At 61.8% G+C, this 57,276-nt stretch carries 51 protein-coding genes (1 of these 51 only partly in view); 29 read left to right on the top strand and 22 right to left on the bottom strand.

Annotated features, from left to right (window positions below):
- Positions 1-1,472 carry the 5' portion of a hypothetical protein gene (locus J5M72_RS17635; RefSeq protein ID WP_207866657.1) on the bottom strand. Its footprint begins 730 nt before the window's first position, so 1,472 of the gene's 2,202 nt are visible here — the first part of the coding sequence; the start codon lies at positions 1,470-1,472; the stop codon falls past the left edge of the window.
- 196 nt (positions 1,473-1,668) lie between these two features.
- Between J5M72_RS17635 and J5M72_RS17630 the strand changes: the two genes are divergently transcribed.
- Entirely contained in the window at positions 1,669-2,565 is an 897-nt protein-coding gene (locus J5M72_RS17630; RefSeq protein ID WP_207866656.1) for an NAD(P)-dependent oxidoreductase, read from the top strand.
- Here the strand turns inward: J5M72_RS17630 and J5M72_RS17625 are convergent.
- Both J5M72_RS17625 and J5M72_RS17620 read right to left on the bottom strand, forming a co-directional pair.
- Positions 2,456-4,738: a bifunctional diguanylate cyclase/phosphodiesterase gene (locus tag J5M72_RS17625; protein WP_207866655.1), complete on the bottom strand. Its 2,283-nt coding sequence runs from the start codon at positions 4,736-4,738 to the stop codon at positions 2,456-2,458. The two genes, J5M72_RS17630 and J5M72_RS17625, sit on opposite strands and share 110 nt — an antisense overlap.
- A gap of 148 nt (positions 4,739-4,886) precedes the next feature.
- Positions 4,887-5,240, bottom strand: coding sequence for a YkgJ family cysteine cluster protein (locus tag J5M72_RS17620; RefSeq protein WP_169432602.1), 354 nt, complete (start codon positions 5,238-5,240; stop codon positions 4,887-4,889).
- 302 nt (positions 5,241-5,542) lie between these two features.
- Between J5M72_RS17620 and J5M72_RS17615 the strand changes: the two genes are divergently transcribed.
- Positions 5,543-6,892, top strand: coding sequence for an MFS transporter (locus J5M72_RS17615; protein WP_207866654.1), 1,350 nt, complete (start codon positions 5,543-5,545; stop codon positions 6,890-6,892).
- A gap of 181 nt (positions 6,893-7,073) precedes the next feature.
- Here the strand turns inward: J5M72_RS17615 and rapA are convergent, their stop codons facing one another.
- Entirely contained in the window at positions 7,074-9,920 is a 2,847-nt protein-coding gene (rapA, locus tag J5M72_RS17610) for an RNA polymerase-associated protein RapA (protein ID WP_207866653.1), read from the bottom strand.
- A gap of 241 nt (positions 9,921-10,161) precedes the next feature.
- On the opposite strand from rapA, the gene J5M72_RS17605 reads away from it, so the two are divergent.
- A complete protein-coding gene (locus J5M72_RS17605) occupies positions 10,162-10,503 on the top strand; it encodes an aspartate-semialdehyde dehydrogenase (protein ID WP_096819497.1) in 342 nt (113 codons plus the stop codon).
- Here J5M72_RS17605 and J5M72_RS17600 read toward each other — a convergent pair.
- The 3 genes from J5M72_RS17600 to J5M72_RS17590 form a co-directional block, all read right to left on the bottom strand.
- Complete coding sequence (locus J5M72_RS17600) at positions 10,473-11,684, bottom strand: aminotransferase class V-fold PLP-dependent enzyme (protein WP_207866652.1); 1,212 nt, start codon at positions 11,682-11,684, stop codon at positions 10,473-10,475. The two genes, J5M72_RS17605 and J5M72_RS17600, sit on opposite strands and share 31 nt — an antisense overlap.
- Positions 11,681-12,151 (bottom strand): RidA family protein, encoded by a 471-nt coding sequence (locus tag J5M72_RS17595; RefSeq protein ID WP_207866651.1) that lies wholly within the window; start codon positions 12,149-12,151, stop codon positions 11,681-11,683. Before J5M72_RS17595 ends, J5M72_RS17600 begins: the two co-directional genes overlap by 4 nt.
- Positions 12,152-12,239: 88 nt before the next feature.
- The gene (locus J5M72_RS17590) at positions 12,240-13,106 is read right to left on the bottom strand and encodes a LysR substrate-binding domain-containing protein (RefSeq protein ID WP_207866650.1); all 867 of its coding nucleotides are present in this window, start codon (positions 13,104-13,106) and stop codon (positions 12,240-12,242) included.
- A 185-nt stretch (positions 13,107-13,291) separates the two neighbouring features.
- Here J5M72_RS17590 and J5M72_RS17585 point away from each other — a divergent pair, with 185 nt between their 5' ends.
- Together J5M72_RS17585 and ccoM are read left to right on the top strand one after the other, a co-directional pair.
- On the top strand, positions 13,292-13,453 hold the full coding sequence (locus tag J5M72_RS17585) for a hypothetical protein (RefSeq protein WP_167443762.1): 162 nt from the start codon (positions 13,292-13,294) through the stop codon (positions 13,451-13,453).
- A gap of 146 nt (positions 13,454-13,599) precedes the next feature.
- A complete protein-coding gene (gene ccoM / locus J5M72_RS29180; RefSeq protein ID WP_007959205.1) occupies positions 13,600-13,716 on the top strand; it encodes a cytochrome c oxidase subunit CcoM in 117 nt (38 codons plus the stop codon).
- 567 nt (positions 13,717-14,283) lie between these two features.
- On the opposite strand, the gene J5M72_RS17580 is transcribed toward ccoM, so the two are convergent.
- Complete coding sequence (locus J5M72_RS17580; RefSeq protein ID WP_085712967.1) at positions 14,284-15,759, bottom strand: inorganic phosphate transporter; 1,476 nt, start codon at positions 15,757-15,759, stop codon at positions 14,284-14,286.
- Positions 15,760-16,134: 375 nt separating this feature from the next.
- Positions 16,135-16,335, bottom strand: a complete 201-nt coding sequence (locus tag J5M72_RS17575; RefSeq protein ID WP_007957826.1) for a hypothetical protein — start codon at positions 16,333-16,335, stop codon at positions 16,135-16,137.
- 642 nt (positions 16,336-16,977) lie between these two features.
- On the opposite strand from J5M72_RS17575, the gene pcaR reads away from it, so the two are divergent.
- From pcaR to pcaC, 11 genes are all read left to right on the top strand, one after another.
- Positions 16,978-17,820, top strand: a complete 843-nt coding sequence (gene pcaR / locus J5M72_RS17570; RefSeq protein ID WP_207866649.1) for a pca regulon transcriptional regulator PcaR — start codon at positions 16,978-16,980, stop codon at positions 17,818-17,820.
- Positions 17,821-18,114: 294 nt separating this feature from the next.
- The gene (locus tag J5M72_RS17565; protein WP_207866648.1) at positions 18,115-19,461 is read left to right on the top strand and encodes an MFS transporter; all 1,347 of its coding nucleotides are present in this window, start codon (positions 18,115-18,117) and stop codon (positions 19,459-19,461) included.
- 287 nt (positions 19,462-19,748) lie between these two features.
- Positions 19,749-20,606 (top strand): CoA transferase subunit A, encoded by an 858-nt coding sequence (locus tag J5M72_RS17560; RefSeq protein WP_003222404.1) that lies wholly within the window; start codon positions 19,749-19,751, stop codon positions 20,604-20,606.
- Positions 20,606-21,385 carry a CoA-transferase subunit beta gene (locus J5M72_RS17555; protein WP_169429178.1) on the top strand — a complete coding sequence of 260 codons (780 nt, stop codon included), beginning with the start codon at positions 20,606-20,608 and terminating at the stop codon, positions 21,383-21,385. The genes J5M72_RS17560 and J5M72_RS17555 overlap by 1 nt, the downstream gene beginning before the upstream one ends.
- Positions 21,382-22,587, top strand: a complete 1,206-nt coding sequence (pcaF, locus tag J5M72_RS17550) for a 3-oxoadipyl-CoA thiolase (RefSeq protein ID WP_207866647.1) — start codon at positions 21,382-21,384, stop codon at positions 22,585-22,587. The genes J5M72_RS17555 and pcaF overlap by 4 nt, the downstream gene beginning before the upstream one ends.
- Before the next feature lie 36 nt (positions 22,588-22,623).
- Entirely contained in the window at positions 22,624-23,328 is a 705-nt protein-coding gene (pcaH, locus tag J5M72_RS17545; RefSeq protein ID WP_207866646.1) for a protocatechuate 3,4-dioxygenase subunit beta, read from the top strand.
- A 1-nt stretch (position 23,329) separates the two neighbouring features.
- Entirely contained in the window at positions 23,330-23,896 is a 567-nt protein-coding gene (gene pcaG, locus J5M72_RS17540; protein WP_169429181.1) for a protocatechuate 3,4-dioxygenase subunit alpha, read from the top strand.
- 191 nt (positions 23,897-24,087) lie between these two features.
- Positions 24,088-25,383, top strand: a complete 1,296-nt coding sequence (locus J5M72_RS17535; protein WP_169429182.1) for an MFS family transporter — start codon at positions 24,088-24,090, stop codon at positions 25,381-25,383.
- A gap of 45 nt (positions 25,384-25,428) precedes the next feature.
- Positions 25,429-26,793 carry a 3-carboxy-cis,cis-muconate cycloisomerase gene (locus tag J5M72_RS17530; RefSeq protein WP_207866645.1) on the top strand — a complete coding sequence of 455 codons (1,365 nt, stop codon included), beginning with the start codon at positions 25,429-25,431 and terminating at the stop codon, positions 26,791-26,793.
- A gap of 12 nt (positions 26,794-26,805) precedes the next feature.
- Positions 26,806-27,597, top strand: coding sequence for a 3-oxoadipate enol-lactonase (gene pcaD / locus J5M72_RS17525; RefSeq protein ID WP_207866644.1), 792 nt, complete (start codon positions 26,806-26,808; stop codon positions 27,595-27,597).
- Positions 27,598-27,607: 10 nt separating this feature from the next.
- Entirely contained in the window at positions 27,608-28,000 is a 393-nt protein-coding gene (gene pcaC, locus J5M72_RS17520) for a 4-carboxymuconolactone decarboxylase (protein ID WP_011332825.1), read from the top strand.
- 51 nt (positions 28,001-28,051) lie between these two features.
- On the opposite strand, the gene J5M72_RS17515 is transcribed toward pcaC, so the two are convergent.
- The 7 genes from J5M72_RS17515 to emhA all read right to left on the bottom strand — a co-directional run bounded on the left by J5M72_RS17515 (position 28,052) and on the right by emhA (position 37,981).
- Entirely contained in the window at positions 28,052-28,870 is an 819-nt protein-coding gene (locus J5M72_RS17515; protein WP_207866643.1) for a methyltransferase domain-containing protein, read from the bottom strand.
- Positions 28,871-28,891: 21 nt separating this feature from the next.
- Positions 28,892-29,248, bottom strand: coding sequence for a DUF1641 domain-containing protein (locus J5M72_RS17510; protein ID WP_243433378.1), 357 nt, complete (start codon positions 29,246-29,248; stop codon positions 28,892-28,894).
- A 26-nt stretch (positions 29,249-29,274) separates the two neighbouring features.
- Positions 29,275-30,465 (bottom strand): FAD/NAD(P)-binding oxidoreductase, encoded by a 1,191-nt coding sequence (locus J5M72_RS17505; RefSeq protein ID WP_207866642.1) that lies wholly within the window; start codon positions 30,463-30,465, stop codon positions 29,275-29,277.
- A gap of 184 nt (positions 30,466-30,649) precedes the next feature.
- Positions 30,650-31,909 (bottom strand): OprD family porin, encoded by a 1,260-nt coding sequence (locus tag J5M72_RS17500; protein ID WP_207866641.1) that lies wholly within the window; start codon positions 31,907-31,909, stop codon positions 30,650-30,652.
- Between the two features lie 289 nt (positions 31,910-32,198).
- Positions 32,199-33,659: an efflux RND transporter outer membrane subunit EmhC gene (emhC, locus tag J5M72_RS17495; protein ID WP_169429188.1), complete on the bottom strand. Its 1,461-nt coding sequence runs from the start codon at positions 33,657-33,659 to the stop codon at positions 32,199-32,201.
- Positions 33,656-36,820, bottom strand: a complete 3,165-nt coding sequence (gene emhB, locus J5M72_RS17490) for an efflux RND transporter permease subunit EmhB (RefSeq protein ID WP_207866640.1) — start codon at positions 36,818-36,820, stop codon at positions 33,656-33,658. Before emhB ends, emhC begins: the two co-directional genes overlap by 4 nt.
- Positions 36,821-36,823: 3 nt before the next feature.
- Positions 36,824-37,981, bottom strand: coding sequence for an efflux RND transporter periplasmic adaptor subunit EmhA (gene emhA, locus J5M72_RS17485; RefSeq protein ID WP_169429190.1), 1,158 nt, complete (start codon positions 37,979-37,981; stop codon positions 36,824-36,826).
- 267 nt (positions 37,982-38,248) lie between these two features.
- Between emhA and emhR the strand changes: the two genes are divergently transcribed.
- Complete coding sequence (emhR, locus tag J5M72_RS17480; protein ID WP_114881735.1) at positions 38,249-38,881, top strand: efflux system transcriptional repressor EmhR; 633 nt, start codon at positions 38,249-38,251, stop codon at positions 38,879-38,881.
- A 249-nt stretch (positions 38,882-39,130) separates the two neighbouring features.
- On the opposite strand, the gene J5M72_RS17475 is transcribed toward emhR, so the two are convergent.
- From J5M72_RS17475 to J5M72_RS17465, 3 genes are read right to left on the bottom strand one after another with little or no spacing between them, the layout of a single operon-like run.
- Positions 39,131-40,180, bottom strand: a complete 1,050-nt coding sequence (locus J5M72_RS17475; RefSeq protein WP_169429191.1) for an alkene reductase — start codon at positions 40,178-40,180, stop codon at positions 39,131-39,133.
- A gap of 32 nt (positions 40,181-40,212) precedes the next feature.
- The gene (locus tag J5M72_RS17470; protein WP_207866639.1) at positions 40,213-41,376 is read right to left on the bottom strand and encodes an MFS transporter; all 1,164 of its coding nucleotides are present in this window, start codon (positions 41,374-41,376) and stop codon (positions 40,213-40,215) included.
- Positions 41,377-41,409: 33 nt separating this feature from the next.
- Positions 41,410-41,712, bottom strand: a complete 303-nt coding sequence (locus tag J5M72_RS17465) for a helix-turn-helix transcriptional regulator (RefSeq protein ID WP_007957866.1) — start codon at positions 41,710-41,712, stop codon at positions 41,410-41,412.
- 171 nt (positions 41,713-41,883) lie between these two features.
- On the opposite strand from J5M72_RS17465, the gene J5M72_RS17460 reads away from it, so the two are divergent.
- A complete protein-coding gene (locus J5M72_RS17460; protein WP_169429192.1) occupies positions 41,884-42,456 on the top strand; it encodes an ACP phosphodiesterase in 573 nt (190 codons plus the stop codon).
- 14 nt (positions 42,457-42,470) lie between these two features.
- Here J5M72_RS17460 and J5M72_RS17455 read toward each other — a convergent pair whose 3' ends face one another.
- Together J5M72_RS17455 and olsB are read right to left on the bottom strand one after the other, a co-directional pair.
- Positions 42,471-43,265 carry a lysophospholipid acyltransferase family protein gene (locus tag J5M72_RS17455; protein ID WP_169429193.1) on the bottom strand — a complete coding sequence of 265 codons (795 nt, stop codon included), beginning with the start codon at positions 43,263-43,265 and terminating at the stop codon, positions 42,471-42,473.
- Positions 43,265-44,020 carry an L-ornithine N(alpha)-acyltransferase gene (gene olsB / locus J5M72_RS17450; RefSeq protein ID WP_207866638.1) on the bottom strand — a complete coding sequence of 252 codons (756 nt, stop codon included), beginning with the start codon at positions 44,018-44,020 and terminating at the stop codon, positions 43,265-43,267. Before olsB ends, J5M72_RS17455 begins: the two co-directional genes overlap by 1 nt.
- A gap of 153 nt (positions 44,021-44,173) precedes the next feature.
- On the opposite strand from olsB, the gene J5M72_RS17445 reads away from it, so the two are divergent.
- From J5M72_RS17445 to J5M72_RS17405, 9 genes are all read left to right on the top strand, one after another.
- A complete protein-coding gene (locus tag J5M72_RS17445; RefSeq protein ID WP_207866637.1) occupies positions 44,174-45,079 on the top strand; it encodes an acyl-CoA dehydrogenase family protein in 906 nt (301 codons plus the stop codon).
- A 31-nt stretch (positions 45,080-45,110) separates the two neighbouring features.
- Positions 45,111-46,196, top strand: coding sequence for a serine hydrolase (locus tag J5M72_RS17440; protein ID WP_207866636.1), 1,086 nt, complete (start codon positions 45,111-45,113; stop codon positions 46,194-46,196).
- Positions 46,193-46,495, top strand: a complete 303-nt coding sequence (locus J5M72_RS17435; protein ID WP_169429196.1) for an amidase — start codon at positions 46,193-46,195, stop codon at positions 46,493-46,495. Before J5M72_RS17440 ends, J5M72_RS17435 begins: the two co-directional genes overlap by 4 nt.
- A gap of 144 nt (positions 46,496-46,639) precedes the next feature.
- Entirely contained in the window at positions 46,640-47,815 is a 1,176-nt protein-coding gene (locus tag J5M72_RS17430) for a M20 aminoacylase family protein (RefSeq protein ID WP_169429197.1), read from the top strand.
- Positions 47,816-47,894: 79 nt separating this feature from the next.
- A complete protein-coding gene (locus J5M72_RS17425; RefSeq protein ID WP_207866635.1) occupies positions 47,895-49,205 on the top strand; it encodes a citrate-proton symporter in 1,311 nt (436 codons plus the stop codon).
- Positions 49,202-50,659, top strand: coding sequence for an amidase (locus J5M72_RS17420; RefSeq protein ID WP_207866634.1), 1,458 nt, complete (start codon positions 49,202-49,204; stop codon positions 50,657-50,659). The genes J5M72_RS17425 and J5M72_RS17420 overlap by 4 nt, the downstream gene beginning before the upstream one ends.
- 59 nt (positions 50,660-50,718) lie before the next feature.
- Positions 50,719-51,489, top strand: a complete 771-nt coding sequence (locus tag J5M72_RS17415; RefSeq protein ID WP_085683240.1) for a helix-turn-helix domain-containing protein — start codon at positions 50,719-50,721, stop codon at positions 51,487-51,489.
- Positions 51,490-51,570: 81 nt separating this feature from the next.
- Entirely contained in the window at positions 51,571-52,161 is a 591-nt protein-coding gene (locus tag J5M72_RS17410; protein ID WP_169429201.1) for a YceI family protein, read from the top strand.
- Between the two features lies 1 nt (position 52,162).
- Positions 52,163-53,320, top strand: coding sequence for a phosphatidylserine/phosphatidylglycerophosphate/cardiolipin synthase family protein (locus tag J5M72_RS17405; protein WP_169429202.1), 1,158 nt, complete (start codon positions 52,163-52,165; stop codon positions 53,318-53,320).
- A 136-nt stretch (positions 53,321-53,456) separates the two neighbouring features.
- Here J5M72_RS17405 and bglX read toward each other — a convergent pair whose 3' ends face one another.
- A complete protein-coding gene (gene bglX, locus J5M72_RS17400) occupies positions 53,457-55,748 on the bottom strand; it encodes a beta-glucosidase BglX (protein ID WP_207866633.1) in 2,292 nt (763 codons plus the stop codon).
- Positions 55,749-56,008: 260 nt separating this feature from the next.
- On the opposite strand from bglX, the gene J5M72_RS17395 reads away from it, so the two are divergent.
- A complete protein-coding gene (locus J5M72_RS17395; RefSeq protein WP_207866632.1) occupies positions 56,009-56,617 on the top strand; it encodes a LemA family protein in 609 nt (202 codons plus the stop codon).
- A gap of 13 nt (positions 56,618-56,630) precedes the next feature.
- A partial coding sequence (locus J5M72_RS17390) for a TPM domain-containing protein (protein WP_207866631.1) occupies positions 56,631-57,276 on the top strand: 646 nt, incomplete at its 3' end.

Genomic DNA, 57,276 nt, shown 5'->3' with positions numbered 1-57,276 from the left:
ATCGAGCGGAAGAACAGGTCGTCGATGTTCAGGCGCTGCGGTTCTTTGTCGAACACCTTGAACTTGTCGCTGCTCGGTGGCGGCGTTTCCGGCACCACGGATTCTGCGTAGGCAATCGCCACCGGGCCGGCCAGACTCATGAACAGGTCGTTGGCGTCCAGGCGAATGGTCTCGCCGATGTCGATGCCGGCGCGACGGAAATAGTTCTGGTCGTAGTCGGTCGTGACCGCCTGGGCCGTCAGAATGTTGAAGATCTGCTGCGAGATGTACTGGTTGGCGTGCTTCTCCATCGCATTGACATCAATGTTCTGGATGTTGCCGTCATCGCTCTCTTCGGCGTAACGCATGATGTCGTTGGAAATCAGCATCATCGCGTTCCATGGGCGGATACGGCCCATGACGCTGGCTTCGCTGCTGTCTTCGTTGGCGAAGTTGTACGAGAAATCCCATTCTTCCGACAGGTATTTGCACAGCAGGCGACCGGCGTTGATGTGCAGCGCCTCGGACATTTCGCTGCGGTGGTCGGAAATGTTCGGCAGCACGCAGATGCCGCTGGTGAAGATCGGTTCGAACACGAACGAATGACCGCTCTTGCCGTCATGCTCGTCCATCGGCTTGGTGTCGAACGTCTTGTTCATGTACGAGTGCTGCTGGGCCAGGCCGAATTCCGAGGCCATGCCCGAGCCGGTACCGCCGCCGGCACTGAAGATCGAGAAATACAGGCGCGACTGGTTGGCCTTGATGCCGCAGCTGTCGATCAGGTACGAGTGGATCATTTTCCAGTCAGGGCTGGAGAAACGCTGGGTGTCCTTGTTGAGGATGATCTTCGCCAGGTACTGGCCGAGGATCGGCGCGTTACCGGCGCCACCGGCGTGGACTTCGGACAAGTCCATGATCTTCATTTTGCTGTAGTCGCGCAGGAAGCCGCTTTTTTCGCCCTTGCGCGAGAAACGGATGCGCCCGGCGATGTCCTTGTCGAGGTCGCCGAGCATCACCAGCGGCTCGACCAGGAACACTGGCTTGGTCGACTTGTTCGTGCCGATCCGCAGGTTCTGCTTGATCCACTGGGCCGGGCTGTAGCCTTTGTCGGAGGCCAGACGACGGTCGGCCGCGCGGTCTTCATTGTTGAATTCGTTGAGGTAGAACTTGCGCGCGTTGTACACCAGCTCCGCCACGTCGAGGGCGATGTTGGAACCGCAGCGACCGAGGCCGATCAGGCACACCGACGGGAATTCCTGGTCGTTGTGCTGCTCGTTGTCACCTTCCAGGTGCGGCGGACGCGGGAACACCAGATCACGCAGGCCGTCGAGGTTGTCGAGGATGCGGTCAGTGTTGGTTTCGGTGAAGTACAGGTATTGCTGGGTGCCCAGCGGGCGCGAGGGTGGCAATGGCTTCATCGGGGTGGGGCTGTTCGCTGCAGGACTCAGGGTCAGATCGGATACCGCAGTGGCCGGATTATTTTTAGAGGTCATTGTGCGCCATGTACCTGGACTGGTTGGTTCGGCGACCGCTGTCGTCGAGCCTCACGGAATGGGATCTCGCGTCTTTTTGCTGCGCGTATTTGGCCCGTGCGTCAGGGTCTTTGCCTGTGTGTCGCACGGGGGAATCCTTTCCTGATTGATGATGGATCGGCCATTATTCGGCGATCTTTAATCAAAAGGAGGCTAAATGATGTCAACGCGACCTTCGTTGGGGTTTGCCGGAATCGGGCTGATGGGCCTGCCGATGTGCCGGCGTCTGCTGGCCGCCGGTTATCCGCTGACCGTGTGGAACCGCAACCCGGCCAAGTGCGCGCCGCTGGTCGAGGCGGGTGCCCGGCAAGTCGCAACCCCGGCCGAACTGTGCGGGCACGCCGACGTGGTGATGCTCTGTCTGGCGGACACGGCGGTGGTGCGCGAGGTGGTGTTCGGCCCGACCGGCGTGGCTGAAGGGGCGAAACCCGGTCAGTTGCTGGTGGATTTTTCCAGCCTCGAACCCACTGCCACCCGTGAGATGGCAGCTGAGCTTGCCGGCAAGACAGGCATGGCCTGGCTCGATTCGCCGGTGTCTGGCGGGGTGGCCGGGGCCGAGGCCGGCAGTCTGGCGATCATGGTCGGCGGTGATGAAGCGGATCTTGATCGCGTACGCCCGGTTTTGCTCGCCCTCGGGCAACGCGTCACACACATGGGCGGTGTCGGCGCCGGTCAGGTGACCAAGGCCTGCAATCAGATGATCGTCGCCTGCAATGCTTTGGTGATCGCCGAAGTGGTGGCGCTGGCCGAACAGGCCGGGGTCGATGCCAGTCTGATCGCCGAAGCGCTGGCCGGTGGCTTTGCCGATTCCAGACCGTTGCAGATCCTCGCCCCGCAAATGGCCGAAAGCCGTTTCGAGCCGGTGAAGTGGCACGTGCGCACGCTGCTGAAAGATCTGGATACCGCAGTGAAGTTTTCCCGGGAAACCGGTTCGGCCACGCCGATCAGCGGATTGGCCGCACAACTGATGCGCCTGCATGGGGCGCAGGGCTTTTTGGAGAAAGATCCATCGACGCTGGTGCAAATGTTCCGCGGGCCAGAGACAACGGATTGACCGCGTGGGGGTGTTTGCGCTGATTGATTTCTTCGAGGACCGGGCGCAGTTCTTCCAGCGGCACCGGGCGGCTGAGCAGGTAACCCTGAATGAAGTCGCACCCGGAGCGCTCGAGGAATTCGTATTGCTCCAGGCTTTCCACGCCTTCGGTGACCACTTGCAAGTGCAGGGTGTGAGCCATGACGATGATCGCCTGGACGATCTCCATGTCGGCGGTGGCCTTGGGTATGTCGAGGATGAACGAACGGTCGACTTTCAAGGTGTTGAGCGGCAGACGCTTGAGGTAGGCGAGCGACGAATAGCCGGTACCAAAATCATCGATCGACAGCGATACCCCGAGGGCGCGGATCTGCCGCAACAGCACCAGCGTATTGGCGATGTTGCCCATCAGGGCGTTCTCGGTCACTTCCAGCTCCAGCCGTTCGGGGGCGACCCCGGCGCTGCGCAAGGCCCGTTCGATTTCGTTGGCCAGTTCTTCCCGGGCCAGGTTCAGCGGTGAGCAGTTCCAGGCGATTTTCAGTTCGTCGCAACCATGGCGCGACAGTTCGCCAAGGTCTTCACAGGCCTTGCGCAGCACCCAGTTGTCGAGCTCGGCGATCAGGCCATTGTTTTCCGCAATGGCGATAAAACGGTCCGGAGTCAGCAGGCCGTGCACCGGGTGTTGCCAGCGAATCAGCGCTTCGAGCTTGGTGACCTTGCCGGTCTTCAATTCGAAGATCGGCTGGTAATACAGAATCAGCCCGTTTTCTTCGCGCAGGGCATGGCGCAATTCTTCTTCCAGTTGCAGTTCCTGGCTGGCGCGGTTTTTCAGGTTGCAGTCGAAGAAGTGCACGCCGTTGCGCCCGGCCCCCTTGGATTGGTACAGCGCCAGGTCCGCGTGCTTGAGCAGTTCCTCGCAAGTGGTGCCGTCCTCGGGAAACAGGCTGATGCCGATGCTGGTGGTCATCACCATGCGTCGTCCGGCCAGTTCGATCGGCTCTTTCATCTTGAGCATGATGCGCTGGGCCAGGTTGCGAGCCTCCTCGCGGTCCCGCAGGCCGATGAGGATGCAGAACTCATCGCCGCCGAAACGCGCGACCACGTCTTCGTGGCCGCGCACCGAGCCCTTGATGTGCTGGGCGATGACTTTGAGCAACTGGTCGCCGGCGTCATGACCGAGGCTGTCATTGATGCGCTTGAAGTGGTCGATGTCGAGAAACATCACCGCGAGCATGCCGCCCTCGGTGGATTTCTGGCTGAGTTTTTCGGCAAAGATCTGGTTGAAACCGCGACGGTTGATCAGGTTGGTCAGGGCATCGTAATTGGCCGCCTGCTGCAGCGACACGCGCGCCTGATCGAGCTGGCTGAGCAGCATGTTGACCCGGCGCAGGTCATCCTCCTTGTTCTGTAGTTTCTTGTCGGCCAGGGCGGCGCTGATGGCGCTGCCGAGGATCAGCAGGGTGATGAAGGCAACGGTGAGCCCCAGTTGCAGATGGTTGGTCTCGGCCTTGAGGGTAGGGATGTTTCCCTCCGGCAACATCAGGTTCAGCGCTGCCATGGCCGTGAAATGCATGCTGATGATGCCGGCGCCGAGAATCAGGGCGGCCACGTACTTGAGCATCTGGATGTGCAGACCGCTGCCTTCGCGCAAATACCCGGCCACCCACAGCGCGGCGAAACTGGCCGCGATGGCGATCACGATCGACAGGATGAACAGGATGGGATCGTAGTAGGCGCTGGCCGCCGACTGCATGGCGGCCATGCCGACGTAATGCATGCCGGCGATGCCCAGGCCGATGACAATGGCGGTCTTGAGGTATTGCAGCAGGCTGGGCTGTGGCTCGCTCAGGGTGTGCATCGCCAGCCAGGACGCCAGCAAGGCGATCAGCAGGGAGAACAGGGTGATGGCGAGGTCGTACTGGATGTCGATCGGAGTCTGGAACGCCAGCATGCTGATGAAATGCATGGCCCAGATGCCGCCGGCCAGGCAGGTGGCGCCGATCCAGCGCCAGAGCCTGCGCGATCCGAGGTCTTCGGCATGGCCGACGCGTTCCGCCATGTCGAGTGTGGCAAAACTCGCGGCGCACGCCACCAGATAGGCGATCAGCACCAGCAAGGGATTGTGTGTGCAATTGAGAATGATCTGCCCGCTGTGCGGCAGCTCGGCAACAAACTGCAAACCAAGCCACTCCATAGCATGCCCCGTCTCTGAGTGCTTCCTTACTGCGTCATGAACGCAGGCGAATGAATGCAGTATAGAGGCCGATTTCGGGGCGCAAGCCGTAGTGGCATATTGGTTCTAATGATTTTGGCATGAGCGCCATAGCGATTGGTGCTAAGGCTCAGGCGACCTCGTTCCAGTGCGGTTGCAACGGCGGCAGGCCGAAGCGGGCACGGGCCTTGTCGCAATCGGTGTTCTGCTCGCCGTTTTCCCACGACGCCTCGAACTCGCGGCAGGGGCTTGAGCGCTTGTCGTAGATCGTGCAACTCACCGCCTTTCCGACTTCGCCCTCCAGCGCGGTGCAGCGCGGCGCCTTGCGGTCGGTACCGATCATGGCGACCCGGCTGGGTGTGATCTGGGTGACCAGCTCATCGGGCACGGTCCCGCCGGAGGATGCGCATTCACCCCAGAAAAATGACACACGAAAATGGGAACAGCAGGCACCGCAATTCAGACACGGACTGACATCGGACATGGGAGGGGCATCAAAGGGATTGATCGGCAGGATCCGGACGGATCCGGCGGCCATTCTAGGCTTTGCCACGGCGTTGGGAAGGGGGGCGCGAAAGTATTTTTTCATTGCCGGATTTTTCCGCAAAACCCCCGGTTTTCGGGGGATTCGAGCCTTTTCAAGGGCTTACGTTTCGTTACAGTGCCATGGCTCCCTATCAGGCTGGCGAATGATCACAGACAGCCCCGACGAGCGTGACTAGATTGCAGGTTCCGGGCTCGAATGCGTCGGCAGTGAAGCCCCATAACAATAAAAGAGACGGACCCATGCAGAACTCGACCCAAGCGGCGAATGCCTGGCGCATTCTGTTCCTGTTGTTCCTCGCCAACCTGTTCAACTTCTTCGATCGCACCATTCCGGCGATCATCATCGAGCCGATCCGCATGGAATGGCACCTCAGCGACTTTCAGCTGGGGATCGTCGGCACCGCATTCACCATCGTTTATGCCATTGCCGGTCTGCCCTTGGGGCGCATGGCCGACACTGGCTCGCGCAGCAAATTGATGGGCTGGGGGTTGGCCACCTGGAGCGCGCTGACGGCGGTCAACGGCCTGGTGGGCAGCTTCTGGAGTTTTCTGCTGGTGCGCATGGGCATCGGCATCGGCGAGGCCAGTTACGCACCGGCGGCCAACTCGCTGATCGGTGACCTGTTCCCGGCCCACCGTCGGGCGCGGGCCATGGGCATCTTCATGCTGGGCCTGCCGTTGGGGCTGCTGCTGGCGTTTTTCACCATCGGCGCGATGGTCAAGGCGTTCGACAGCTGGCGCGCGCCGTTCTTCATCGCCGCGGTGCCGGGGCTGCTGCTGGCGGTGTTCATGTTTTTTATCAAAGAACCCAAGCGCGGCGCGGCAGAAACCGTGCAGGTGTCGCAAGAGAAGGTCGACAAGCCGATTCGCCGGGTGCTGGCGGTGCCGACGTTTCTGTGGCTGGTGATGGCCGGGTTGTGCTTCAACTTTGCGACGTATGCCTGCAACTCGTTTCTGGTGCCGATGCTGCAGCGCTATTTCCTGATGCCGTTGCAGGAGGCGGCGGTGGCCACCGGGCTGATCGTCGGCGTGACCGGTCTGATCGGCCTGACCCTCGGCGGCTGGATCGCCGACAAGATCCACCAGCGCGTGGCCAGCGGCCGGTTGCTGTTTGCAGCGTTCAGCCTGATTGTCTCCACCGTGTGCACGGCCTGGGCGCTGCATGCGGGACGGATCGAGATCGGTGTGTTTGTCGCGCTGTTCAGTGTCGGCTGGCTGTTTGCCTACAACTTCTACACCTGTGTCTACACGGCGATTCAGGACGTGGTCGAACCACGACTGCGGGCCACGGCGATGGCGCTGTTCTTTGCCGGGTTGTATTTGCTGGGCGGAGGTTTGGGGCCAGTGGTGGTGGGCGGTTTGTCGGATCACTTTGCCAAGTCGGCCATGATTTCGGCGGGTGCCGAACAGATGACCGAGGCATTCAAGGCTGTCGGCCTGCATGATGCGATGTACCTGATTCCGGTGGCGCTGTTCTTTACGATGGTGTTTCTGTTTCTGGCGTCGCGGTGTTTTGTGCGGGATGCGAAGCGGATGAAGGAGGGGATGGTGGCGGTGGTTGAGCCAGAGGGCTCAGCGGTGACTGCATGACCGCCTTCGCGAGCAAGCCCGCTCCCACATTCGACCGCATTTCCTCCTGAAGGAAACCGGCCAACTGTGGGAGCGGGCTTGCTCGCGAAGAGGCAATCAGCAGCGCAGCATAAATAGCCGACAAACAAAAAGGCCCGCATCGCTGCGGGCCTTTTCATGTGTGGCGATGGAGCAGGGCGGTTTAACCCGCCACCAGCACCCGGATCGCTTCCAGTCGCAGCGCTGCCTTGTCGAGCATGGCCAGGCCTTGCTCGCGCTGTTTGCGCAGGGCAACCAGTTCGCTGTCGCGCACGGTCGGGTTGACTGCTTGCAGGGCGGTCAGGCGCGCCAGCTCTTCGTCGGTGTCCGCTGCCAGACGGCGGCGGGCCTCGGCCACGCGCTCGGCGTGACGCGGAGTGACCTTGTCTTCACCAGCGTTGATCCGCGGCGTCAGTTGATCGCGCTGGGCCTGAATGAACTTGTTGGCGCTGGCGCGCGGTACGCTCTCCAGTTGATCGTTCAGGGTCTCGAAGGCCACGCGCGACGACAGGTCGTTGCCGTTGGCATCGAGCAGGCAGCGCAGGGCGGCCGGCGGCAGGTAACGGCCCAGTTGCAGCGAACGCGGAGCCACCACTTCGCTGACGTACAGCAGTTCCAGCAAGACGGTGCCCGGCTTCAACGCCTTGTTCTTGATCAGCGCGACAGCGGTGTTGCCCATCGAACCGGACAGCACCAGATCCATGCCACCCTGCACCATCGGGTGTTCCCAGGTGATGAACTGCATGTCTTCGCGCGACAGCGCCTGGTTGCGGTCGTAGGTGATGGTCACGCCTTCGTCGTCGCCCAGCGGGAAACTGGCGTCGAGCATCTTCTCGCTCGGCTTGAGGATCAGGGCGTTTTCCGAATGGTCTTCGCTGTCGATGCCGAACGCGTCGAACAGGGTTTCCATGTAGATCGGCAGGGCGAACTGGTCGTCCTGTTCCAGAATTGCCTCGACCAGTGCTTCACCTTCGCCGGCGCCACCGGAGTTCAGCTCCAGCAGGCGGTCGCGACCGGTGTGCAGCTCGGCTTCCAGACGCTCGCGCTCGGTGCGCGCTTCGTCGATCAGCGCTTGCCACTCGCCGTCGTCGGCTTCTTCGAGCAGCGGCAGCAGGCGCGGGCCGAACTGGTGCTGCAAGGCGTTGCCGGTCGGGCAGGTGTTGAGGAACGCGTTCAGCGCTTCGTGATACCACTGGAACAGACGCTCTTGCGGGCTGGTTTCCAGGTACGGGACGTGCAGTTCGATGATGTGCTTCTGGCCGATCCGGTCCAGACGACCGATGCGCTGTTCCAGCAGGTCCGGATGGGACGGCAGATCGAACAGCACCAGGTGGTGAGCGAACTGGAAGTTGCGACCCTCACTGCCGATTTCCGAGCAGATCAGCACCTGCGCGCCGAACTCTTCATCGGCGAAGTAGGCGGCAGCGCGGTCACGCTCGAGGATGTTCATGCCTTCATGGAACACCGTGGCCGGGATGCCGGAGCGCACGCGCAGCGCGTCTTCCAGGTCCATCGCGGTTTCGGCGTGGGCGCAGATCACCAGCACTTTGGTGCGCTTGAGCATTTTCAGCTGGTCGATCAGCCACTCGACACGCGGGTCGAATTTCCACCAGCGTTCTTCTTCGCTGGCGTCCGGCTGGGACTGGAAGCTGACTTCCGGGTACAGCTCGGCGTGATCGCCCAGTGGCAGTTCGAGGTATTCGTCCGGGCACGGCAACGGGTACGGGTGCAGCTTGCGCTCCGGGAAACCCTGCACGGCGGCGCGGGTGTTGCGAAACAGCACGCGGCCTGTGCCGTGACGGTCGAGCAGTTCACGCACGAGGCGGGCGCTGGCTTCGGTGTCGCCATCGTTGACGGCGGTGAGCAGGGCTTCGCCTTCGTTGCCGAGGAAACCGTGGATGGTCTTGTGCGCTTCGGCCGAGAGACGGCCCTTGTCCAGCAGCTCCTGAACGGCTTCGGCCACCGGGCGATAGTTTTCGCTTTCGGCGCGGAAGGCCGCCAGGTCATGGAAGCGGTTGGGGTCGAGCAGGCGCAGACGGGCGAAGTGGCTGTCCTGGCCCAGTTGTTCCGGGGTAGCGGTGAGCAGCAGCACGCCCGGGATGGTTTCAGCCAGTTGTTCGACCAGCGAGTATTCCGGGCTGACCTTGTCTTCGTGCCACACCAGGTGGTGCGCTTCGTCGACCACCATCAGGTCCCAGCCGGCGGCGAACAGCGCGTCCTGGGCCTTTTCGTCTTCAACCAGCCATTCCAGCGCCACCAGGGCCAGCTGGGTGTCTTCGAACGGGTTGGAGGCATCGCTTTCGATGAAGCGTTCTTCGTCGAACAGCGCGACCTGCAGGTTGAAACGGCGGCGCATTTCCACCAGCCATTGGTGCTGGAGGTTTTCCGGCACCAGGATCAGCACGCGATTGGCACGGCCGGAAAGCAATTGGCGATGGATTACCAGACCGGCTTCGATGGTCTTGCCCAGACCCACTTCGTCCGCCAGCAATACGCGCGGCGCGATGCGATCAGCGACTTCACGGGCAATGTGCAACTGGTGGGCGATGGGTTGTGCGCGCACGCCGCCCAGGCCCCAGAGCGCGGATTGCAACTGGCGGCTGGTGTGTTCCAGGGTGTGGTAGCGCAGGGAGAACCACGCCAGCGGGTCGATCTGGCCGGCGAACAGACGGTCGCTGGCCAGGCGGAACTGGATGAAGTTCGACAGCTGGGTTTCTGGCAGGGTGACAGCTTCGTTCTCGGCATTCAGACCGTGATAGACGAGCAGGCCATCGGCATCCTCGACTTCGCGCACGGTCATCTTCCAGCCTTCGAAGTGGGTGATGGAGTCGCCCGGCGAGAATCGCACGCGGGTCAGGGGCGCATTCCTTAGCGCGTACTGGCGGGTTTCGCCAGTGGCCGGGTAAAGCACGGTCAACAAGCGGCCGTCCTGTGCCAGAACGGTGCCTAAACCAAGCTCTGCTTCGCTGTCACTGATCCAGCGTTGCCCCGGTTGATACTGCTGCGCCATGCTGCCTGACTCCCACCTTGAAAAAGCGGGCTATCTTAACGGAATGAGGCCCTGAGGCCAAAGGATTAGGCGTCGCGTGGGGCTATTAAATGCCGACGGCCAACGGAAGGAAGATTAGGTCATGTGTCGGTTTCACGAGCGCTGGCGGCACGAATGAGTGCCAACCCGGTCACAAGTTTTCGACCGATGGCTCAAGGCCCCGATGCCGCAGCCGATAGCCTGCTGACAGGAGACCCTTCATATGTTGCCACCGATGCTCCCCCTGAGCGCCGTGCCGATCACATCCCAACAGGACCCGATCCGCCAGCGGCCGGACATTCCCCCGGTGGTGCCGGTGCAGGAAAGCTCCAACGAAAGCACCATCGACCTGCAAAAGCGCGATCCGGAAGAGGACGGTTATCTGCTGCGCGAAGAGCAGCGCCGCCAGCAGGAGCGTGATCGTCGCCGCCGTGAAGCCGACGACGACCCCGAAGCGCACCTCGCCGTTCCTGGCACCGAACTCAATGCCGACAATACCGTACCGGTGGTGCCGCTGATGGAAGACCAGCCGCGTCAGGGCCTGTGGGTCGACATCGAGATCTGAGGCTGGGCGGCCAACTCAGCCAGATTCGTCAGCAATACTTCGATTTCTTCTTCGGTATTCAGATAGCTCACCGACACCCGCGCAATGTTCACCAGCCCACGCGCCTGCATGTCCAGCGGCGTGTAGGCCACGCCATTGGCGCCGATGTTGATTCGCCGCTCGGCCAACGTCTGCTTCAGCGCCACACTGTCCCAGCCTTCAAGCGTGAAGGCGATCAGCCCGGATTGTTGATTGGCCGCTCCGAGATCCCGCAGCGTCAGGCCGGGAATCGCCCTCAGGCGTTGGCGCAATCCACTGCTCAGTTGTTCGATGCGCCGGCGGACGGGGATCGCGCCGAGGCGGTTGTACTCTTCCAGCGCATTGGCCATCCCGGCCAGCAGCGCCAGCGACACTTCACTGGTTTCAAAGCGACGGGCGTCGTCGCGCAGGGTAAAGCGCTTGCCATCCCATGGCGCCGACAGTACATCGCGTTGCACGGGGAGCAACCGTTGCAGGAATTGCGGCCGGATGTACATCAACGCCGTGCCGCGCGGCCCGCGCAGGAACTTGCGCCCGGCACCCTTCAGCACGTCGCACTGCAAGACCTGGACATCGCAGGGCAACTGCCCCAGCGCCTGACCGGCGTCAATGAAATAAGGGATGCCGTGACCCCGCGCCACGCTGCCGATCTGCGCGGCGGGGTTGATCAGACCGCCGTTGGCCGGTAGCCAGGTCAGGGCGATCAGTCGCACCTGGCCGTCGATCATCTGCGCCAGGGCTTGCGGGTCGACTGCACCGTGGGCGTCACAAGGAATCACTTCGAGCCGCGCGCCGGCCTTCACCGCTTCGGCCATGCACGCCAGATTGCCGGCCCATTCATGGCGTCCGACCAGAATCCGTTCGCCGGGCTGCCACGGCCCCAGTGCGTTGAACGCCTGACTCCAGGCCGCCGAGCCGCTGCTGGCAAAGGCGATGTCCTCGGGCTGGGCATTGAGCAGGGTGGCTGCGGCTGCTCGTGCGCGTTCCTGCACTTGAATGTCGGCCATCTCCATCGGCCCGCCGAGCGCTTCGCGTTGCAACTGTTCGATCACCGCGTCGAGAGTGGCCTGGCTCGGCAAGGAAGCGCCGGAGTGGTTGAAGTGGATCAACTGAGCGCAGCCGGGTGTGGCGGTGCGCAGACGCAGGATGTCGTCGATGTTCACGGCTTGAGCTCGAAGATCGCGTCGATTTCCACTGCAACGCCGGCCGGCAGGCTCGACACGCCGACCGCGGTGCGCACGTGCCGGCCCTTGTCGCCGAGGGCGTTGACCAGCAGGTTCGAGGCGCCGTTGGCGACGACGCCCTGAGCCTTGAAGTCCGGTGTGGCGGCCACGAATACCCCGAGGCGCAGGATGCGCACCAGTTTCGACAGGTCATCGCCCAGTGCATGGCTCAACTGGGCGAGCAGTCCCAGGGCAGCCAGTTCAGCGGCTTTAACTCCTTCTTCATCGGAGATTGCTTCGCCCAGTCGCCCAATGAAGGCAGGTTTGCCGTCGAGCAATGGAATCTGCCCGGAGATGAACAGCTGATTTTGACTGACCACATGGTTGACGTAGTTGGCGATCGGCTGGCTCGGTTCGGACAGGCGCAGGCCGAGTTGTTGCACACGTTGGCTGAGGGAATTGGTCATGGGAAGTCCTCCTGAGTGAGGGCTTCAGCATGTTGGCGCGAGCGAAGGGCGACAAACGGATAGATTTAATCCGACGCATCCAAAAAACTCATGCGTTCGCGGTGTCCTCCAGCCATTGGCAGAAACATTGCGCTGCCGGCGTGAGCGGTCGTTGCGGGGTGACCAGCCAATAACCGATCTCGCCGAGCATTGGCGGCGTGTCGAAGGCCGGCACCAAGGCGCCTTCCTTGAAACGCCGTTCGATCATTCGTTGGCGCCCCATGGCAATGCCCTGGCCGGCAACGGCCGCTTCGACGACGATGTTGTAGTCGTGGAGCATGACGCTGGGCACATGAGCCAGATCGATGCCGCTGTGTTGCTGCCAGTCCATCCATTCGAACGGCTGGTGCGACTTGGCCATCAGCAACGGCCCGTTGTTCACGCCCTTGGCCTTGAAGGCCGGGCTGCACACTGGCGTCAGGGTTTCGCCCATGAACCGCCGGGCCTCGACTTTCGCCCAACCACCCTTGCCGTAGCGGATCGCCAGATCCACCTCGCCAGCGTCGACATCGGCCAGTTGCACGGCGGGCAGCAGCTCGACATGGATGTTCGGGTATTTCGCGTTGAAATCCGCCAGACGCGGTGCCAGCCACAGGGTGGCGAAGGAGGCGAGCAGACCGATGTGCAGGGTGGTGGGGCGCTCGCCGCGCAGTTCGTGGGTGGCGGCGGCAATCGCGGCAAGGGCCGGTTCGATCTGTCGGTAGTATTGTTCGCCGGCCGGCGTCAGATCGATCGCCCGGGTGCGGCGCACGAACAGTCGCTGATCGAGGAATTCTTCAAGTTTGTGCACCTGATGGCTGATCGCGCTTTGGGTCACCGACAGCTCATCGGCAGCCTTGATGAAGCTCAAATGGCGGGCCACGGCCTCAAAGGCGCGCAAGGCCATCAGCGGTGGCAGATCCTGATGCAGGGGCACGGCGCAGATCCTTCGGGTTCAGGGCGAGGCGCCGATTGTGCGGGTAAATCCGGTGGGCGGTACATGAATTGTTGTAGAGCGTTCAGGTCAGTGGCTGGTCAGCGCCTGCGCCAGGCCGCATTATTGGCGCAGTCCTGTCGGTGTTCCGGCAGTTGTGATTCAGTCCAAGCGATGCACCGAACGCCATGAGCCAAGACGACAAACTGATCGACCTCAGCACCGAACGCGCCAAGCGGGTTCACGACCTCAACGAAAAACGCCTGAATGAAGTGCGCAAGGCATTCGAACAGGCCATGCCGTTGGGAAAACCGAAGAAAAAGTCGAAAAACAAACCGAAAAAGCGCTGATCTCCCTCTGCATCCGTTGATGCAGGTCAGTTATTTCCCTTTCTTTCCTCCGCACCTTGACCGGCATTGATCCCGGTCAATTTCTGCGCCTGCCCGATTGGTTAACTTGGTTCCATCGCAGCAAAGCAGGGGCCAGGAGGCCAGTCATGTTTTTCGATAACGTGGTGTTTGCCGGGGTTCTGACGGTGGGGCTCATGGTTCTGTTTTTTGCAGGGTTTGGATTTTTTATCTGGAAGGATGCGAACAAGCGCAAGAAGCCTTGATTCTTCCGGGTTTGATGAGCACGCAAGGCATTTTGGGCAACTTCGGTTGCCCTTTTTTTTTGTGTCTTGGCGGCCTTTGGGCCGACCATGCTTTGGGTTGTTTTGGGTGAATATCCGTTGCTTCGGGTGCTGCGGCTGGCGGTTCCGCCCTTACGGCGGCTCACTTTTTCAAACGCCAAAAAGTAAGCAAAAGGCTTGGCCCCTGCGTTCGGCACCTCGCTTTGGCTCGGCGTTCCTTCGTTCCGGGATTCATCCGGGGGCATCGCCTACGGTTTGCTTCGCTGCACCTCCTCTCGATGCATGCGGCTTCGCCGCACGGTCGCTGCGCTCCCACCCCCGGATCAATCCCTCCACTCAGCCTTCCGATGGGGCCGGCACGTCAAGAGCGGTACTCGAGCTAACGCTCATCGTGTTGAGTGGTGAGGAGCGGAAAGCGGACTGCTTTTGCTTTGATCGTTCCCACGCTCTGCGTGGGAATGCAGCCCTGGACGCTCCGCGTTCCATTTCTGAAGGCAACAAAAAAGGCGTGATCCTTTCGAATCACGCCTTTTTCTTTACAGCGGTCTATCAGCTACCCAGTGCCTTCGACGCCAGCCAGAACAGGCCGGCCGACAGGGCCACGGTGGCAGGCAGGGTCAGGACCCAGGCCAGCAGGATGGTTTTCACCGTGCCGCCTTGCAGGCCGCTTTTGTTGGCGACCATGGTGCCGGCCACGCCCGAGGACAGAACGTGGGTGGTGGACACCGGCAGGCTGAAGATGTTGGCCAGGCCGATCATGCTCGCTGCGGTGATCTGCGCCGACATGCCCTGGGCATAGGTCATGCCTTGCTTGCCGATTTTCTCGCCGATGGTCAGGACCACGCGTTTCCAGCCGATCATGGTGCCCAGACCCAGGGCCAGGGCAACCGCCAGAATCACCCAGAACGGGGCGTATTCGGTCGTGGTGGTCAGGTCTTTGCGCAGCTTGTCCAGGTCAGCCTTTTCACGAGCCTCAAGGCCCGGGAGTTTGGCCACTTTCTTCGCGGTATCGTCCAGGCAGAGCAGGTAGCGGCGCACTTCGATGCGGCTCTCCGCCGGCAGCGAGTGGTAATCCGATACACCTTTGAGCGTGTGGAGCAGGGCGGAAATGGTCGGTTCGGTCTGCTGCGGATTGCAGCGGAATTTTTCCGGCAGGTCGCCTTCGACACTTTTGCCCAGGGCCAGGAATTCGCCGAGGGTGGCGGCGTTGCGCTGGTAGAACTGGCTCAGGTGCAGGGTCGCATCGCGAGTACGTTCGATCTGATAGGTGGTGCTGTTCAGGTCGAGCACGAACTGCGCAGGCACGATACCGATCAGGACCAGCATGATCAGGCCGATGCCTTTCTGACCATCGTTGGAGCCGTGTACGAAGCTCATGGCCATGGCGGACATCACCAGGACCAGGCGATTCCAGAAAGGTGGATGCTTCTTGTCGTCGATCTTGCGGCGCTGTTCCGGAGTCTTGTGCATTTTCGACAGCGGACGCCACCATTTCAAGCCGATCAGCACCAGTGCGGCCACCAGGAAGCCAGCCATTGGCGAGAACACCAGCGAAGCACCGATATCGATCGCTTTCTGCCAGTTCACGCCATCACCCAGCGGAATGTCGTTGATCAGGGCATTGGCCAGGCCGACACCGAGGATCGAACCGATCAGGGTGTGGGAGCTGGAGGCCGGGATACCGAAGTACCAGGTGCCCAGGTTCCAGGCGATGGCGGCGGCGAGCAGCGAGAACACCATTGCCAGACCATGGCCGGTGTTCACGTTGATCAACAGTTCTACCGGCAGCAGGTGAACGATGGCATACGCCACGCCAACGCCGCCCAGCAATACGCCGAGGAAGTTGAACACGCCCGAGAAGAACACCGCCAGGTGAGGCGGCATCGCTTTGGTGTAGATAACAGTGGCTACCGCGTTAGCGGTGTCATGAAATCCATTGATGAACTCGAAGGCGAGGACAAATGTCAGGGCGAGCAGGAGGCTCACAAGCACCCAGGCATCCAGTCCGCTGAATAAATCGATCATGAAGGTTTTCTGACCCGGTCATAAGGGGGCGCGATTATGCCAGAAAAGACTGGAAATCGATCCCCTACCTGCTCATCGGTAACATTCTTCAACGAATTAATTTGTATCAGGGCGCATTACCCGAGCTTTTCGCGGGGTTTTACAAGGTATTGATTCAATTGATAAAAATGCGAAGCACCGGCTTCTTGGCCGGTGTGCGGGAGGGTGCAGAAGCTTGTATGAAATATCTGAGAAACGTGCCTGACATGCTCCAAACCTGTGCAATACAGGGGAGTTGGCCGCTGCCCGCGGGTAGCGGGCGCGCAAGGCATCGTCAGCCCACCGTGCTTGTAACCCGGTGAGTACGTTTACCCTCGAAAGATGCAAAGGACGGCGTCAAGGCTCTTCGGCTTTGAGTTCCTCTTCCATTTTTTTCAGTTCTTGCTGGAAGACCTGATCCTGAACGGTAGGGCGTTTACGCCAGGCTTTGCGTTCCGGTTCGGGCTGGGCGGCGTAGGTGGTGACTTCCCCGCCGTAAACTTCCTTGTAACGTTGTTCCTGGCGCTCAAGTTCCGCGCGCAGTTCGTCTTTCGTCACAGTGCTACCTGTATGAGTTGAGATAAATGTCTGGTGAAACGCACTGCAACGAATCGATTGAACCGGTTCGCCAACTGGCTGCTGCCAAGGCTGGCGGCAGTGTAATCGGCAGGAGGATCAAGACTTCCATGTTACAGGCGGCTACGGCACCAGATTAAAACTGACGCAGCATCAGTTTCCTGTTTCAGCGAGCGCGCTGGCGGTGCATGGGTGATGGTCATCAGGCGCTGGCCGGGGCCGAAGGCAATGGACATTGCTTCGGCAAATGGCGTCGACGGCAAATAAAAGTACGGCGCCACTGAGATGCATTATAGCGGCCGAATCGGGATTGACTATCTTTGCCAAGTTAAAAACGGTTCCGGATGTGTGATTGTTTTGTGACTCGCAACTTTTACCGGTAGTTGCATCGTGGTTGCCGGGTGTTGTGTTTCTGGCGCCATTTAGCCGAACAACTAAGAGGGCAGGCGCATGAAAGATAGCGAGTTGAAAACTGCGTCAAGCCGCTTCCGTTCTGAGCCAAACGAGGGTTTGCGATTATCGGTCGATGGTTCGATAATCGCCCAATGTTGGCGATCTGCTGCTTGTGCATTTACTCGCGAGCCGCTTGTATAGCCGTCGATCCGTACAGGAAAAGGACCTGACATGAACGATCAAATGCGCAATTCCTTTACATCGGTGGCGCCACCGATCGTTGCCTCTGCGGCCAAACGTATCGAGGCCATGACCGGCGATCCGGATTTCATGACCTCCCTGGCCCGTGGGCTGGCGGTGGTGCAGGCCTTTCAGGAACGCAAGCGTCATCTGACCATCGCCCAGATCAGCCACCGTACGGAAATCCCTCGCGCCGCCGTGCGCCGTTGCCTGCATACCCTGATCAAACTCGGTTACGCCACCACCGACGGTCGTACTTATTCGTTGCTGCCCAAAGTGCTGACCCTCGGTCATGCCTATCTCTCTTCGACGCCGCTTGCAGTCTCCGCACAGCCGTACCTCGACCGCATGAGCGAACAACTGCACGAGGCCTGCAACATGGCTACGCTGGAGGGTGACGACATTCTTTACATCGCCCGTTCGGCCACCACCCAGCGCCTGATTTCGGTGGATCTGTCAGTGGGCGGACGTTTGCCGGCGTACTGCACGTCCATGGGCCGGATCCTGCTGGCGGCACTGGACGACACGTCGCTGCGCGAATACCTCGACCATGCCGAACTGGTGGCCAAGACCAGCCGTACGCTGCACACCCCCGAGTCCTTGCTCAAGTGTCTGCAGGAAGTGCGGCAGCAAGGCTGGTGCATCGTCGATCAGGAACTCGAACAAGGCCTGCGTTCGATTGCGGTGCCGGTGTACGACGCCTCCGGCCAGGTGGTGGCGGCGCTCAACGTCAGCACTCACGCCGGCCGCGTCAGCCGTACCGAGCTGGAACAGCGCTTTCTGCCGGGCTTGTTGAGTGCCAGCCGTGACCTCAGTGCGCAGTTGTTCACCTGATGAAGCTGTTCGATAAACGCACAGAGTTGCGTTTATCGAATTGACGCTAAAACCCCCGGATCATTAATGTCGCGGCAGCGTCATCCGGCGCTGTTGTGAATGAGCCCGCCGGATCGTCGACTCCCATAATAATGACAAGAGGCAACTTCCCATGCGCACGTTCCCCGACTGTCGCCGCTCCTGTTCCTGTTGCCGGTTTTAGCGCAACGCCTGATTCCCTCCTTATATGCTTGTGTCCGTGCCTGTCTTTGGCCGGCCGCTGTTCGACTGCGTTTTTTGCGTGGAATAAAAATAATGAACCAGCCTCAGTCCGCTGTAGGTCACTGCCTCGACGTGCAGTCCTTCATCAATGCCCAACCGATCTCGCGCTATCAGTGGCGGGTGGTGATTCTGTGTTTCCTGATTGTCTTTCTCGATGGCCTCGACACGGCAGCCATGGGATTTATCGCGCCGGCCCTGTCCCAGGACTGGGGCATCGACCGCGCCAGCCTCGGTCCGGTGATGAGCGCCGCGCTGATCGGCATGGTTTTCGGTGCGCTGGGTTCCGGTCCGCTGGCTGACCGCTTCGGGCGAAAAGTCGTACTGGTCGGCGCGGTATTTCTGTTCGGAGCCTTCAGCCTGGCGTCGGCCTATGCCACCAACGTTGAGCAACTGCTGGTGCTGCGCTTCCTCACCGGTCTGGGGCTGGGTGCCGGCATGCCGAACGCCACCACGCTGCTGTCGGAATACACCCCGGAGCGCAAGAAATCGCTTCTGGTGACCAGCATGTTCTGTGGCTTCAACCTGGGCATGGCCGGCGGTGGATTCATCTCGGCCAAGCTGATTCCGGCATTCGGCTGGCACAGCCTGTTGCTGATCGGCGGGATTTTGCCGCTGATCCTCGCCGTGGTGTTGCTGGTCTGGCTGCCGGAATCGGCGCGTTATCTGGTGGTGCGTAATCGTGGCACGGACAAAGTCCGCAAAACCCTTGCGCCGATCGACCCGGTCACCGTCGCCCAGGCAGCGAGTTTCAGCGTGCCGGAACAGAAAACCGTCAAGGCACGCAACGTGTTCGCGGTGATTTTCTCCGGAACCTACAGCGTCGGTACGTTGCTGTTGTGGCTGACCTATTTCATGGGCCTTGTCATCGTTTACCTGCTGACCAGCTGGCTGCCGACCCTGATGCGCGACAGCGGCGCGAGCATGGAACAGGCGGCGTTTATCGGCGCATTGTTCCAGTTCGGCGGGGTGCTGAGTGCGGTCGGCGTGGGTTGGGCGATGGACCGGTTCAATCCGCACAAGGTCATCGGCATTTTCTACCTGCTGGCCGGGGTGTTTGCCTACGCGGTCGGGCAGAGCCTGGGCAACATCACGTTGCTGGCGACGCTGGTGCTGGTGGCGGGCATGTGCGTCAACGGCGCGCAATCGGCGATGCCGTCGCTGGCGGCGCGGTTTTATCCGACTCAGGGGCGGGCCACCGGTGTGTCGTGGATGCTCGGGATTGGCCGCTTCGGTGCGATTCTCGGGGCGTGGATGGGCGCGACCCTGCTGGGCCTGGGCTGGAATTTCGAGCAAGTGCTGACGGCGCTGGTGATTCCGGCGGGCCTGGCCACGGCAGCGGTGGTGATCAAGGGCCTGGTCAGTCATGCGGATGCGACTTGAGTTGAGTCATTTTGATCCGCGCTGAATGTTCCGGCGCCTTCGCGGGCAAGCCCGCTCCCACATTGGAATGCATTTCAAAATGTGGGAGCGACCTTGTTCGCGAAGGCGTTCCGAAGAAGTTTTTGATGTTGATTGATAGGTAGGTAACAATCTGTTCGATAATCGAACACTCAGTCGATTATCGGATTGTTTGGTGATTTTCAGCGGCTTAATCTTCAGTGACTCCGGCGCACAACCTCGCGCCTTTTTATCACTGGCGATTCACTACAAAAACGGGAGCCCGCTCCATGGCTGAGATCCTTTCGCTGCACGACGCGGTGAAGCAATTCGTCAACGACGGCGACACCGTCGCGCTCGAAGGTTTCACTCACCTGATCCCTACGGCAGCGGGTCATGAAATCATTCGTCAGGGCAAGAAAGATCTGACGCTGGTGCGGATGACCCCTGACCTGATCTACGACCAATTGATCGGCGCCGGCTGTGCACGCAAGCTGATCTTTTCCTGGGGCGGCAACCCGGGTGTGGGTTCGCTGCACCGTCTGCGCGACGCAGTCGAGAAGCAATGGCCGCATGCCCTGGAAATCGAAGAGCACAGCCACGCCGACCTGGCCAACGCCTACGTTGCCGGCGCCTCCGGCCTGCCGTTCGCGGTACTGCGGGCCTACGCCGGTTCCGACCTGCCGAAGGTCAACCCGCTGATCAAGTCCGTAACGTGTCCGTTCACCGGTGAAGTGCTGGCGGCGGTGCCGTCGGTGCGTCCGGACGTGACCGTGATCCACGCCCAGAAAGCCGACCGTCAGGGCAACGTGCTGCTGTGGGGCATCCTCGGCGTGCAGAAAGAAGCTGCACTGGCCGCCAAGCGCTGCATTGTCACCGTCGAAGAGATCGTCGACAACCTCAACGCCCCGATGAACGCTTGCGTGCTGCCAACCTGGGCCTTGAGTGCGGTCTGCCATGTGCCCGGTGGCGCGCATCCGTCCTACGCCCACGGTTACACCGAGCGTGACAACCGCTTCTATCAGGCGTGGGACCCGATCGCTCGCGACCGTGAGACGTTTACCGCGTGGATCAACGAATACATCCATGGCTGCGCTGACTTCAGCGAGTTCCAGGCCAAGTTGGCCGCTGCTTCGGAGGCCAAGTAATGACTTACACCACCAATGAAATGATGACCGTCGCCGCGGCCCGTCGCCTGAAGAACGGCTCGGTGTGCTTCGTCGGCATCGGCCTGCCGTCGAAAGCCGCCAACCTGGCGCGCCTGACCTCGTCGCCGGACGTGGTGCTGATCTACGAGTCGGGCCCTATCGGCGCCAAGCCAAGCGTGTTGCCACTGTCCATCGGTGACGGCGAACTGGCGGAAACCGCTGACACCGTCGTGCCAACCGGTGAGATTTTTCGCTACTGGCTGCAGGGCGGACGCATCGACGTCGGTTTCCTCGGCGCGGCGCAGGTCGATCGCTTCGGCAACATCAATACCACCGTGGTCGGCGATTACCATCAACCGAAAGTCCGTCTGCCGGGTGCCGGTGGCGCGCCGGAGATCGCAGGTTCCGCGAAAAGCGTGCTGATCATCCTTAAACAGTCGGCGCGCTCGTTTGTCGACAAGCTCGATTTCATTACCTCGGTCGGCCATGGCGAGGGCGGCGATTCGCGCAAACGTCTGGGCCTGCCGGGCGCAGGTCCTGTTGGCATCATTACTGACCTGTGCACCATGGAGCCGGAAGAGGGCACTAATGAGTTCGTGGTCACCGCGCTGCACCCGGGCGTGACCCGCGAGCAAGTGGTCGCCGCCACCGGTTGGGCGATCCGTTTTGCCGACAGCGTTGCAACTACCGCTGAACCGACCGAGGTCGAGCTGACCGCCCTGCGCGATCTCGAAGCCCGTACCGCAGCGGCCCACGGCCAGGCACCGGGAGAAGCATGATGCGCGACGTTTATATCTGCGATGCGATTCGTACCCCCATCGGCCGTTTCGGCGGCGGTCTGGCAGGCGTTCGCGCCGACGACCTGGCCGCCGTGCCGATCAAGGCCCTGATGGAGCGCAATCCTTCGGTGGACTGGAGCGCCATCGACGAAGTGTTCCTCGGCTGCGCCAACCAGGCCGGCGAAGACAACCGCAACGTGGCGCGCATGGCGCTGTTGCTGGCCGGTCTGCCGGACAGCGTGCCCGGCGTCACTCTCAATCGGCTTTGCGCGTCGGGCATGGATGCCATCGGCACCGCGTTCCGCGCCATCGCCAGCGGTGAAATGGAGCTGGCGATTGCCGGCGGCGTCGAGTCGATGTCCCGTGCACCGTTCGTGATGGGCAAGGCTGATGCGGCGTTCTCGCGCAACATGAAGCTGGAAGACACCACCATCGGCTGGCGTTTCATCAACCCGTTGATGAAAGCGCAGTACGGCGTCGACGCGATGCCGCAGACCGCCGACAACGTCGCCGACGACTACGAAGTTTCCCGCGAGGATCAGGACGCTTTCGCCCTGCGCAGTCAGCAACGTACGGCCGCCGCCCAGGCTGCCGGCTACTTCGCCGAGGAAATCGTCGAAGTGCGGATTGCCCACAAGAAGGGCGAAACCGTGGTCAGCCAGGACGAACATCCCCGCGCCGACACCACGCTTGAAGCCCTGACCCGACTGAAACCGGTCAACGGCCCGGACAAGACCGTCACCGCCGGCAACGCTTCGGGCGTGAACGACGGTGCTGCCGCGCTGATTCTGGCCTCGGCCGAAGCGGTGAAAAAACACGGCCTGACCGCCCGCGCCAAAGTGCTCGGGATGGCCAGTGCCGGGGTTGCGCCACGGGTGATGGGCATCGGCCCGGTGCCGGCGGTGCGCAAACTCACCGAACGCCTCGGCGTGGCGGTCAGCGATTTCGACGTGATCGAGCTCAACGAAGCGTTTGCCAGCCAGGGTCTGGCGGTGCTGCGCGAACTGGGGCTGGCGGACGACGCGGCCCAGGTCAACCCGAACGGCGGCGCGATCGCCCTTGGTCATCCGCTGGGCATGAGCGGCGCGCGTCTGGTGCTGACCGCCCTGCATCAGCTGGAAAAGACCGGTGGCAAGAAAGGTCTGGCGACCATGTGCGTCGGTGTCGGCCAGGGTCTGGCCCTGGCCATCGAACGCGTCTGACGCAAGCCGTGACGAAAAAGAACAGAGGAAAGCGAAATGACTGACAAGCCTGGTTACCGCCGCCCGCAGGAAGGCACCCAGCCGCCGTACCTGCACCCCAATTATCAATCCACCAATCTGCGCTCGCCGTCCAAGCCGTTGGTGTTTCTGCCGCATTCGCTGTCGGAAATCACCGGGCCGACCATCGGTGCCGAGCGTGTGGCCGATACCGATAACGATCTGACCGCCCAGCATCAGGGTGAGCCCCTTGGCGAGCGGATCATCATTCATGGGCGTGTGCTCGACGAAAACGGTCTGCCGGTGCCGGGGATTCTGGTGGAGATCTGGCAGGCCAACGCCGCCGGTCGCTACAACCATGCCCGTGACCTGCACGACGCACCGCTGGACCCGAACTTCACCGGCACCGGCCGCACCGTGACCGACGCCGACGGCTGGTATCAGTTCCAGACCATCAAGCCCGGCGCCTATCCGTGGGGCAATCACCACAACGCCTGGCGGCCGGCTCACGTACATTTCTCGCTGTTCGGGCCGAGCATCCTGACGCGCCTGGTCACGCAGATGTATTTCCCGGGCGACCCGCTGCTGGCCTACGACCCGATCTACAACTGCGTGCCGGACACCTCGGCCAAGGAACGCCTGATCGCCGCTTTCGATCTGGAAAAAACCATTCCGTCCTACGCCCTCGCTTATCGCTGGGACATCGTGCTGCGCGGCCGCGAAGCCACGCCGATGGAGAAATGAGATGACCCTGACTGCGACCACGTCCCACACCGTCGGGCCGTATTACCACATCGGCCTGACCTGGCTGAACCGTGAAAACCTCGCCAACGAACTGACCCTCGGCCAGCGCGTGGCGATCACCGGGCAAGTGGTGGACGGCAACGGCGATGTCGTCAACGACGCCATGCTCGAAGTCTGGCAGGCCAACGCCGCCGGCAAATATGACCACCCGGAAGACGAGCAGGCCAAGCCGCTCGATCCGAATTTCGAAGGTTTCGGCCGGGTGCCGGTGGATGCCGAAGGGCGCTTCCGTTTCACCACGATCAAACCGGGCACGGTCGAAGGCCTGAAAGGCACGACCCAGGCGCCACATCTGGTGGTGCTGGTGTTTGCGCGCGGTCTGGTGAAACACTTGCTGACGCGGATTTATTTCGAGGGCGATCCGGCGAACGTCAATGATCCGTTGCTCGAATGCGTACCGGCCGAGCGCCGCACCACGTTGTTGGCCAAGCCGGATGCGGCGGGCGTTTATCAGTGGAATGTGATCCTGCAGGGCACTGATGCGGAAACCGTGTTCTTCGATTACTGAAGATCACCACATCCCTTGTGGGAGCGGGCTTGCTCGCGAGGAGGGCCTGTCAGTCGCCATTGATGTTGGCTGACCCACCGCTTTCGCGGGCAAGCCCGCTCCCACAGGGATTTGCAGCGCTTGAGTATCTGCGGAACGGGACTGTTGCAAAGTATGTCTAGACTCTCACTGTCCCTATCGAGTGAAAAACAATGACAACTATCACATCCCACTACACCGGCGAAGAGCGCAGCAAGCGCATCTTCGCCATTGTCGGCGCGTCGTCCGGCAACCTGGTCGAATGGTTCGACTTTTATGTCTACGCCTTTTGCGCGATCTATTTCGCCCCGGCGTTTTTCCCCTCCGACAATCCTACGGTGCAACTGGTCAACACCGCCGGGGTATTCGCTGCCGGGTTCCTGATGCGCCCGATCGGCGGCTGGATTTTCGGGCGTCTGGCGGACAAGAAGGGCCGCAAGACGTCGATGATGATTTCGGTATTGATGATGTGCTTCGGCTCATTGCTCATCGCCTGTCTGCCGACCTACAACAGCATCGGCGTCTGGGCGCCGTTGCTGCTGTTGTTCGCGCGCCTGCTGCAAGGCTTGTCGGTAGGCGGCGAATACGGCACCACCGCGACCTACATGAGCGAAGTCGCGCTCAAGGGGCAGCGCGGGTTCTTCGCCTCGTTCCAGTACGTGACCCTGATCGGCGGGCAACTGCTGGCGGTGTTGCTGGTGGTGATCCTGCAACAGTTCCTCTCCGAAGAAGAATTGCGTGCCTACGGCTGGCGAATCCCGTTCGTGGTCGGTGCGGCAGCAGCGCTGATTTCCCTGTTCCTGCGCCGTTCGCTGAAAGAAACCGCCAGCAAGGAAATGCGCGAGAACAAAGACGCCGGCAGCATCCGTGCGTTGTTCCGCGATCACAAAGCGGCGTTCATCACCGTGCTCGGTTACACCGCCGGTGGCTCGCTGATTTTCTACACCTTCACCACCTACATGCAGAAATACCTGGTGAACACCGCCGGCATGCACGCCAAGACCGCCAGCTACATCATGACCGGCGCGCTGTTCCTGTACATGTGCATGCAGCCGCTGTTCGGCATGCTCGCCGACAAGATCGGCCGGCGTAACTCGATGCTTTGGTTCGGCGCGCTCGGTACGCTGTTCACCGTGCCGATTCTGTTGAGTCTGAAAAGTGTCAGCAGCCCGGTCCTGGCCTTCGTGCTGATCACCGTGGCACTGGCGATCGTCAGTTTCTACACCTCGATCAGCGGCCTGGTGAAAGCCGAAATGTTCCCGCCGGAAGTCCGCGCCCTCGGCGTCGGCCTGGCTTACGCGGTGGCCAATGCGATCTTCGGCGGTTCGGCCGAATACGTGGCCCTGAGCCTCAAGGCCGGGGGCATGGAAAACGCCTTTTACTGGTACGTCACGGTGATGATGGCAGTGGCGTTCCTGTTCAGCCTGCGCCTGCCGAAACAGGCCGCCTATTTGCATCACGATCTCTAACCGAAGGGCGCGGGCCGTGATGGCCCGCGCCGGCAAGGACTGTTTATGACTCAGCGACCGGGCAATCAATTGTTCGATGCCTACTTCACTGCCCGCGATATGCGCGACGTGTTCTGCGATCAGGGCCGGGTGCAGGCGATGCTCGACTTCGAAGCGGCGCTGGCCCGGGCCGAAGCGCGGGTCGGATTGATTCCGGCGAGTGCTGTCGCGTCGATCGAAAACGCCTGCCACGCCGGGCTGTTTGATTTCGCAGCGCTGGGCGAGGCGATCGCTACGGCCGGCAATTCGGCGATTCCCCTGGTGAAGGCGTTGGGCAAACAGATTGCCGCGACCGATGCCGAAGCCGAGCGCTACGTGCATCTGGGCGCTACCAGTCAGGACGTGATGGATTCCGGGTTGGTGCTGCAATTGCGCCAGGCGCTGGAACTGATTGAAGGGGAGCTGGCGCAACTGGCCGATTCCCTCGCCGTTCAGGCGCAGCGCCACGCCGCCACGCCGCTGTCCGGGCGCACCTGGCTGCAACACGCGACGCCCGTCACCCTTGGGATGAAGATTGCCGGTTGGCTCGGCGCCGTGACCCGCAGCCGTCAGCGTCTGCGCGAACTCAAGCCGCGGCTGCTGGTGCTGCAGTTCGGCGGCGCGTCCGGCACCTTGGCGGCGCTGGGCGAACAGGCGTTGCCGATTGCCCGTGCACTGGCCGAAGAGCTGCAACTGACCCTGCCGGAACAACCCTGGCACACCCAGCGTGATCGTATCGTCGAGTTTGGCGCGGTGCTGGGTCTGATTGCCGGCAGCCTCGGCAAGTTCGGCCGCGACATCAGCCTGTTGATGCAGACCGAAGCGGCGGAAGTATTCGAGCCTTCGGCACCGGGCAAGGGCGGTTCATCGACCATGCCGCACAAACGCAATCCGGTGGGCGCAGCGGTGCTGATCGGCGCGGCGACCCGTGTGCCGGGGCTGGTCTCGACGCTGTTCAGCGCCATGCCCCAGGAGCACGAACGCAGCCTCGGCTTGTGGCACGCCGAATGGGAAACCCTGCCGGAGATCTGCTGCCTGGTGTCAGGTGCGCTGCAACAGGCGCGGTTGCTGGCCGACGGTCTGGAGGTCGATGCCGCGCGCATGGCCCGCAACCTCGAATTGACCCAAGGTCTGGTGCTGGCCGAAGCGGTGAGCATCGTGCTCGCGCAACGAGTCGGCCGCGACACCGCGCATCATCTGCTCGAACAATGCTGCAAACGAGCGGTGGCCGAACAACGCCACCTGCGTGCGGTACTCGGTGACGAACCGCAGGTGACCGCCGAACTGAGCGCATCCGAACTGGATCATCTGCTCGATCCCGCCCATTACCTCGGTCAGGCGCAGGTCTGGGTCGAGCGTGCGGTGGCCGAACATAACGCATTGTCTGACTGAAAGGAGAGGGCTGTGGCTTTCGTTCAACTCGCCGATGGCGAACTGCATTACTCATTGGAAGGCCCGGTCGATGCGCCGGTGCTGGTGCTGTCCAACTCGTTGGGCACCGACCTGCACATGTGGGACGTGCAGATGCCGGCCTTCACCGAACATTTTCGGGTGCTGCGTTTTGATACGCGCGGGCACGGCCAGTCGCTGGTGACGCCGGGCCCTTACAGCATCGAGCAACTGGGTCGCGACGTGCTGGCGCTGCTGGATGCGCTGCACATCGAACGTGCGCATTTCTGCGGTCTGTCGATGGGCGGGTTGATCGGCCAGTGGCTGGGGATCAATGCCGGCCAGCGTCTGAACAAACTGATCGTGTGCAACACCGCTGCAAAGATCGGCGATCCGTCGGTGTGGAATCCGCGCATCGAAACCGTGCTGCGTGACGGCCCGGCGGCGATGGTCGCCTTGCGCGATGCATCGATTGCCCGATGGTTTACTCCGGATTTTTCCGCCGCCAATCCGGCAGCGGCCAAGCAGATCACCGACATGCTGGCAGCGACCAATCCTGAAGGTTACGCCGCCAACTGCGCGGCGGTGCGCGATGCGGATTTCCGTGAGCAGTTGTCGTCGATCAAGGCACCGCTGCTGGTGATCGCCGGTACGGAAGATGCGGTGACGCCGCCGTCCGGCGGGCATTTCATTCAGGAGCACGTGCGCGGCGCCGAGTACGCCGAGTTTCATGCGGCGCATCTTTCCAACGTTCAGGCCGGCGACGCGTTCAGCGACCGTGTGCTGACATTCCTGCTGGCCGATTGAGGGGATTTCCGTGGACGAGAAACAACGTTACGACGACGGCATGCAGGTGCGCCGCGCAGTGCTCGGCGATGCTCACGTCGATCGCAGCCTGACCACGCTGACCGAGTTCAACTCGGAGTTCCAGGAGATGATCACCCGTCACGCCTGGGGCGACATCTGGACCCGGCCGGGCCTGCCGCGCCATACCCGCAGCCTGATCACCATCGCCATGCTGATCGGCATGAACCGCGAAGGTGAACTGAAGTTGCACCTGCGGGCGGCGGCCAACAATGGCGTGAGCCGTGGCGAGATCAAGGAAGTGATCATGCAGAGCGCGATCTACTGCGGGATTCCGGCGGCGAATGCGACGTTTCATCTGGCCGAATCGGTGTGGGATGAGCTGGGTACCGAATCACGCGAGTAATCGTCGAGTTCGAAGAATCGCAGCCTGTGGAAGGCTGCGATCCTTTGGACTTCACACCTTGGCAACAATGAAAATCCGCTTGAACGCAAACAGCGTGTGGCCGTCATCCTCCTGCGGATAATGGGCATGCACTCGCATCAGGTAGTGATAAATGAAGCGCGCCTGTTCTTCTGACGTCAGTCCCTGCATCACCGGCCGCAGCGCCGACACCTTCACCCAGTCATAAATCGGCGAACTTCCGCGCACGACCTGCAACTGTTCGGTTTCCCAAATATCCAGCGAGTGGGTCAGCGGCGCGAGCAAACGGTAGTAATCCTCCAGTGACAACAACGTCCGTGCCGCCATGCGCTGGCGCAATTGCGCGGTGCCAATCGGTCGACCGCAGGGGCCGGCATCGTCTAGGGTTTCGAGCATCAACCGATACCACAGCGCATCGCGCCAGTCCGGCATGTGCGCGGCCAGACAGCCACCGGGGTTGAGGTGGTACAGCAATCCCGGCAGCAGCGTCTGATGGTCATCGATGAAATGCAGCACAGCGGCGGCGAACAACAGGTCGGCCGGCTTGCGGGGTTTCCAGTGTTGCAGGTCAGCGTGTTGCCAGCGCGCCTTGATCGGCAGGCAGCGGGCGACCTGAAGCATGTCTTTCGAACTGTCGATGCCCTTGATCTCTGCCTCGGGCCAGCGATACGCCAGAATCTTTGTGGCAATCCCGGTGCCGCAGCCCAGGTCATAAATGCGTTGGGGATTTTCCAGGTCGACACGGCCGAGCAATTCGTCGACCGGTTGTTGCCTGAGACGGGAAAACTGCTGGTACGCCCGGGCGTCCCAGTCGGTGCAGGTCTTGACCGGCGTTTCGAGTTTTACGCTCATGAGGTGATCCTCTCTGGCGAGTTAAAGTTGTCTTCCGATGACGTTGAGCGCTTTCAGGACAACGGCCACGCCTTTGCGTGTATCGCCGTCGTTCAACAGTTTGAGCAGGGCAAAAACGCTTGGTGGCTGGTGTTGCGCGGCGACTTCAGCCTTGGCCAGACGCAGAGCATTGGCCGCCTCCCAACTGCAGGCTGCCGCCTGTTCGATCAGCAAGGACAGTTTCTCCACCATGGCTTCATCCAGCAGGTCGACCAGATCCGACAGCAGGGACAGCAGGTCGACAATGTTTTCCAGCCGTCCAGCGTCGATCAACGGTTGCAGTCTGGCCATCAGGGCGGTGTAGCCGGGTGTGGCCGACAGGGCTTCAGACTCTTTCATCAGCAATCACTCCTCCCTGTGCAGGGTCAAAGCATTCCACGGGCCACCATCCAGTACAGACCGCGATTAAAGCCATTGCGCAGCAGCCCTCCGAGTTTGGTCGGTGGCGTCGGCAGTACGTCACGGCTGTAGTTGTACCAAAGTGGCATTCCGGCATTCAGGCCCATTTGCGCAACGGCCTGAACGCGGCCGTCATAGGCACTGATGGGGTGCCCCAGACGGATTTCGGCGGCGATGTTGTTGGCGATCACCGGTGCCTGGTTATGGCAGGCTCCACCGGCCTTGCTCACCGGCAGGTCAACGGTGTCGCCGATCACATAGACCCCGTCCAGACCATAGACCTGCAGGGTTTCGTGGTTGGTCGGCAACCAGCCTTCGTTGTTGGGCGCCTGGGAAATTCCGGATTCCAGCACGGCATCCACGGCGCGGATCGGCGGGGTTGCCATCAGAATATCGAACGGTTGCACTGCGCCTTCTTCGGAGTAGGCGATCTTTGCGTCGGGATCGACCCGACTCAGCGTGAAGCTGCGCTGATACTGGATACCCAGCTTGTCGAAAATGCCGGGCAGGACGTCCCCGGTCGCGCGTTGCAGGAACAGGCAGTTTCGCAGCAACTGGGCAGTCTTGGGGTAGGTGTAGATGATCTCTACCTTGTCGCGCACACCTCGTCGACGTAGCAGATCATCCACCATCAATGTCGTTTCTACCGGCGCAATTCCGCATTGGTGCGGCACATTGGGAGTCTGCGGAAAAGACACGGTAATGAAAATCCGGCCCTTTTCAATCGTGCTCAGACGTTGTGCCAGTTGGCGCGCCGGATCGTATTGATAGAAATGGTCGCCGGCCTCTTTCAACCCTTCGATTCGTTCCGGAGCGGGCACACAACCGGTGGCGATGACCAGAAAGTCGTAGACAAAAAACTTGCCGCTATGGGTTTTGAGGCGCTGGTTGTTGAAGTCGAACCGTATGACCTTTTCAACCTGAAAGTCGATTTCAGGTCGCAACAATGAGCGTTCCGGGCGTTTGAGTTCTTCCTTGAAAAACAGGTTGAACGCCACGTACATGAACGCAGGTTTGTAGTAATGATCGGGGGATACCGACAGGAGAGTGATCGAGACTTCGCCACGCAGGATTTCGGGATACAGCTTGCCGACCAGTTGATTGGCCAGCATGGTTCCGCCTACGCCGCCACCGACGATCACTATTCGCTTTTTCATACCTGACCTCCATGGTCAAGGTGTGCTTCGCGTACAGCATCCGGAGATAACGGAAGGTAAATGGCTCCTACTGCAGGCTGGAGAATAAAAAGTACCGCTTAAATGTAACCGGGTCTTGGTGGCTTGCCAGACTCAAATGACCAGCGGTCAAAGACGGCGCTCGCCGGGAGCGCCGTTGTCACAGTCACAGCAAACTGATCGGATAGCTGACGATCAGGCGGTTCTCGTCGAACTCGTTGTTGCTGAAGTCGCGGCGCATGGTCGAGTTGCGCCATCTGACGTTCAGGTCCTTGAGCGCACCGCTTTGCACGGTGTAGCCCAGTTCGGACTCGCGGCCCCATTCCTTGCCGTCGGTGGTGGTCCCGGTGTGGACGTTGTCGCCACTGATGTAGCGGTTCATCAGGGTCAGGCCGGGAACGCCGAGGGCGGCGAAGTTGTAGTCATGGCGCAGTTGCCAGGAACGTTCCCGGGCGTTGTCGTAGCTGGAGTTGTAGCTGTCGTTGGCGAGCGTTCCACCGCTGGTGCCATTGACGCGCATCCAGGCGCTGTCGCCGGTGAGTTTTTGCAGACCGACGTAGAAGGTGTTGCCGCCGTATCGCGCCGAAAACATGCCCGACCAGGTCTTGTTGTCGAGGTCGCCGGCGCGGGCACTGCCGTCGTCCTTGCCATAGAAAAAGCCGAGGTTGGCGCCCAGGGTCCAGTCGCCGAGCGGCTGGCTGTGGATCAGGTTGACGTATTGCTGGCTGTAGATGTCCTTGAGTTCGGCGTTCCACAGGCCGATCTGGGTGCGCTTGTCGTTGAACACGTATTCGCCGCCCTGGAAGTTGAAGCGGTCGGAGGTGAACGCGGCTTTGCCGGTCATCGACATGTCGCTCATGCTGCTGTCGTCACGGGGACTGTTGGCGCGGAACTGGCCGCCGTAAAGGGTCAGGCCATTGATTTCCTTCGAGGTGATCTGGCCGCCGCGAAAGGTCTGCGGTAATGAGCGGCCGTCGTCCGAGCGCAGGATCGGCAGTACCGGCATCCATTCACCGACCTTCACTTCGGTCTGCGACAGCTTGGCCTTGAACGCCACGTTGGTGCGACCGAAGTTGTCTGCCGGGCGACCGTCATGGTCCAGGGGCAGCAATTGCGTGCCGCCCGTTCCTTTACCGCCATCGAGTTTCACCGAGTACAACCCCAATACGTCCATGCCGAAACCGACGGTGCCCTGGGTGAAACCGGACTTGGCGTCGAGGATGAAGCTCTGCGTCCATTCTTCAGCCTTGCCCTGAGCCTTGGTCGGGTTGGTGAAGTTGCGATTGATGTAGAAATTGCGCAGGTTCAGGTTGACCTTGGCCCCGTCGATAAAACCGGCTTCTTCAGCCGCAGCGGGCAGCGCGATGCCGGCGAGGGCGAGGGCGATCAGACCGGGAAGTGCGTAGGGCGCAGGGGAGGTTGTCATGGGCTCGGGTCTCTCTTGTTTTTTTGGAGCAAACGGGGGCGCTGCGACCGTTTTTCAAGGCGCAGACATTCGATGGATTCAGAGGCGAAGCGGCGGCGATCAGCCGGGAGGAGCAGGGCGCGGGAGCATGGTGTCGAACCTGTTGTTATTGGTTTTGTGGCTCGAATGGTGCGGGGCGTGGGCGAGGCGATTCAATCGGCGAAAGTGGAATTTGGGCGATTATCGAACGCAAGATTCACAGGCAACAAAAAGCCCGCCAATCGGCGGGCTTCTCGTGTTCACCGGATGATCAGAACAGCTTCATCTTCGGCGCTTCTTCTTTGAGCGGTTCGTTCTGCGCGGTCTGCGCATTCCAGCCGCCGCCCAAAGCCTTGTACAGGTTGACCGCACTGGTCAACTGCGCGAGGCGGTCGGTGATCAGCGATTGTTGCGCGCTGAACAGCTGACGCTGGGCATCGAGGAAGGTCAGGTTGCTGTCGACGCCGATGCGATAGCGACGCTCGGCCAGACGGTAGTAGTCCTGGTTCGCAGCGACGAAGTCACGCTGAGCCTGCAACTGCTCGGTGTAGGTCTGGCGCGCGGCCAGGCCATCGGCGACTTCCTGGAAGGCTGTTTGAATGGACTTCTCGTAGTTCGCCACGCCAATGTCCTTCTGGATCTTGGCGTAGTCGAGGCTGGCGCGCAGGCTGCCGGCGTTGAAGATCGGCAGGTTGATCTGCGGCTGGAACAGCCACGTGCCCGAACCGCCCTTGAACAGGCCGGACAGGTCCGGGCTCAGGCTGCCCGCGTTGGCGGTCAGGCTGATGCTCGGGAAGAACGCTGCACGGGCCGCGCCAATGTTGGCGTTGGCCGCCTTCAGGTTGTACTCGGCCTGAAGGATGTCCGGACGACGCTGCAGCAGATCCGACGGCAGGCCGGCCGGCACGTCGGCCAGCAGGTCATCCGACAGCGGTTTGGCCGCTTGCAGGTTGGCCGGCACACCGGTGCCGAGCAGCAGGGTCAGGCTGTTTTCGTCCTGAGCGACCTGGCGGGTGTAACGCGCCAGTTGTGCCCGGGCGTTCTCGACCGAGGTGCGCGACTGCGCCAGGTCCAGCGCCGAGGCCACACCGACTTCGTTGCTGCGGCTGGTCAGCTTGTAGCTTTCCTCGAAGGCACCGAGGGTGTCCTGAGTCAGCTTGAGCAGTTCCTTGTCGGCCTGCCAGGTCAGGTAGGCGTTGGCCACGCTGGCCACCAGGCTGATCTGGGTGCTGCGGCGCGCTTCTTCGGTGGCGAAGTATTGTTGCAACGCTTGTTCGCTCAGGCTGCGAACCCGACCAAACAGGTCGAGTTCGTAGGCGCTGATGCCGACCGTGGCGGAGTAGGAACTGTTGATGGCCGCTTCACCGCTCTGCGACGCACGGGCCGGAACCCGCTGACGGCTGCCGCTGGCATTGGCCGACACGGCCGGGAACAGGTCGGCGCGCTGGATGCGGTATTGAGCCGCGTAGGCGTCGATGTTCAGCGCCGCGACACGCAGGTCGCGGTTGTTTTCCAGGGCGACCTGAATCAGTTGCTGCAGGGCCGGGTCATGGAAAAACTGCTTCCAGCCCTGTTCGGCAGCGGCCTGCGCCGGTGCCTGGGCCGGCGAGTACGCCGGGCCCTGCGGGAATTGCGCGGCCACCGGTGCTTCAGGCTGCTGATAATCCGGTATCAGCGAGCAACCGCTCAGCACGAAGGCGGCGACTGCGATGGAGAGTAGCGACTTGCTCATTGGCCAGCCTCTTTAGGAGTTTCTATGGCGTCATCCTTGCCGGCGTTTTTGCGCTGACCCATGGACGACACAGTGACGAAGAACAGTGGAACCCAGAATATCGCCAGGATCGTTGCGGTGAGCATACCGCCAATCACGCCGGTACCGATTGCGTGTTGGCTGCCCGAGCCTGCGCCGGTGGAGATGGCCAACGGTACAACACCGAGGACGAAGGCCAGCGACGTCATGATGATCGGTCGCAGACGCATGCGGCAGGCTTCAATGGCCGCATCGCGCAGACTGCGTCCCTGCTCGTGCAATTCCTTGGCGAACTCGACGATCAGAATGGCGTTTTTAGCCGCCAGACCGATGGTCGTCAACAGACCCACCTGGAAGTACACGTCGTTCGACAGACCGCGCAGGCTGGTGGCCATCAGCGCACCGATGATCCCCAGCGGTACCACGAGCATGACCGCGATCGGAATCGACCAGCTTTCATACAGCGCCGCCAGACACAGGAACACCATCAGCAGCGACAGGGCGTACAGCGCCGGAGCCTGCGAGCCGGACAGTCGTTCTTCGTACGACAGACCGGTCCACGAGATACCCACACCGGCCGGCAGCTTCTTGGCGATCGCCTCGACTTCGGCCATCGCTTCACCGGTGGAGTAACCCGGAGCCGGGGCACCGAGGATCTCGACCGCTTCAACACCGTTGTAACGCGCAAGCTTCGGCGAACCGTAGATCCACTCGCCCTTGGCGAACGCGGAGAACGGAACCATGGTGCCGGAGGCGTTACGCACGTACCACTTCTTCAGGTCTTCCGGGCTCATGCGCGAGTCTGGCCGGCCCTGCACGTACACCTTCTTCACCCGACCGCGGTCGATGAAGTCGTTGACGTAGCTACTGCCCAGCGCAATCGACAATGTGTTGTTGATGTCGGCGATGGTGATGCCCAGGGCACTGGCCTTCTCGTCATCGATTTCCAGCTGGAACTGTGGCTCGTCGTTCAGACCGTTCGGACGGACCTGGGTCAGCACTTTGCTCTGTGCCGCCATGCCCAGGAACTGGTTGCGCGCAGCCATCAGTTTTTCGTGACCGATACCGGCGCGGTCCTGCAGGAACACGTCGAAACCGGTGGCGTTACCCAGCTCCAGTACCGCTGGCGGAGCGAAGGCGAACACCATCGCATCGCGGAAGGTAAAGAAGTGCTGCTGGGCGCGGGCGGCGAGTTTGAACACGCTGTTGTCGGCGTTTCGCTCGTGCCACGGCTTGAGCATGATGAACGCCATACCCGAACTCTGGCCACGGCCGGCGAAGTTGAAGCCGGTTACGGTGAACACCGAGGCTACTGCGTCGCCTTCACCGCCGTCCTTGGTCGGACGCAGCAGGAATTCACGCATTTCATCCACCACCACCTGAGTGCGCTGGGCGCTGGAACCGGCGGGGGTCTGCACCTGGGCGAACAGAACGCCCTGGTCTTCTTCCGGCAGGAACGCGGTCGGGATGCGGGTGAACAGCCAGATCATGCCGACCACGATCAGCAGGTAGGCCAGCAGGTACGGGGCCTTGCGCTGCAGGATGTTGCCGACACCGCGCTCGTAGCCACGAACGCCACGGTCGAAGTTGCGGTTGAACCAGCCGAAGAAGCCTTTTTTCGGCGCACCGTGCTCACCGTGCGGAATCGCCTTGAGCATGGTGGCGCACAGCGCCGGGGTGAAGATCAGCGCGACCAGTACCGACAACGCCATGGCCGACACGATGGTGATCGAGAACTGCTTGTAGATCACACCGGTGGAGCCGCTGAAGAACGCCATCGGCAGCAATACCGCCGACAGAACGAGAGCGATACCGACCAGGGCGCCCTGGATCTGGCCCATGGATTTCTTGGTCGCTTCCTTCGGTGACAAGCCTTCTTCGCTCATCACCCGCTCGACGTTTTCCACCACGACGATGGCGTCGTCCACCAGCAAGCCGATGGCGAGCACCATGCCGAACATGGTCAGGGTGTTGATGCTGAAACCGGCCGCCGCGAGGATGCCGAACGTACCGAGCAATACCACCGGCACGGTCATCGTGGTGATGACGGTGGCGCGGAAGTTCTGCAGGAACAGGAACATCACCAGGAACACCAGCACGATCGCTTCGACCAGGGTTTCAACCACACCCTTGATCGATTCGGTCACCACCGGGGTGGTGTCGTACGGGAACACCACTTCCATGCCTTGCGGGAAGAACGGCTTGAGGTCGTCAATCGTCTTGCGCAGTGCCTTGGCGGTGTCGAGGGCGTTGGCGCCGTTGGCCAGTTTCACTGCCAGTCCGGAAGCCGGGCTGCCGTTGAACTGGGCGCTGATGGCGTAGTTCTCGCCACCCAGGCCGACGTCGGCGACGTCTTTCAAGCGAACCTGCGAGCCGTCCTTGTTGACCTTGAGCAGAATCTCTTTGAACTGCTCGGCGGTCTGCAGACGGGTCTTGCCGATGATCGTGGCGTTCAACTGCTGGCCCTGCACGGCAGGCAAGCCACCGAGCTGACCGGACGACACCTGGACGTTCTGCGCCGCAATCGCGGTTTTCACGTCGACCGGGGTCAGGTTGAAGTTGTTCAACTTGGCCGGGTCGAGCCAGATGCGCATCGCGTACTGAGCACCGAAGACCTGGAAGTCACCGACACCGGCGGTCCGCGAGATCGGGTCCTGCATGTTCGACACGATGTAGTTGGACAGGTCGTCCTTGGTCATGCTGCCGTCACGCGACACCACACCGATCACCAGCAGGAAGTTCTTCACTGCCTTGGTCACGCGGATACCCTGTTGCTGCACTTCCTGCGGCAGCAGCGGGGTGGCCAGGTTCAGCTTGTTCTGGACCTGGACTTGCGCGGTGTCGGAGTTGGTGCCTTGCTCGAAGGTCGCGGTGATGGTCATGCTGCCGTCGGAGTTACTTTCCGAAGATACATAACGCAGGTTGTCGATACCGTTGAGTTGCTGCTCGATGACCTGAACCACGGTGTCCTGAACCGTCTGTGCCGAAGCACCCGGGTAGGTCACGGAGATCGCAATGGCCGGTGGCGCAATGCTCGGGTACTGGTTGATCGGCAGTTTCAGGATCGAAAGTGCCCCGACCAGCATGATCACCAGGGCAATTACCCAGGCGAAAATCGGACGGTCGATGAAAAATTTTGACATGGATTACTCCCCTTTGCCGCCGGCGGCTTTGTCAGCTGCCTGAGCGGGGGCCGGGTTCTTGTTGCCGACGTTGGTCGCTTCGCTTGGCTTGACTTCGATGCCTGGCTTGACGAATTGCAGCCCTTCGGTGATCAGACGATCGCCGGCCTTCAGGCCGTCTTCGATCAGCCATTGGCTGCCGACGGTGCGGCTGGCTTTGAGCTGACGCAGTTCGACCTTGTTGTCCGGTCCGACGACCAGCGCGGTCGGGGTGCCTTTGAGGTCGCGGGTCACGCCTTGCTGCGGTGCGAGGATCGCGGCGCTGTTCACACCGGCCTGCAACTGCGCGTGGACGAACATGCCGGGCAGCAGAGTGTGATCCGGGTTAGGGAACACGGCGCGCAGGGTCACGGAACCGGTGGTCTGATCGACCGACACTTCGGAGAATTCCAGCTTACCGTCGAGCTTGTACTGGCTGCCGTCTTCCAGGGTCAGCTTGACCGCAGCGGCGTTGTCGCCGGCCTTCTGCAGACGGCCGCTTTCCAGTTCGCGGCGCAGTTCCAGCAGTTCCACCGAGGACTGGGTGACGTCGACGTAGATCGGGTCCAGTTGCTGGATGGTCGCCATCGCATCGGCCTGGCCGTTGCTGACCAGTGCGCCTTCGGTCACCGAAGAGCGGCCGATACGCCCGGAGATCGGTGCATACACCTTGGTGTAGCGCACGTTGATCTGTGCGGTCTGCAACGACGCTTCCGATTGCAGGCGATTGGCCACGGCGGTGTCGTATTCCTGACGGCTGACGGCCTGCTCGTCGACCAGTTGCTTGTAACGGTCGGAAATCGACTTGGTCGAACGCAGGTTGGCTTCGGCGCTTTTCAGGGTCGCTTCATAGACCGACGGATCGATCTGATACAGCTGCTGGCCGGCTTTGACATCGCCGCCTTCCTTGAACAGACGCTTGAGAATGATGCCGTTGACCTGCGGACGAACTTCGGCAATGCGAAACGCGCTGGTGCGGCCCGGCAGTTCGGAAGTCAGGGTAAAGGCTTGTGGTTGCAGGGTGACGACGCCGACCTGAGGAGGTGGTGCGGCGGGAGCCGCCTCTTCCTTTTTACATCCGCTGAGCAGCGATGCCAGGGCGACGGCAGTGACCAGAGCGGTAACAGCTGGCTTGAATTGCATGAAGATCCTCGGGTCAGGCGCGCGAAAAGCGCACAAGAAGTGTGGAAGGGTAAAAAATGGGTGCCGGGTGGATAAGTAGCTTGCTAAGGAATATACTTACGTTCATGGTTGTTTGTAAACACCTTCGCTGCGTACCCAACCGGTTACAAAAGTCGTGGCAAGGTCTGAAATTGTAGGCCGGGGGCGTCGATCCGCGAGAGATCCACCCCTTTTTATTCAGCGGATATTCAGCCATCCCTGAAACATTTTGTTTGAGGTTTTACTGCCATGGTTCGTCGTACCAAAGAGGAAGCTCAGGAAACGCGCAGCCAGATTCTGGAAGCCGCCGAAAAAGCTTTCTTTGAGAGGGGAGTGGCTCGCACGACGCTCTCCGATATCGCGAGCCTGGCCGGCGTGACGCGTGGCGCCATCTATTGGCACTTCAGCAACAAGGCCGATTTGCTGCAGGCGATGCTCGATACGCTGCATGAGCCGCTGGATGAGCTGGCCAAGGCCAGTGAAAGCGAGGACGAACCCGACCCGCTGGGCTGCATGCGCAAGCTGCTGATTCATTTGTTTCATCAAGTTGCACTGGACCCGAAGACCCGGCGTATCAACGAAATTCTGTTTCATAAGTGCGAATTCACCGATGAAATGTGCGATCTGCGCCAACAGCGCCGGACCGCCAGCCTCGATTGCAATGTGCGGATCGCGCTGACATTGAGTAATGCGGTCAATCGTGGGCAGTTGCCGGCAGACCTCGACACCGCCCGCGCAGCCATCAGCATTCACGCTTTTATCGATGGCATTCTGTATCAGTGGCTGCTGGCCCCGGACAGCTTTGAGCTGTACGCCGAGGCCGAGCGCTGGGTCGATACCGGGCTGGACATGCTGCGTTGGAGCCCCAGCCTGCGCAAATGAAACAAAATTCGTTATTGGATCAGTTTGTGTCAATGACGGAGGAGGGTGAAGATCCCTGTTCACTCGCCCCGCTGCAATGGGATGCTTTTATATACCTCTGTGGCGCGGGTTGATAGGTAGCGAGCTACGTATTTTGTAGCAATTTTGTGTCGAGCCTGTGAACGAATGTGAACGGCTTGGCCGCCCGGCGACCAATAAAAAGCCCCCGACTCTCACGAGTCGGGGGCTTTTGCGTTTCTGCGGTGAGGCTTACAGGGTCGGGTAGTCGAGGTAGCCGACTGCGCCTTTGCCGTAGAAGGTTTCCGGGTGCGGTTCGTTCAGTGGCGCATCGGCCTTCAAGCGGGCCGGCAGGTCCGGGTTGGCAATGAACGGCACACCGAATGCCACGGCGTCAGCCTTGCCTTCGGCCAGCCAGGCGTTGGCGCTGTCCTTGGTGAAGCGTTCGTTGGCGATGTATGCGCCGCCGAAGGCTTCCTTCAGTTGTGGGCCGAGGCTGTCGGCGCCTTCTTTCTCGCGGGAGCAGATGAAGGCGATGCCACGCTTGCCCAGTTCGCGGGCAACGTAGGTGAAGGTTTCAGCGAGGTTGTCGTCGCCCATGTCATGGGAGTCGGCGCGCGGAGCCAGGTGGACGCCGACACGACCTGCACCCCAGACTTCGATGGCCGCGTCGGTCACTTCCAGCAGCAGGCGGGCACGGTTCTCCAGGGAGCCGCCGTAGTGGTCGGTGCGCTGGTTGGTGCTGCTTTGCAGGAACTGGTCGAGCAGGTAACCGTTGGCGCCGTGGATTTCCACGCCGTCGAAGCCGGCCGCCTTGGCATTTTCCGCACCGACGCGATAGGCGTCGACGATGTCGGCAATTTCAGCGGTTTCCAGTGCGCGCGGGGTTGGGTAGTCGGCCAGCGGGCGAACCAGGCTGACGTGGCCTTTCGGCTGGATGGCGCTCGGTGCAACCGGCGCTTCGCCGTTCAGGTACGACGGGTGGGAAACCCGGCCCACGTGCCACAGTTGCAGAACGATCTTGCCGCCGGCCGCATGAACGGCCTTGGTCACGTTGGTCCAGCCACGCACCTGGTCGTTGGACCAGATGCCCGGGGTGTCCGGGTAGCCGACACCCATCGGGGTCACCGAAGTGGCTTCGCTGATGATCAGGCCGGCCGAGGCACGTTGTACGTAGTACTCGGCCATCAGCGCGTTCGGCACGCGGCCTTCGTCGGCGCGGCAGCGAGTCAGCGGTGCCATGATGATGCGGTTGGACAGTTCGAGATCGCCCAGTTTGATCGGATCGAAAATTGTTGCCATGAGATACAACCCTCGTGAAGTAAGTGAGTGAATCAGTTAGCGGTGGCCAGCTCGGGATTACCGTTCTGGCGGAAAGTGATCAGGGTCACCAGCAGGGCCAGGACCGCGAGCGCGGCAGCGGCCAGAGGCACGCTGGTCAGGCCGTAGCCGTGGGCGATGACGCTGCCGCCGACCCAGGCGCCGAGGGCGTTGCCGACGTTGAAGGCGCCGATGTTCAGGGTCGACACCAAGTTCGGTGCGGCCTGCCCGTAGGTCACGACGTTCACTTGCAGGGCCGGCACGGCGGCGAAACACGCGGTGGCCCAGAGGAACAGAGTGATCTCGGTCGGGATCAGCGCGATGCTGGTCCAGGTCAGGACGGTGGAGGTCACGGCCATGGCGATGAACACGCCGATCAGCGTCGCGGCCAGGCCCTTGTCGGCCAGTTTGCCGCCGATGATGTTGCCGACGGTCAGGCCCAGGCCGATGAGCATCAGGGTCCAGGTCACGCCGCGAGGCGAGACACCGGTGACATCGCCCAACAGCGGTGCGACGTAAGTGAACAGAGTGAACACCGAGGCGGCGAACAATGCGGTCATGCTCAGCGACAGCCAGATACCGGCGCCTTTGAGCGCGGCCAGTTCGGCGCGCATGTCGAGTTTTTCTTCGTCACGCTTGGCCGGCAGGAAGCGGATCAGGCCGATCAGCGCGATCACACCGATCACGGTCACTGCCCAGAAGGTCGAGCGCCAGCCGGCTTCCTGACCGAGGGCGGTGCCCAGCGGTACGCCAAGGACGTTGGCCAAAGTCAGGCCGGTGAACATCAGAGCCACGGCGGAGGCGCGTTTGTTCGGCGCCACCAGGTTGGCAGCGACCACCGAACCGATGCCGAAGAACGCACCGTGGCACAGAGCGGTGACGACTCGGGCGAACATCAGCACGTTGTAATCAGTGGCGATAGCGCAGAGCAGGTTGCCGATAATGAAGATGCCCATCAACGCTACCAGTGCAGCCTTGCGCGGCAGTTTTGCGGTGGCCATCGCCATGAACGGTGCACCAATCGCCACACCGAGGGCGTAACCGGTGACCAGCCAGCCGGCGCCGGGGATCGACACACCAAGGTCGGCCGCCACATCGGGCAGCAGGCCCATGATGACGAACTCGGTGGTGCCGATGGCGAAGGCGCTCAAGGCGAGTATGAGTAGCGAGAGGGGCATCGTTTAGTCCTTTTGGCTGGCTGACGTTAAGGGTCAGAGCTCTTTGCTGAGGGTGCTGAGGAACGCCTGGATCACGTCCTCGTTGCGTTTGAAAAAGTGCCACTGGCCGGCCTTCTGGCTGCTGATCAGTCCTGCTCGTTGCAGGGTGGCCAGGTGGGCGGAGACGGTCGATTGCGACAGCCCGCAGCGTTGATCGATCTGCCCGGCGCAGATGCCGTACTCGTGGTTGTGGATCTGTTCCGGAAACTGGGCTTTCGGGTCTTTCAGCCAGTTGAGGATGTCTCGTCGTACTGGGTGTGCCAGGGCTTTTATTATTTCGTCGAGGTCAATGTTCATGGCTGGGTGCTCGTGATGTGTGTAGCGCTATATCGCGATGAGGCGAACTTTAAATCGGTATTTCGCGATATACCAATATGAATTCGATCTGACGACCGCATAAATCGGTATATCGGGTTATAACGATATGTGAGGTGTAAACAAAAGCGGACGCGGTGCTAAGCTGCGCCCATGAACTATCTCGCACATTTGCACCTCGGTGGCCAGCGTCCCGGTCAACTGCTCGGCAGTCTGTATGGCGATTTCGTCAAAGGACGGCTGCAAGGGCAGTTCGACCCGGAGATCGAAGCGGCGATTGCCTTGCATCGTCAGATCGATGTCTTCACCGATCGCCATCCGTTGGTCGACGCTTCACTGGCGCGGTTTACCTCGACCCGCCGCCGTTACGCCGGCATCGTGCTCGACGTGTTCTTCGACCATTGCCTCGCCCGCGATTGGGCGCTGTACGCCGACCGGCCGTTGGGACAATTCACGACTGACGTTTACCGCGTGCTGACCAGCGAGCGGCAGTTGCCCGAGCGCCTGGCGAAGATTGCCCCGCACATGGTGGCCAATGACTGGTTGGGCTCGTATCAGGATTTCGAAGTGCTGGAACAGGTGCTGCGCGGGATCTCCCGGCGCCTGAGCAAGCCTGAAGAACTGGCCGGGGCGATGCAGGAGTTGCGCTGTCTGTATGAACCGCTGAGTGATGACTTTCGCTTGTTCTACCCACAACTGCAGGACTTCGCAGGCCGGCAGCTGTAGGCAGATGATGACGTTCAGGCAGCGATCAACTCGCCTGCGCGACGGGGTTCAGCGGGTTTGGCCACTTCGCCGAACAACGCTTTGTGCACCGCTTGCTGGGCTTCGTACGCCAGCGCTGCGCGTTCCCGGCCCTGGCAGGCAATCGGCTTGAGCAGGTGAACTTCCACCTCGCCGCAATCGTTGCTGAACAGACGCATCAGGTGCGACAGCAGATCATCGTCGCCAATGAACGGTGCCAGCGAATCAATCTCGCCATTGCGCAAATAACGGATCGCCACCGGTTGCAGCTTCACCTCGGAATCAATCGCCGCCGACAGCAGACGACCATGAAAGGTGCGCAGCGAACGGCCGTCGGTGGTGGTGCCTTCCGGGAACATCAGCAGCGGATGATCGGTTTGCAGGTGACGGGTCATCTGCTTGCGGATCAACTGGCTGTCGCCCGAGCCGCGACGGATGAACAGACTGCCGGCCTTCGCCGCCAGCCAGCCGGCCACCGGCCAGGTGCGCACTTCGGCCTTGGACAGAAACGACAGCGGTGTGAGCATCCCGAGCAGCGGAATGTCAGTCCACGACACATGGTTGCTGACCCACAGCATCGGCTGCTTCGGCAGCTCGCCATGGACGGTCACGCGAAAGGGCAGGGCATTGCTCAGGCGCGCCATGAAAAACCGCGACCAGCGCTGCCGGCGTTGCATCGAATGGGCCAGACCCAAACGCTCGAAAACCCCGAAGACACTGGCCATGCTCAAGCCCAGCGTCACCACCAGCAGCACTCGCGCGATCCGCGCGTACACCCGCAGCCGGCTCATCACACGGCCGCCTTGAAGTGCTTGGCGTAGCGTGGGCAGAGTTCGTCGCGCTTGAGCAGGATGAACACGTCGGCGACCTGGAAGTCTTCGTCCCAGCACGGCTCGCCGCAGATCTTCGCGCCCAGGCGCATGTAGGCCTTGAGCAGCGGCGGCATTTCGGCGATCACGTTCGACGGAATATCCAGGGTTGGCAACGGATTCTTCGGCTCGGCGCGCAGGTGTTCGGTGCATAGATAGCGTTCGCGCAGGCGCTGCATGATCGCGTGGGCCTGCACGCCGCCGTCCTGCATCGGAATGCTCGCGCAGCCCATCAGGTAGCTGTAGCCGCCCTGATTGAGGACTTCGGCCAGTTCGCCCCAAAGCACGGCGATGGTGCCGCCGTTGCGGTAGGCCGGGTCGACGCAGGTGCGACCGATTTCCAGGATCGGGCCTTGCAGGCCGGCGAGGCCGTGCAGGCTGAATTCTTCTTCGCTGTAGAACTTGCCCAGGCTGTTGGCGGCGGTGTGATCGAGCAAACGGGTGGTCGCCACCAGGCGCCCGGTGTTCAGGTCACGCACGCCGATGTGGCTGCAGTGAACATCATAGTCGTCCATGTCCAGACCCAGCTCCGCGCCGTTCAGCTTGGCGTTGAACTCGCCGCTGAACACGTTGAAGCGCAAGGCCTGGGCTTGCTGCAAGGCCTCGGCGCCGATCAGGCGTTCGGCTTGCAGGCGGCGTTCATTGCCGGTGTCGCTGATGCGGGCGATCTGAGTCATGTGAATCTCCGTACGGGCCTTGAACCCGTCATGGGTTGCAGCCGATCGACTTTCTTTATGCAGCCGTGTTGTGCAAAGTCAGGCTATGTAGCCCCGGTGTCATCGCCATGAATGTTTGGTGATGCTTATATGACAGCCCACAAGGAGCCTCCGATGACCTGGTCGACCCTGCTTGAATGCCGCGAACGCCTGCCCGCCGTTGCCGATCTGGCGGAGGGCTTCGCCATGTTGCTGCATCAACTGGGCAGCGTGACGCCGTTCGAACTGGCCGTGGCGGGAGGGCGGCGAATGGCGACGCCGGGGCTGGCGTTTCTGGTGGGGTATCAAGCGGCGTTGCGCATGCTCTGGCCGAGCGCGCCGCCGAGCCTCGGCGCGATGTGTGCGACCGAGCAGCGCAGCCTGCGCCCGGCGGACATGCAGACCCGGCTCACGGATCTGCGCCTCACCGGGCAAAAGGATTTCGTCACTGCCGGCGATGCGGCGGACTGGCTGCTGATCGCCGCCCGCAGTGAGCAGCCCGGCGAATCACCACGCCTGAGTCTGGCGGTGGTTTACCCCGGCGAGCCCGGCGTGCGAGTGGAAAAACTGCCGGCGCTGCCATTGATGCCGGACATCAGCCATGGCCGCTTGTACCTCGACGAGGCTCTGTGCGAACTGCTCGCCGGGGACGGTTGGGATGCCTACGTCAAACCGTTCCGCACCCTTGAAGACGTTTACGTGTTGAGCGCAATGACTGCATGGCTGTATGGCGTCGGTCAGGACAGCGGCTGGCCGCAGCCGCTGCAATTGCGTTTGCTGGCGCTGTTGGCCGGGTGCGCGGAAGTCAGTCGCCAGCCGCCGAACAATCCGGCGGGGCATGTGTTGCTCGGCGGATTGTTTGCGCAGTTAGACGGGCTCAAACCGGAGGTTGATCAGGCACTGCGTGACGGTAATTCTGAATGGGCAGCGATGTGGCAACGCGATCAATCGGTCATGCAACTGGCGGCTGGCGCACGGGCCAAGCGTCTGGCCAAGGCGTTGGCGGCAAGCCAAAACACATCTGTCATGAACGCCGGCTAGTCTTCTCTGGTTCATACCCAGAGCCCTCACCATGTTCAAAGGCCTGTCCCTGTTTCTGTTTCTGTTGCTGATCAGCTTCACGGTTCAGGCCGAACAATGGCCGGCTGACGACTGGCCGACCGGCCCGAAACTCAGCGGCCCGGCCGTCGAGGCACTGGAGGCCTATGCCTTCCCGACCCGCGATGACAACACCCGCAAAGGCATCCGCACCGACGCCTTGCTGGTGATCCGCGACGGCCAGGTTATCTACGAACGCTACGCCGCCGCGACCACCGCCGACACCCCGCACCTGACCTGGTCGATCAGCAAAAGCCTGATGGCCACGGTGTTGGGCGTGGCCTACGGCGAAGGTTTGTTCAAACTCGATGACCCGGCCGCGAAATATTACCCGGTGCTGGAAAAACACCCGGCCATCACGATCAAGGATCTGCTGCACTGGGCCTCGGGCATCGACTGGCAGGAAGATTACGAATATGCCCCGCTGAAATCCTCGGTGGTGGCCATGCTCTACACCCGTGGCCACCGCGACATGGCCGCCTTCACTGCCGATCACGACAGTTACGCGCCAGCGGGTCAGGCGTTCCGCTATTCCAGTGGCGACAGCAATCTGTTGGCCGCCGCCCTGAAAACCATCGTCGACCCGCAACGTTATCCGGACTACCCGTGGACAGCGCTTTTCGATCCCTTGGGCATTCGCCACGCCACGTGGGAAACCGATGCCACGGGCACCTTCGTCGCGTCTTCCTACGCTTACCTGACGGCACGGGATCTGGCGCGAATCGGCCTGCTGATGGAACGTGACGGACGCTGGAACGACCGGCAATTGCTGCCCAGGGATTGGGTCGCTTTCAACCGCCAACCCTTTGCCGGCTACAAGGCCCATCAGGACGAAGCCGTGCCCGGCGGCCAGTGGTGGCTCAATCGTCCGGCGGACGGCGCCGCCTCACCATGGCCCGACGCACCGCCCGACACCTTCGCCGCCCTCGGCCACTGGGGCCAGGCGCTGTACGTGATCCCCAGCGAAAAACTGGTGATCGTTCGCTATGCCGATGATCGCGACGGCAGCTATAGCCACAACGAATTGCTCAAGCGTGTGCTGGGGGCGGTGCGGCCATGAAACTGTTCAGACAAATCCTGCTGGTGCTCCTGATCGTGCTGCTGGGCTGGGGCTGGCACGAGCGCGAAAACCTGTGGGCCTTCCCGGACATCATCAGCGCCTACACCGCCAAGGAATATTGTTCGTGCCGTTATGTGATGAACAACGACGCCGAGTATTGCCGGGGCTACGTGAAGCAGTGGTTGCCCAGCGAACTGACCGATGACCGCACGCAAAAAATCGTCACCGCCAGTGGCCTGGGACGCCGCAACAGCGCCCAGTGGCAAGGCGAACGCCAGGGCTGTCGCCTGCAACCCTGATCCGGTTCCACCCTGTGGAACCACATTCGATTGTCCTCTCGCGTGTCTCGCGGTTATCTGGCGGTGAGCACGACCTGCCGTTGATGTGTCGTGAATTCATAGCGAACAACAAGACCGGGAAACACCCGCGCGAGGAGAACCGTCATGCCCCGACATCAGCATATTCTGGCCTGGCTCAACGACGTGGCCGGCGACCTGCACGCCACCCGCCAAGACATTCACGCTCACCCTGAACTCGGTTTCGAGGAAAGCCGCACCTCGGCGCTGGTGGCCCGGTCGCTCCAGGAGTGGGGCTATGAAGTCCACACCGGCATCGGCAAGACCGGCGTGGTCGGCGTGCTGCGCAACGGCAGCAGCACGCGCAAACTCGGGCTGCGGGCCGACATGGATGCGCTGCCGATCATCGAGAACACCGGCGTCGCCTACAGCAGCCGCCATCAAGGCTGCATGCACGCCTGCGGCCACGACGGACACACCGCGATGCTGCTCGGCGCGGCGCGTTATCTGGCCGCGACCCGCCAGTTCGACGGCACCCTGACGCTGATTTTCCAGCCCGCCGAAGAGGGCCAGGGCGGGGCCGAGGCGATGCTCGCCGATGGCCTGCTCGAACGCTTTCCGTGCGATGCGCTGTTCGGCATGCACAACATGCCGGGCCTGCCGGCGGGGCATCTGGGCTTTCGCGAAGGGCCGATGATGGCTTCGCAGGACTTGCTCACGGTGACCATCGAAGGCGTCGGCGGTCACGGTTCGATGCCGCATCTGGCCGTGGATCCGCTGGTCGCTGCGGCCAGTGTGGTGATGGCTTTGCAAACCGTGGTCGCGCGCAACATCGATGCGCAGCAGGCGGCGGTGGTGACAGTCGGCGCATTGCAGGCCGGCGAAGCGGCGAACGTGATCCCGCAACAGGCGATCCTGCGCCTGAGCCTGCGTGCGCTGAATGCCGAGGTCCGCGAACAGACCCTCCATCGTGTGCGCTCGATCATCGAGTCCCAGGCCGAAAGCTTCGGCTGCACCTCGACCCTCGAACACCGCCCGGCCTACCCGGTGCTGGTCAACCACACCGCTGAAACCGAGTTCGCCCGTCAGGTCGGTGTCGAACTGGTCGGTGCCGACGCCGTCGATGGCAACACCCCGAAACTGATGGGCAGCGAAGACTTCGCCTGGATGCTCCAGCGCTGCCCCGGCGCCTACCTGTTCATCGGCAACGGCGTGGCGCGGCCGATGGTGCATAACCCGGCCTACGACTTCAACGACGACATCCTGCTGACCGGCGCGGCGTATTGGGGCGCGCTCACCGAGAGCTGGCTCAAGCCGGCCTGATTTCTTCACTTTTTGCTGCCGCTGGAACGCAGGTGCGCACGTGCCTGCGTGGTCAATCTACAGCTTCTGGAGAATCCCCATGCAGACTTCGAACGCAGGCGTTTCGCGCACCCGGCAAGTGGTCGCCGCCGTCATCGGTAACGCCCTGGAATGGTACGACTTCATCGTTTACGGCTTTCTGGCGAGCATCATCGCCCGGCAATTTTTCCCGTCCGACGACGACTACGCTTCGCTGCTGATGGCGCTGGCGACGTTCGGCGTCGGCTTTTTCATGCGTCCGGTGGGCGGCATCCTGCTCGGCATCTACTCCGACCGCAAAGGGCGCAAGGCCGCGATGCAGATGATCATCCGCCTGATGACCGTGTCCATCGCCCTGATCGCTTTCGCACCCAACTACGCCGCTATCGGCATGGGTGCGCCTTTGCTGATTGTGGTGGCGCGGATGCTTCAGGGCTTTGCCACGGGCGGTGAATATGCGAGCGCCACGGCGTTTCTGGTGGAGAGCGCGCCGGCCCATCGCAAGGGTTTGTACGGCTCGTGGCAACTGGTCGGGCAATGCTTGGCGGTGTTCAGTGGCGCGGCGATGGTGGCGCTGGTCACGCATCTGTTTTCCCCCGAAGCGCTGGACAGTTGGGGCTGGCGGATTCCGTTCGTGCTCGGCCTGTTGATCGGCCCGGTGGGCTTGTGGATTCGCAAGCACATGGAAGAACCGGAAGAGTTTCTTGAAGCGCGCAAGAAGGCCAAAGGCGCCGCGCCCGGCCTGTGGCAAGTGCTGCGTGAACATCGCCGCAGCCTGCTGGTGTCGATGGGGCTGGCGTGTGGCGCGACGGTGTCGTTTTACGTGGTGCTGGTAAACATGCCGACCTTCGCCCACAAAAGCCTCGGCCTGCCGCTGGATCAGGTGTTGCTGGTGCAGATGCTCGCGGTGGGGCTGATGACCGTGGTGATTCCGTTCTCCGGTGCACTGTCGGATCGCCTCGGTCGGCGGCCGGTGCTGATGGCCTTCACCCTGGCATTCTTCGTCATGGTCTACCCGCTGTATATGTGGGTCGCGGCGGCGCCTTCGATCGAGCGCCTGCTGGTGATGCAACTGTTGCTGTGCACGGCGATTGGCGGGTTCTTCGGCCCGGCCCCGACCGCGCTGGCCGAGCAGTTCCCGATTGAAGTTCGCTCCACTGGCGTGTCGGTGGCCTACAACGTGGCGGTGATGGTGTTCGGTGGTTTCGCGCCGCTGATCGTCACCTGGCTGAGTAAAGTTCTGAACACCCCGGTGGCGCCGTCGTTCTATGTCTTGTTCGCTTGCCTGTTGACCCTGCTCGGTACTTACTGTTTGCAGGAGGCCCCGCGTGCGAAGAAACCCGTTGCGCTCAACCTGGGAGTGAAACCGTGAGTCCGTTAGCCATTGATCCGATTGTCGCCCTCGACGCCGATGCGCTGTCCCGGGCGATCCATGCCCGCAAGGTGTCGTGCCGCGAGGTGATGCAGGCGTATCTGACGCACATCGACCGCTTCAATCCGGCGGTCAACGCGCTGGTCTCGCTGCGCCCGCAAGACGTGCTGCTGCGCGAGGCCGATGAATGCGACCGGCAACTGGATCGCGGCGAGTCCCGAGGCTGGATGCACGGCATGCCCCAGGCGATCAAGGACCTGGCGGCCACTGCCGGATTGCGCACGACCCTCGGCTCGCCACTGTTCGCCGAGCAAGTGCCGCAGCACGATGCGATCAGCGTGGCGCGGGTTCGCGACTGCGGGGCGATCATCATCGGCAAGAGTAACGTCCCGGAATTCGGCCTCGGCTCGCAGACCTACAACAGCGTGTTCGGTACCACCACCAACGCCTACGATCCGGGCCTGATAGCCGGCGGCAGCAGCGGCGGGGCGGCGGTGGCGCTGGCCCTGCGTCTGCTGCCGGTGGCCGACGGCAGCGACATGATGGGCTCGCTGCGCAACCCGGCGGCGTTCAACAACGTGTTCGGTTTCCGCCCGTCCCAGGGCCGTGTGCCTCACGGCCCGATGCCGGAAGTGTTCGTCCAGCAACTGGCCACCGAAGGTCCGATGGGGCGCACGGTCACCGACGTCGCACGATTGCTCTCGACCCAGGCTGGCTACGATGCGCGAGTGCCACTGTCGCTGGCCGATGAACCACGGGATTTCGGGCTGGATCTGCAACAGGACTGCAACGACCTGCGCCTCGGCTGGCTTGGCGATTACAATGGCTATCTGCCGATGGACGATGGCGTGTTGAGCCTGTGCGAATCGGCGCTGGCGGATTTCAGTGCATTGGGTTGCCACGTCGAGGCCTGCCAGCCGGACTTTTCCATGGAACGCCTGTGGCAGACCTGGCTCACGCACCGGCATTTTCTGGTGCAGGGCAGCCTCGGCGCCGCTTATGCCGACCCGCAAAAACGGACGTTGCTCAAACCCGAAGCGCAATGGGAAATCGAAGGCGGTTTGCGTCTGACCGCTGCCGAGGTCTATCAGGCATCGGTCGCTCGCAGCGAGTGGTATCGCGCGGTGAGCGAGTTGTTCGAGCGTTACGATTTCCTGCTGTTGCCCACCGCCCAGGTGTTCCCTTTTGATGCACGGCAACCGTGGCCGCGAGTCGTCGGCGGGCAGACCATGGACACCTATCATCGCTGGATGGAGGTGGTGATCGGCCCGACCCTGGCGGGGCTGCCGAGCATCAGCGTGCCGGTGGGTTTCAACCCGGCCGGGCTGCCGATGGGCCTGCAAATCATCGGCCCGGCCCGGGCGGATCGGGCGGTGCTGCAACTGGCCTATGCTCATGAGCAACTGACCCGCTGGGTCGAGCGGCGACCGCCGGCATGCCTGCAATCGGCCTGAGCGGCCCGCATCTTGCTGGGCGAAGTGATTTTTGATCCGCATCCATGGAGGTCGAACATATGGGCAGCAAGGCAGACACCGGCAGCGTGCGCTCGGTCGAACGGGCGCTGGCCATCGTCGAATTGCTCGGCGAACATCAGGCGTTGGGGCTGGAGGAATTGCACTACCTGACGACCCTGCCCAAGGCCACGGTGTCTCGGATGCTCGCGACCTTGCAGGAGCAGGGCTGGATCTATCGTGGCCTCAGCGACCGCCGCTACCGCTTGTGCGCCAAACGGCTGTTCGGTGATCGTCAGCAACGTTTCAAGCGTCATTTGGTGGAAAGTGCGGCGCCGATGCTGCTGGAGCTGAGCGAGCGCACCGGACTGGTGGCGGATCTGTCGTGCTTCGACGGCGAACGGGTTGAAGTGATGGAAAGTGCGATCCCGCAGGTGTTGCGCAAGCGCTATCCAACCAACTGCCAGATCGTCGGCCATCACGCGAGCCTGTTTCATTCGGCGATGGGCCGGGCCTGCCTCGGCGAACTCGACAGCCAGGACGTGAAACGTCTGGCCGAGCGCGAACAGTTGGCGGATGACGGTGTATTGCAGGCCACCGAGCAAGCCTTGCATCAGGGCTTCGGCCAGCGCACCGAAGGTTACTGGGAATACCCGGTGCGCCTGCCGTTCCTGATTCGTGCGGTGGCGTTGCCGATCCGTGCGCAAGGGCGGCTGGTCGGCAGCATGGCGCTGCACTGGCCGATGGATCAGGCGCCGGTGGAGCGGGTGCTGAGCCTGCACCTCAACAGCCTCGCATCGACTATCGGCGAGGTGCAGCAGGCGTTGGCCTGAGCGTTTGCAGAGACTGACAGCTTGCAATAACGCCACGGCCAGTTAAGGTTCGTGCAGGTTTATCGGCCCCACGAGTCTTCAATGTTCAACCGTACTCTGTGCAACGCCTTCGCCGGCCTGCTGCTGGGCGCCGCCGCGCTGCCGGCCCAGGCCAACTGGTATCTGGACGGCGAGTCGTCGCGGCTGTCGTTCGTCAGCACGAAAAACACCAATATTTCTGAAGTGCAGCGCTTTCTGGTGCTGCATGGCAAGGTCGATCCCGATGGCCGCGCCGAAGTCGAGGTCGAACTGGACTCGATCAACAGTGGCATCCCGCTGCGCGATGAGCGCATGCGCAAGGAACTGTTCCAGATCGAGCAATTCCCCGAAGCGACCATCACCACCCAGATCGACCTGCGCCCGATCAATGATCTGGCCCCCGGGGCGCAGCTTGAATTGCGCCTGCCGCTGACCGTCAACCTGCACGGCAAACAGCATGAATACCCCGCCGAACTGCTCGCCACTCGGCTTGATGACCGACGCTTTCAAGTGGTGACGCTGGAACCATTGGTGATCAGCGCCGAGGATTTCGATCTGCTGCCGGGCCTGGAAACCTTGCGCAACATGGCCGGCCTGTCGGCCATCAGTCTGTCGGTGCCGGTGGGTGCGGTGCTGATCTTCACGGCGCGCTGACATGCGCGGCGCAGTGTTCCCGTGGCGTGACGGCAACCGCTTCGAACTGTTGATCGACGGCCCGCAGTTCTTTCCGCGCATGCTTGAGGAAATCGCCCGCGCCTGTGAGCAGATCGAACTGGAGCTTTATCTGGTGGAGGCGGGTGCCTGCGCCGAAGCCGTGGTTCAGGCGCTGGTGCTGGCGGCCGAGCGGGGCGTGCGGGTGCGTTGCCTGTTCGATGATTACGGCAGCCTCGCCTTCACCCTCACGTTGCGCCGGCGGCTGACCGGTGCCGGGGTCGAATTGCGTTTTTACAATCGGCTGAACTGGCGGCGCTGGGTCGGCAATTTCTATCGCGATCATCGCAAGCTGTTGCTGGTCGACCAGCGTCTGGCGGTGGTCGGCGGTACCGGGGTCACCGATGAGTTCTGGACGCCGGGCCACGACACCAGCGAATGGCACGAGGTCATGGTGCAGATCACAGGCCCCTTGGTGCTCGACTGGCAATTGCTGTTCGACCGCCAATGGATCGCCAACCGCCATCGCCGGGCCTGGCGGCCCAACGCGCATTTCGGCCTACCGCGATTGCCCCGAGTGCCGGACACGGGCGAGGGCATGGGCCGCGTGGCTTATGCCGATGCTCGCCAGCATCGCGACATTCTGCAATCGCTGTTCCGCGCACTGAACAGCGGCCAGAGGCGTATCTGGCTGGCCACGCCGTACTTCCTGCCGACCTGGAAAATCCGCCGCTCCCTGCGCAAGGCCGCCGCCCGCGGGCTCGATGTGCGCCTGCTGCTGACCGGGCCGCGCACCGATCACCCGTCGGTGCGTTACGCCGGGCATCGCTACTACCCGCGCCTGCTCAAGGCCGGGGTGAAAATCTTCGAATACCAGCCGTGTTTCCTGCACCTGAAAATGGTGCTGGTGGACGATTGGGTGAGCATCGGTTCGTGCAATTTCGATCACTGGAACCTGCGCTTCAACCTTGAGGCGAATCTGGAGGCGCTGGATCCGTCACTGACGGCAGCGGTGGTGGCGAGTTTCGAGAAAGACTTCGGCCTGAGTCAGCAGGTGAGCCTGGAGGAATGGCAGCGCCGACCGCTGTGGCGGCGGGTGAAGCAGCGGATCTGGGGCTGGGTGGATCGGGTGGTGGTCAACTTGCTCGACAGACGCGGATAACTCTGATTTCGAGCATTCCATAAGTCTAATGTGGGAGCGGGCTTGCTCGCGAAGGCGGAGTGTCATTCAGCACAGATGTCGCTGATACATCGCCTTCGCGAGCAAGCCCGCTCCCACATTGGTTTCGCAGTGTTACTTAAAGCAATTCAAAGCTCTGCTGCGTCACGTCCTGGGAATCCAGGCCGATCTGCACGTTGAACTTGCCAGGCTCGGCCGCGTACTTGAGCTGGGCGTTGTAGAACTTCAGGTCATCTTCGGTGATGGTGAAGTGCACGACCTTCTGCTCGCCCGCCTTGAGCATGATCTTCTGGAAGTTCTTCAGCTCCTTGACCGGACGGATCATCGAACCGGTGACGTCCTGGATGTACAACTGCACCACGGTTTCGCCGTCACGCTTGCCGGTGTTTTTCACTGTGACGCTGGCGTCGAGCTTGCCGGTGGCGTTCAGGGTGGTCGACGACAGCGCCATGTCACTCAAGCTGAAATCGGTGTAGCTCAGGCCGAAACCAAACGGAAACAGCGGCCCGGTCGTGTCATCGAAATACTGCGAGGTGTAGTTGCCCGGTTTGCCCGGCGTGAACGGCCGGCCAATGCTCAGGTGGTTGTAGTAGGTCGGGATCTGGCCCACGGAGCGCGGGAAGGTCACCGGCAGCTTGCCCGACGGGTTGTAGTCGCCGAACAGCACGTCGGCGATGGCGTTGCCGCCCTCGGTGCCGCTGAACCAGGTTTCCAGAATCGCGTCGGCCTGTTCTTTCTCTTCCAGAATCGTCAGCGGACGGCCGTTCATCAGCACCAGCACCAACGGCTTGCCGGTGGCTTTCAGGGCACGGATCAGCTCGCGCTGGTTCTCCGGGATGTTCAGGTCGGTGCGACTCGACGATTCGTGGGACATGCCACGGGACTCGCCCACAGCTGCGACGACCACGTCAGCGTCTTTGGCGGCTTTCACCGCTTCGTCGATCAACACATTGGCCGGACGCGGGTCATCGACCACTTCCGGGGCGTCGAAGTTGAGGAAGTTCAGGTAGTCGAGAACCTTCTTGTTACTGGTGATGTTGGCGCCACGGGCGTAGATCAGGTTCGCCTTGTCGCCGATTACATTGCTCATGCCGTCAAACAGGGTCACCGACTGCGCCGGACGACCGGCGGCGGCCCAACTGCCCATCATGTCGATCGGGGCCTTGGCCAGCGGGCCGACCAGCGCGACTTTCGCGGTTTTCTTCAGGGGCAGGGTTTCGTTCTGGTTTTTCAGCAGCACCAGGCTGCGGCGGGCCACTTCACGGGCGTCGGCGCGGTGCAGACGGCTGTCGGCGTAGGTGTCGGCCGGATCGTCTTCGGCCTTGCCGATGCGCAGGTACGGATCCTTGAACAGGCCCATGTCGTACTTGGCGGCGAGGACTTCGCGCACGGCGTTGTCGATGTCCTTCTGTTCGATCTCGCCGGACTTGAGCAGCCCCGGCAGCTCTTTGCCGTACAGGGTGTCGTTCATGCTCATGTCGATGCCGGCCTTGATTGCCAGCTTCGCCGCTTCGCGACCGTCGCGGGCCACGCCGTGCTTGATCAGCTCGAAGATCGCGCCGTGGTCGCTGACCGCCAGGCCCTTGAAGCCCCAGTCCTTGCGCAGCAGGTCATTCATCAGCCAGGTGTTGGCGGTGGCCGGGATGCCGTTGATCGAGTTCAGCGCGACCATCACGCCGCCGGCGCCGGCATCGATTGCCGCGCGATACGGTGGCAGGTAGTCCTGGTACATCTTCACCGGGCTCATGTCGACGGTGTTGTAGTCGCGACCGCCCTCGACCGCGCCGTACAGGGCGAAGTGCTTGACGCTGGCCATGATGCTGTCGGCTGCGCTCGGCGTGTCGCCCTGATAGGCCTTGACCATCACTTTGGCGATGCGCGAAGTCAGGTAGGTGTCTTCACCGAAGCCTTCGGAGCTGCGGCCCCAGCGCGGGTCGCGGGAGATGTCGACCATCGGCGCGAAGGTGATGTCGAGGCTGTCGGATGCCGCCTCTTTGGCGGCGATGCGCCCGGACTGGCCGATGGCGTCCATGTCCCAGCTCGACGCCAGGGCCAGCGGAATCGGGAAAATCGTACGGTGACCGTGGATCACGTCGTACGCGAAAAACATCGGAATCTTCAGGCGACTGCGCATCGCCGCGTCCTGCATCGGACGGTTTTCCGGGCGGGTGATCGAGTTGAACGTGCCGCCGATGTTGCCGGCGGCGATCTCTTTGCGGATCAGCTCGCGGGGCATTTCCGGGCCGATGCTGATCAGGCGCAACTGGCCGATCTTCTCGTCGAGGGTCATTTGTTTCATCAGGTTACTGATGAACGCGTCCTTGTTTTCCAGGGGGACCGGGGTCGTGGCGGCCAGTACCTGATGACTGGCCAGGCTGACGAACAGGCCCAGCAAACACAGCTTCTTCATGAATAGTTTTCTCAAGGGCCTAAACGGCGTTACAACACCGGCCAGCCAAAATTTAGGGAGCGACTATTGTTGTTCGGGTGCTGATTCAGAAAACGACAGCCGAATGTACGTCGAAAGTTTCGGCGACGTGATCGCGCAGGGCCTCTTTTTAGCCCATCGGCCCGCCGCAATCCAGTGGCGCGGGCGATTATGCCGTAACCGCCGGCTGAGAATGTTTCGCGATTCATTATTCATGAAATGTGCAAGGGAGCACCCGTCCGATGAATGTCAGTCCTGTCTACCGCTCGCGATTGCAGGTTGCCACCCTGCTGGTGCTGGCCACGTTGTTGACCGCTTGCGGCATCAACAACATTCCGACCCTCGACGAACAGGCCAAGGCCGCGTGGGGTCAGGTGCAGAATCAGTATCAGCGCCGCGCCGACCTGATCCCCAACCTGGTGGAAACCGTGAGGGGCTATGCCAAACACGAGGAGGCCACGCTGACGGCGGTGGTCGAGGCCCGGGCCAAGGCAACGTCGATCCAGGTCGATGCCAGCACCCTCGACAACCCGGAAAAACTCAAGCAGTTCCAGCAGGCTCAGGATCAACTGACCGGTGCCTTGAGCCGGTTGATGGTGGTGTCCGAACGCTACCCGGACCTCAAGGCCAACCAGAACTTTCTCGCCCTGCAATCGCAACTTGAAGGCACGGAAAACCGCATCGCCGTGGCCCGCCGGGATTTCATTCTGGCGGTGCAGAAGTACAACACCGAAATCCGCACCTTTCCCGGTCGCCTCTGGCACAGCGTGATGTACAGCGACCTGCCGATCCGCGAGACCTTCGAAGCCACCAGCCCCGGCGCGGACAAGGCCCCGGAAGTGAAGTTCTGAGCCGGGGATGCCCATGCGTGTGCTGAAAATGGGCCTGGTGCTGATGCTGTGGCTGTTCGCCGTCAGCGCCCGGGCCGAGTTGACCTTCCCGGCGCTGACCGGGCGGGTGGTGGACGACGCGCAGATGATCGAGCCGTCGGTACGTGCGCAATTGAGCCAGCAGTTGCAGGCTCACGAACAGGCGACCGGCGAGCAGCTTGTGGTGGTGACGTTGCCGAACCTGCAAGGCGCCACTATCGAGGACTACGGCGTCGAACTCGGCCGACACTGGGGCATCGGCCAGAAGGACAAGAACAACGGTGCCCTGTTGATCGTCGCCCGGGACGAGCGCAAATTGCGCATCGAAGTCGGCTACGGGCTGGAGGATCGCCTGACCGATGCCCAGAGTTCGGTGATCATTCATCAGGTCATCACGCCGTCGTTCAAGGCCGGCAATTACAGCAAGGGCATCAGCGACGGCGTGGCGGCGATGCTGGTGGTGCTGGGCGGCAATCCGCTGGACGAGCCTTCCACGGTGTACGAATCGGCCGGCGATCCCGCGGACGATTTCGTCTCGCGGCACCCGGCGTTGTTCGTATTTCTGGTGATGTTGTTCATCCTGACTGTTTTTGTCTGCCAGATGCTCGGTATCCTTCCCGCCGGCCGGGGCGGTTCCGGAG

The sequence above is a fragment of the Pseudomonas sp. 58(2021) genome (assembly GCF_017491585.1).
In the GTDB taxonomy this organism is placed as follows: domain Bacteria; phylum Pseudomonadota; class Gammaproteobacteria; order Pseudomonadales; family Pseudomonadaceae; genus Aquipseudomonas; species Aquipseudomonas fluorescens_BT.
This window is presented reverse-complemented; position numbering and strand designations above follow the sequence as displayed.

Bases quoted from the DNA above. Each gene is read 5' to 3' on its own strand.
- J5M72_RS17630 (WP_207866656.1), top strand. From the start codon at position 1,669: ATGATGTCAACGCGACCTTCGTTGGGGTTTGCCGGAATCGGGCTGATG.
- J5M72_RS17625 (WP_207866655.1), bottom strand. From the start codon at position 4,738: ATGGAGTGGCTTGGTTTGCAGTTTGTTGCCGAGCTGCCGCACAGCGGG.
- J5M72_RS17620 (WP_169432602.1), bottom strand. From the start codon at position 5,240: ATGTCCGATGTCAGTCCGTGTCTGAATTGCGGTGCCTGCTGTTCCCAT.
- J5M72_RS17615 (WP_207866654.1), top strand. From the start codon at position 5,543: ATGCAGAACTCGACCCAAGCGGCGAATGCCTGGCGCATTCTGTTCCTG.
- rapA (WP_207866653.1), bottom strand. From the start codon at position 9,920: ATGGCGCAGCAGTATCAACCGGGGCAACGCTGGATCAGTGACAGCGAA.
- J5M72_RS17605 (WP_096819497.1), top strand. From the start codon at position 10,162: ATGTTGCCACCGATGCTCCCCCTGAGCGCCGTGCCGATCACATCCCAA.
- J5M72_RS17595 (WP_207866651.1), bottom strand. From the start codon at position 12,151: ATGACCAATTCCCTCAGCCAACGTGTGCAACAACTCGGCCTGCGCCTG.
- J5M72_RS17585 (WP_167443762.1), top strand. From the start codon at position 13,292: ATGAGCCAAGACGACAAACTGATCGACCTCAGCACCGAACGCGCCAAG.
- ccoM (WP_007959205.1), top strand. From the start codon at position 13,600: ATGTTTTTCGATAACGTGGTGTTTGCCGGGGTTCTGACGGTGGGGCTC.
- J5M72_RS17580 (WP_085712967.1), bottom strand. From the start codon at position 15,759: ATGATCGATTTATTCAGCGGACTGGATGCCTGGGTGCTTGTGAGCCTC.
- pcaR (WP_207866649.1), top strand. From the start codon at position 16,978: ATGAACGATCAAATGCGCAATTCCTTTACATCGGTGGCGCCACCGATC.
- J5M72_RS17565 (WP_207866648.1), top strand. From the start codon at position 18,115: ATGAACCAGCCTCAGTCCGCTGTAGGTCACTGCCTCGACGTGCAGTCC.
- J5M72_RS17560 (WP_003222404.1), top strand. From the start codon at position 19,749: ATGGCTGAGATCCTTTCGCTGCACGACGCGGTGAAGCAATTCGTCAAC.
- J5M72_RS17555 (WP_169429178.1), top strand. From the start codon at position 20,606: ATGACTTACACCACCAATGAAATGATGACCGTCGCCGCGGCCCGTCGC.
- pcaF (WP_207866647.1), top strand. From the start codon at position 21,382: ATGATGCGCGACGTTTATATCTGCGATGCGATTCGTACCCCCATCGGC.
- pcaH (WP_207866646.1), top strand. From the start codon at position 22,624: ATGACTGACAAGCCTGGTTACCGCCGCCCGCAGGAAGGCACCCAGCCG.
- pcaG (WP_169429181.1), top strand. From the start codon at position 23,330: ATGACCCTGACTGCGACCACGTCCCACACCGTCGGGCCGTATTACCAC.
- J5M72_RS17535 (WP_169429182.1), top strand. From the start codon at position 24,088: ATGACAACTATCACATCCCACTACACCGGCGAAGAGCGCAGCAAGCGC.
- J5M72_RS17530 (WP_207866645.1), top strand. From the start codon at position 25,429: ATGACTCAGCGACCGGGCAATCAATTGTTCGATGCCTACTTCACTGCC.
- J5M72_RS17515 (WP_207866643.1), bottom strand. From the start codon at position 28,870: ATGAGCGTAAAACTCGAAACGCCGGTCAAGACCTGCACCGACTGGGAC.
- J5M72_RS17510 (WP_243433378.1), bottom strand. From the start codon at position 29,248: ATGAAAGAGTCTGAAGCCCTGTCGGCCACACCCGGCTACACCGCCCTG.
- J5M72_RS17505 (WP_207866642.1), bottom strand. From the start codon at position 30,465: ATGAAAAAGCGAATAGTGATCGTCGGTGGCGGCGTAGGCGGAACCATG.
- J5M72_RS17500 (WP_207866641.1), bottom strand. From the start codon at position 31,909: ATGACAACCTCCCCTGCGCCCTACGCACTTCCCGGTCTGATCGCCCTC.
- emhC (WP_169429188.1), bottom strand. From the start codon at position 33,659: ATGAGCAAGTCGCTACTCTCCATCGCAGTCGCCGCCTTCGTGCTGAGC.
- emhB (WP_207866640.1), bottom strand. From the start codon at position 36,820: ATGTCAAAATTTTTCATCGACCGTCCGATTTTCGCCTGGGTAATTGCC.
- emhA (WP_169429190.1), bottom strand. From the start codon at position 37,981: ATGCAATTCAAGCCAGCTGTTACCGCTCTGGTCACTGCCGTCGCCCTG.
- emhR (WP_114881735.1), top strand. From the start codon at position 38,249: ATGGTTCGTCGTACCAAAGAGGAAGCTCAGGAAACGCGCAGCCAGATT.
- J5M72_RS17475 (WP_169429191.1), bottom strand. From the start codon at position 40,180: ATGGCAACAATTTTCGATCCGATCAAACTGGGCGATCTCGAACTGTCC.
- J5M72_RS17470 (WP_207866639.1), bottom strand. From the start codon at position 41,376: ATGCCCCTCTCGCTACTCATACTCGCCTTGAGCGCCTTCGCCATCGGC.
- J5M72_RS17465 (WP_007957866.1), bottom strand. From the start codon at position 41,712: ATGAACATTGACCTCGACGAAATAATAAAAGCCCTGGCACACCCAGTA.
- J5M72_RS17460 (WP_169429192.1), top strand. From the start codon at position 41,884: ATGAACTATCTCGCACATTTGCACCTCGGTGGCCAGCGTCCCGGTCAA.
- J5M72_RS17455 (WP_169429193.1), bottom strand. From the start codon at position 43,265: ATGAGCCGGCTGCGGGTGTACGCGCGGATCGCGCGAGTGCTGCTGGTG.
- olsB (WP_207866638.1), bottom strand. From the start codon at position 44,020: ATGACTCAGATCGCCCGCATCAGCGACACCGGCAATGAACGCCGCCTG.
- J5M72_RS17445 (WP_207866637.1), top strand. From the start codon at position 44,174: ATGACCTGGTCGACCCTGCTTGAATGCCGCGAACGCCTGCCCGCCGTT.
- J5M72_RS17440 (WP_207866636.1), top strand. From the start codon at position 45,111: ATGTTCAAAGGCCTGTCCCTGTTTCTGTTTCTGTTGCTGATCAGCTTC.
- J5M72_RS17435 (WP_169429196.1), top strand. From the start codon at position 46,193: ATGAAACTGTTCAGACAAATCCTGCTGGTGCTCCTGATCGTGCTGCTG.
- J5M72_RS17430 (WP_169429197.1), top strand. From the start codon at position 46,640: ATGCCCCGACATCAGCATATTCTGGCCTGGCTCAACGACGTGGCCGGC.
- J5M72_RS17425 (WP_207866635.1), top strand. From the start codon at position 47,895: ATGCAGACTTCGAACGCAGGCGTTTCGCGCACCCGGCAAGTGGTCGCC.
- J5M72_RS17415 (WP_085683240.1), top strand. From the start codon at position 50,719: ATGGGCAGCAAGGCAGACACCGGCAGCGTGCGCTCGGTCGAACGGGCG.
- J5M72_RS17410 (WP_169429201.1), top strand. From the start codon at position 51,571: ATGTTCAACCGTACTCTGTGCAACGCCTTCGCCGGCCTGCTGCTGGGC.
- J5M72_RS17405 (WP_169429202.1), top strand. From the start codon at position 52,163: ATGCGCGGCGCAGTGTTCCCGTGGCGTGACGGCAACCGCTTCGAACTG.
- bglX (WP_207866633.1), bottom strand. From the start codon at position 55,748: ATGAAGAAGCTGTGTTTGCTGGGCCTGTTCGTCAGCCTGGCCAGTCAT.
- J5M72_RS17395 (WP_207866632.1), top strand. From the start codon at position 56,009: ATGAATGTCAGTCCTGTCTACCGCTCGCGATTGCAGGTTGCCACCCTG.